This window comes from Paenibacillus sp. CCS19 (assembly GCF_033239625.1).
In the GTDB taxonomy this organism is placed as follows: Bacteria; Bacillota; Bacilli; order Paenibacillales; family Paenibacillaceae; genus Paenibacillus_T.
In genome coordinates this window covers 1-52,238 of the sequence record NZ_BTCK01000044.1, presented here as the reverse complement: position 1 = coordinate 52,238, position 52,238 = coordinate 1, and the positions used below count along the sequence as shown (strand labels likewise).

The 52,238-nt window shown below is 53.3% G+C and carries 36 protein-coding genes and 1 pseudogene; 36 read left to right on the top strand and 1 reads right to left on the bottom strand.

Annotated features, from left to right (window positions below; genetic code table 11):
- From rsmB to spoVM, 8 genes are all read left to right on the top strand, one after another.
- A partial coding sequence (gene rsmB / locus SBI19_RS23760; protein WP_317972005.1) for a 16S rRNA (cytosine(967)-C(5))-methyltransferase RsmB occupies positions 1-814 on the top strand: 814 nt, incomplete at its 5' end.
- A gap of 104 nt (positions 815-918) precedes the next feature.
- On the top strand, positions 919-1,989 hold the full coding sequence (gene rlmN, locus SBI19_RS23755) for a dual-specificity RNA methyltransferase RlmN (RefSeq protein ID WP_317972004.1): 1,071 nt from the start codon (positions 919-921) through the stop codon (positions 1,987-1,989).
- Positions 1,990-1,995: 6 nt separating this feature from the next.
- On the top strand, positions 1,996-2,760 hold the full coding sequence (locus SBI19_RS23750) for a Stp1/IreP family PP2C-type Ser/Thr phosphatase (RefSeq protein ID WP_317972003.1): 765 nt from the start codon (positions 1,996-1,998) through the stop codon (positions 2,758-2,760).
- The gene (gene pknB, locus SBI19_RS23745; RefSeq protein ID WP_317972002.1) at positions 2,757-4,928 is read left to right on the top strand and encodes a Stk1 family PASTA domain-containing Ser/Thr kinase; all 2,172 of its coding nucleotides are present in this window, start codon (positions 2,757-2,759) and stop codon (positions 4,926-4,928) included. The genes SBI19_RS23750 and pknB overlap by 4 nt, the downstream gene beginning before the upstream one ends.
- Positions 4,918-5,844 carry a ribosome small subunit-dependent GTPase A gene (gene rsgA, locus SBI19_RS23740; protein WP_317972001.1) on the top strand — a complete coding sequence of 309 codons (927 nt, stop codon included), beginning with the start codon at positions 4,918-4,920 and terminating at the stop codon, positions 5,842-5,844. Before pknB ends, rsgA begins: the two co-directional genes overlap by 11 nt.
- A gap of 3 nt (positions 5,845-5,847) precedes the next feature.
- Positions 5,848-6,492 carry a ribulose-phosphate 3-epimerase gene (gene rpe / locus SBI19_RS23735; RefSeq protein WP_317972000.1) on the top strand — a complete coding sequence of 215 codons (645 nt, stop codon included), beginning with the start codon at positions 5,848-5,850 and terminating at the stop codon, positions 6,490-6,492.
- A 6-nt stretch (positions 6,493-6,498) separates the two neighbouring features.
- Positions 6,499-6,813, top strand: coding sequence for a hypothetical protein (locus SBI19_RS23730; RefSeq protein WP_317971999.1), 315 nt, complete (start codon positions 6,499-6,501; stop codon positions 6,811-6,813).
- 158 nt (positions 6,814-6,971) lie between these two features.
- Positions 6,972-7,052: a stage V sporulation protein SpoVM gene (gene spoVM, locus SBI19_RS23725; protein ID WP_010345573.1), complete on the top strand. Its 81-nt coding sequence runs from the start codon at positions 6,972-6,974 to the stop codon at positions 7,050-7,052.
- Between the two features lie 429 nt (positions 7,053-7,481).
- Here spoVM and rpmB read toward each other — a convergent pair whose 3' ends face one another.
- The gene (gene rpmB, locus SBI19_RS23720) at positions 7,482-7,670 is read right to left on the bottom strand and encodes a 50S ribosomal protein L28 (RefSeq protein ID WP_110042919.1); all 189 of its coding nucleotides are present in this window, start codon (positions 7,668-7,670) and stop codon (positions 7,482-7,484) included.
- A 543-nt stretch (positions 7,671-8,213) separates the two neighbouring features.
- On the opposite strand from rpmB, the gene SBI19_RS23715 reads away from it, so the two are divergent.
- From SBI19_RS23715 to SBI19_RS23580, 28 genes and pseudogenes are all read left to right on the top strand, one after another.
- Positions 8,214-8,573, top strand: coding sequence for an Asp23/Gls24 family envelope stress response protein (locus SBI19_RS23715; RefSeq protein WP_191202380.1), 360 nt, complete (start codon positions 8,214-8,216; stop codon positions 8,571-8,573).
- Positions 8,574-8,631: 58 nt separating this feature from the next.
- Positions 8,632-10,395: a DAK2 domain-containing protein gene (locus SBI19_RS23710; protein ID WP_317972009.1), complete on the top strand. Its 1,764-nt coding sequence runs from the start codon at positions 8,632-8,634 to the stop codon at positions 10,393-10,395.
- Between the two features lie 57 nt (positions 10,396-10,452).
- Positions 10,453-11,319: a DegV family protein gene (locus SBI19_RS23705; protein ID WP_317971998.1), complete on the top strand. Its 867-nt coding sequence runs from the start codon at positions 10,453-10,455 to the stop codon at positions 11,317-11,319.
- Positions 11,320-11,324: 5 nt separating this feature from the next.
- Positions 11,325-13,373 carry an ATP-dependent DNA helicase RecG gene (gene recG, locus SBI19_RS23700; protein ID WP_317971997.1) on the top strand — a complete coding sequence of 683 codons (2,049 nt, stop codon included), beginning with the start codon at positions 11,325-11,327 and terminating at the stop codon, positions 13,371-13,373.
- 143 nt (positions 13,374-13,516) lie between these two features.
- Entirely contained in the window at positions 13,517-13,804 is a 288-nt protein-coding gene (locus SBI19_RS23695) for a stage VI sporulation protein F (protein WP_317971996.1), read from the top strand.
- Between the two features lie 388 nt (positions 13,805-14,192).
- On the top strand, positions 14,193-15,161 hold the full coding sequence (locus tag SBI19_RS23690) for an aldo/keto reductase (protein WP_317971995.1): 969 nt from the start codon (positions 14,193-14,195) through the stop codon (positions 15,159-15,161).
- Between the two features lie 105 nt (positions 15,162-15,266).
- Positions 15,267-16,376, top strand: coding sequence for an ABC transporter ATP-binding protein (locus SBI19_RS23685; protein ID WP_317971994.1), 1,110 nt, complete (start codon positions 15,267-15,269; stop codon positions 16,374-16,376).
- A gap of 38 nt (positions 16,377-16,414) precedes the next feature.
- Positions 16,415-19,375, top strand: a complete 2,961-nt coding sequence (locus SBI19_RS23680) for an extracellular solute-binding protein (RefSeq protein WP_317971993.1) — start codon at positions 16,415-16,417, stop codon at positions 19,373-19,375.
- A complete protein-coding gene (locus SBI19_RS23675) occupies positions 19,362-20,261 on the top strand; it encodes a carbohydrate ABC transporter permease (RefSeq protein ID WP_317971992.1) in 900 nt (299 codons plus the stop codon). Before SBI19_RS23680 ends, SBI19_RS23675 begins: the two co-directional genes overlap by 14 nt.
- Positions 20,262-20,309: 48 nt before the next feature.
- A complete protein-coding gene (locus SBI19_RS23670; RefSeq protein ID WP_317972008.1) occupies positions 20,310-21,113 on the top strand; it encodes a carbohydrate ABC transporter permease in 804 nt (267 codons plus the stop codon).
- Between the two features lie 14 nt (positions 21,114-21,127).
- On the top strand, positions 21,128-23,284 hold the full coding sequence (locus tag SBI19_RS23665) for a YIP1 family protein (RefSeq protein WP_317971991.1): 2,157 nt from the start codon (positions 21,128-21,130) through the stop codon (positions 23,282-23,284).
- Positions 23,281-25,554 carry a DUF5696 domain-containing protein gene (locus SBI19_RS23660; RefSeq protein WP_317971990.1) on the top strand — a complete coding sequence of 758 codons (2,274 nt, stop codon included), beginning with the start codon at positions 23,281-23,283 and terminating at the stop codon, positions 25,552-25,554. Before SBI19_RS23665 ends, SBI19_RS23660 begins: the two co-directional genes overlap by 4 nt.
- Positions 25,551-26,420 (top strand): carbohydrate ABC transporter permease, encoded by an 870-nt coding sequence (locus SBI19_RS23655; protein WP_317971989.1) that lies wholly within the window; start codon positions 25,551-25,553, stop codon positions 26,418-26,420. Before SBI19_RS23660 ends, SBI19_RS23655 begins: the two co-directional genes overlap by 4 nt.
- Before the next feature lie 19 nt (positions 26,421-26,439).
- Positions 26,440-27,450: a carbohydrate ABC transporter permease gene (locus SBI19_RS23650; protein WP_317971988.1), complete on the top strand. Its 1,011-nt coding sequence runs from the start codon at positions 26,440-26,442 to the stop codon at positions 27,448-27,450.
- A 194-nt stretch (positions 27,451-27,644) separates the two neighbouring features.
- Complete coding sequence (locus tag SBI19_RS23645; protein WP_317971987.1) at positions 27,645-28,979, top strand: LLM class flavin-dependent oxidoreductase; 1,335 nt, start codon at positions 27,645-27,647, stop codon at positions 28,977-28,979.
- Entirely contained in the window at positions 28,979-30,295 is a 1,317-nt protein-coding gene (locus SBI19_RS23640; protein WP_317971986.1) for an LLM class flavin-dependent oxidoreductase, read from the top strand. Before SBI19_RS23645 ends, SBI19_RS23640 begins: the two co-directional genes overlap by 1 nt.
- A gap of 25 nt (positions 30,296-30,320) precedes the next feature.
- Positions 30,321-31,718, top strand: a complete 1,398-nt coding sequence (locus tag SBI19_RS23635; protein ID WP_317971985.1) for an ABC transporter substrate-binding protein — start codon at positions 30,321-30,323, stop codon at positions 31,716-31,718.
- Positions 31,719-31,774: 56 nt separating this feature from the next.
- Positions 31,775-32,910 (top strand): annotated as a pseudogene (locus SBI19_RS23630) (NtaA/DmoA family FMN-dependent monooxygenase).
- A 44-nt stretch (positions 32,911-32,954) separates the two neighbouring features.
- A complete protein-coding gene (locus SBI19_RS23625) occupies positions 32,955-34,379 on the top strand; it encodes an ABC transporter substrate-binding protein (RefSeq protein ID WP_317971984.1) in 1,425 nt (474 codons plus the stop codon).
- Between the two features lie 81 nt (positions 34,380-34,460).
- Positions 34,461-35,216 (top strand): oxygen-insensitive NADPH nitroreductase, encoded by a 756-nt coding sequence (nfsA, locus tag SBI19_RS23620; protein WP_317971983.1) that lies wholly within the window; start codon positions 34,461-34,463, stop codon positions 35,214-35,216.
- Between the two features lie 12 nt (positions 35,217-35,228).
- On the top strand, positions 35,229-36,653 hold the full coding sequence (locus tag SBI19_RS23615) for an LLM class flavin-dependent oxidoreductase (RefSeq protein WP_483312330.1): 1,425 nt from the start codon (positions 35,229-35,231) through the stop codon (positions 36,651-36,653).
- Positions 36,654-37,394: 741 nt separating this feature from the next.
- Positions 37,395-38,357 carry an aldo/keto reductase family protein gene (locus SBI19_RS23610; protein ID WP_317972007.1) on the top strand — a complete coding sequence of 321 codons (963 nt, stop codon included), beginning with the start codon at positions 37,395-37,397 and terminating at the stop codon, positions 38,355-38,357.
- A gap of 215 nt (positions 38,358-38,572) precedes the next feature.
- Positions 38,573-39,166, top strand: a complete 594-nt coding sequence (locus SBI19_RS23605) for a PadR family transcriptional regulator (protein ID WP_317971981.1) — start codon at positions 38,573-38,575, stop codon at positions 39,164-39,166.
- Positions 39,163-41,085 carry an ABC transporter ATP-binding protein gene (locus SBI19_RS23600; RefSeq protein ID WP_317971980.1) on the top strand — a complete coding sequence of 641 codons (1,923 nt, stop codon included), beginning with the start codon at positions 39,163-39,165 and terminating at the stop codon, positions 41,083-41,085. Before SBI19_RS23605 ends, SBI19_RS23600 begins: the two co-directional genes overlap by 4 nt.
- A complete protein-coding gene (locus tag SBI19_RS23595) occupies positions 41,082-42,848 on the top strand; it encodes an ABC transporter ATP-binding protein (protein WP_317971979.1) in 1,767 nt (588 codons plus the stop codon). The genes SBI19_RS23600 and SBI19_RS23595 overlap by 4 nt, the downstream gene beginning before the upstream one ends.
- A 7-nt stretch (positions 42,849-42,855) precedes the next feature.
- Complete coding sequence (locus SBI19_RS23590; protein WP_317972006.1) at positions 42,856-44,745, top strand: ABC transporter ATP-binding protein; 1,890 nt, start codon at positions 42,856-42,858, stop codon at positions 44,743-44,745.
- A gap of 171 nt (positions 44,746-44,916) precedes the next feature.
- Positions 44,917-45,858 (top strand): cysteine synthase A, encoded by a 942-nt coding sequence (gene cysK / locus SBI19_RS23585; protein ID WP_317971978.1) that lies wholly within the window; start codon positions 44,917-44,919, stop codon positions 45,856-45,858.
- Positions 45,859-46,120: 262 nt separating this feature from the next.
- Positions 46,121-50,617, top strand: a complete 4,497-nt coding sequence (locus SBI19_RS23580; RefSeq protein ID WP_317971977.1) for a sugar-binding protein — start codon at positions 46,121-46,123, stop codon at positions 50,615-50,617.
- Positions 50,618-52,238: the final 1,621 nt, after the last annotated feature.

Sequence of the window (52,238 nt, the reverse complement as noted above, 5' to 3'; positions counted from 1 at the left end):
CGTCAATCCGCTTCGCGGGACGCGCGAGAATGCGATCGCGATGCTCGCTGACGCTGGCATCGAGGCGGAAGCTTCGACGCTGTCGCCTTACGGCGTCGTCGCCCGCAGAGGCGGAAGCCTCGCCGATACGATCGGCTTCCGCGATGGCCGCTGGTCGGTGCAGGATGAGAGCTCGATGCTCGTCGCTCAAGCGGCACAACCTGCGGCTGGCATGACGGTGCTCGACTGCTGTGCGGCACCGGGCGGCAAATCCACGCATCTGGCTGAACTGATGCGTAACGTTGGCAAGGTCATTGCCAATGACCTGCACCCGCACAAGCGGGCGCTTATTGAACAACAAGCGCAGCGGCTTGGACTCAGCTGCATCGAAGCCGTAACAGGCGATGCGGCCGAGCTAGGCAGCCGATTCGCGCCAGCGAGCTTCGATCTCGTACTGCTGGATGCGCCATGCTCGGGTCTGGGTGTCGTTGCACGCAAGCCGGAGATCAAATGGACGAAGTCAGAGGATGATATTGCGGCGATTGCTTCGATACAGCATCAGTTGATCGATTCGGTTGCAAGTCTTGTGAAGCCTGGCGGACGTCTCGTTTACAGTACGTGTACGATCGAACGCGATGAGAACGAGAGGCAGATCGATCGTTTCCTGCAGCAGCATCCGGACTATGAGCTTGATGCGAATTGGCCGGACGAGCTGCTTGCATCACTGCGAGAAGCAGGCGCTGTTGCGGCGGACTTCCGCGGCGATGTTCAGCTGCTGCCAAGCCATGTTGGAAGCGACGGTTTCTATATAGCAACGCTTCGCAGACGGGCCTGATTCGGCCTTTGTGGTCTGCGATGGTCGTTTGTGGTAGAATAAATCATCAGCGGATGCGTAGTTAACGCGTCCGCCTTATTTTAGACGTAGGTGTGATAACGATAATGGCAAAGAATATTATTCCGCCGGAAAAGCCTGCCATATATGACTATACGCTCGAAGAGCTGCAGCAATGGATGAAGGACAACGGCGAACCAGCCTTTCGTGCTGGACAATTGTTTGACTGGTTGTATGTCAAACGCGTACGGAGCTTCGAGGAGATGTCGAACCTGCCGAAGTCGCTGCGCGACAAGCTCGAATCGCATTTTGGTTTCGTTACGCTTACCGAAATTACGAAGTTCGAGTCGAAGGATGGAACAGTCAAATTTCTGTTCAATCTCCATGACAATCACGCTATCGAGACCGTTGTTATGCGGCATAACTACGGCAACAGCATTTGCGTTACGACGCAGGTCGGCTGCCGAGTCGGCTGTACGTTCTGTGCCTCGACGCTTGGCGGCCTGAAGCGGGACCTGACAGCGGGTGAGATTGTCGCACAGGTTGTTTGGGCGCAGCAGCTGCTTGATGCAACTAATGAACGTATATCGAGTATTGTTATTATGGGAATAGGCGAGCCATTCGAGAATTATGACGCAACGATGAATTTCCTGCGTATTATGATTCATGAGAAGGGGCTCAACATTGGTCAACGCCACATCACCGTCTCGACGAGTGGCATTGTGCCGAATATTTATCGCTTCGCGGATGAGAACACGCAAATTAACCTGGCGATTTCGATTCATGCGCCGAATGACGCGCTTCGTTCGAAGCTGATGCCGGTTAACCGCCGATTCCCGTTCAACGATGTGATGGAGTCGCTTCGCTACTATATTGCGAAGACTGGACGCCGCATTACGTTTGAATATGCATTGATCGGCGGCGTCAACGATCGTCCCGAGCATGCTGAAGAGCTTGCACAAGTGCTGCAGGGCATGTTGTGCCACGTCAACTTGATTCCGGTTAACCACGTGCCTGAACGCAATTACGTGCGCACGCCGCGAGACGATATTTTTGAATTCCAGCGCATTCTCGAAAGGAACAAAATTAATGCGACGATCCGCAGGGAGCAGGGCCACGATATCGCGGCTGCATGCGGCCAGCTGCGGGCGAAGCATATGGAATCCACTGCGAGGTGATCCGGATTGATTATTGCTAACCGGACGGATATCGGACGCGTCCGACAAGTGAACGAGGACAGTCTTTGGGCCCAACATCTGAGTTCCGGCATTGTAGCCGCTGTTGTAGCAGACGGAATGGGCGGCCATCTTGCGGGGGAAGTAGCCAGTCGGATGACCGTCGATTCCCTTCAAGCATCGATCAGCAGCGTTGCTGCCGGTCTGACGAACGAGGAAATCGAGGCGCTGCTGCAATCGGCTGTGAAGCAGGCGAATGATGTTGTGTATACAACGGCTTCCAGCAACGAGCAGTACAGCAATATGGGAACGACCGTTATTATTGCTCTAATTGAAGGCGAGAGAGCGGTTATCGCCCATGTTGGCGACAGCCGTGTCTACAAGGCTAACAGTGATGGACTCGTACAGCTTACAGACGATCATACACTCGTGAATGAACTCGTTAAGTCCGGGCAGATTACCGTCGAGGAGGCGGCTGTGCATCCTCGGCGCAACGTTATCATGCGTGCCGTCGGCACAGACCCTGAGGTAAGTGCTGATGTGTCGTTCCATACTTGGTCGCCATCAGACATTCTCTTGCTGTGCAGCGATGGGTTAACCGATATGGTCAGACCTGAACAAATGTTGGAGACGCTGTTAACAGAAAACTTGGATCTTGACGGAAAGGCGGAACGTCTCGTTTCGCTGGCGCTGCATGCAGGCGGCGATGACAATATTACCGTCGTACTCTTGCAAGGTGACGCCAACAGAATCGAGGGAGGTGGCGGACAATGATCGGACATGAGCTTGGAGGACGTTACGAAATTATTTCGCGGATCGGCGGCGGCGGCATGGCGCTTGTGTATAAAGCCCATGACGTGCTGCTCAACCGGAAAGTTGCAGTGAAAGTGCTTCGTCAACAATTCGTGCATGACGAGGAATTTATTCGTCGTTTCCGCCGAGAAGCACAATCTGCAGCATCGCTCTCCCATCCGAATGTTGTCAGCATCTATGACGTCGGACAGGAAGACGATGTTCACTTCATCGTTATGGAATATGTAGAAGGCAGCAACTTGAATGAAATCATACATGAACGCGCTCCCTTGCAGCCCGAGGAAGCGGTACATATTGCTGCACAAATCTGCGATGCGCTTGTCAGCGCGCATCAGAACCAAATCATTCATCGCGATATTAAACCTCATAATATACTAATCGGCAAAAACGGCAGAGTGAAGGTGACCGACTTCGGCATCGCACGCGCCGTCACTGCATCGACCATCACGCAGACAGGTTCGGTTGTCGGCTCCGTGCATTATTTCTCGCCGGAGCATGCGAAAGGGACAAGCACGGGGGAGAAATCCGATCTGTATTCACTCGGTATCGTGCTGTACCAAATGTTGACCGGCAAGCTGCCATTCCATGGCGAAAGCCCGATCAGCGTTGCGCTGAAGCATCTGCAAGAGACGTTCGTGGAGCCGCGTGTAATCAATTCACTCATTCCACAAAGCGTTGAGAACGTTATTCTGCGAGCGATGCGTAAAAATCCGGCCGAGCGGTATGCATCGGCCAGCGATATGCTGCGCGACTTGGAAACAAGCTTGCTCCCAGAACGTCTGCATGAGCCGAAGGCGGTATTCACGGCTATTGCGGACGATCTTGACGAGACGCGCGTCATGCCGGCTATCCGGCCAACCTCTGCGGCGGGCCGCCAAGCGGATATTCGTCCTGCAGCTTCACAAGATCGGACGGCTGCGGCAGCTTCGATCAACGGCACCGGACCGGTGGAGTGGGAAGACGATAAGAAGCGCAAGGCATGGTGGAAGCGTCCGGTGACGGTGGTCATTGCAACGCTGGTCATTATTGCGGGGCTGTATTTTGCGGTCCGAGCAGTTACGAACAGCTTGGATGTGCCTGAGGTCACTGTCCCGTATGTTATTAATGAGACCGAAGCAGATGCGATTAAGATGCTTGAAGAGGCAGGACTCGTAGTTGAGGATCCGATCGAGCGCGAATATTCGGACGAAGTCGCCGAAGGTTATGTGTATAATCAATCCAAAGCGAAGCTGAAGGTCAAGAAGGGCGCGTCCATCAAGCTGTACGTCAGCTTGGGCAGCGAGCTCTCGACGATGACTAGTTACGTTGGCCAGCCGATCGCGAATGCGAAGGAAGACTTGGCCGCGTTAGGCGTCGACGATATTCGAATCACGACCACACAGGAATTTAGCGATCAAGAACCTGGCACGATTCTGTCGCAGACGCCTGAAGCGAACGCGCAGTTCGATCCGAAGACGGAAACGGTGCATTTTACAGTAAGTAAGGGTCAGGAAACGGTTGTCATGCCGAAGCTCGTAACGAAGAAAGAAGCGGAAGCGAAAGTATTGCTCAGCCAGCTCGGACTTGTTCTGAAGGAAGCGAACATCGTACGGGAAGCCAGTTATGAGCCCGAAGGCACCGTTATCGCTCAATTCCCTTATCAGGAAGGCGAAGAAGTCGGCAAGGGAGCCGAGGTATCGATTACGGTAAGCTCCGGATTGCCGAAGGACGCGATCGAGAAGAAGCTCAATCTGCAGATCTCGCCGGCGCAGGCAGGCACTACGAGTGAAATCAAGATTACGTACTCTGATGCTTCCGGTGAGAATAAAGAATGGGGAACTCGCAAAATTAAAGATACGCAGCGCTTCACAGTCAAAGTAATCGTAGCTCCGAACAAGGATGCAACGGTGACCGTTATTCGCGACAATCAGTTCGTCAATACGTTCACTGTCACTTACGAGGACGAACAAGCGCCTGCCGATCAGACGATACCAGGTCAAGGGCAGCAGCCGACGGATCAACAGCCTTCGGAGCCTGCGACAGGTACGGCTGGTTCAGATGACGCGACCGCTTCGACCAATGATCCGCAAACAACAGACAACGGACCGTCTAATGACGGCAACGAGGAAACCCAACCAAATGACCATTAATAAAGAGCTGCAAGGCACGATTGTCAAAGCGCTTGCCGGCTACTACTACGTTCAGCCTGCCGATGTGCAGGCTGAACCTGTACAATGCCGTGCGCGAGGTGTATTCAAGAAACGCGGCGTGTCGCCGCTCGTCGGAGACCGCGTTCACTATTCACTGACGGATAACGGCGAAGGCACCGTCGAGGAAATATTGCCGCGCGACACGGAACTCATTCGTCCGCCGGTTGCGAATATCGAGCTTGCGGTACTCGTTTTTTCGGTTACAGAGCCAGAGCTAAGCTTCCAGCTGTTGGACAAGTTCCTTGTCCATATTGAACATGCGGGTCTTGATACCGTCATTTGCTTAAGCAAGAGTGATCTAACCGCTGCAGAAGGCAAAGATGGCGATTCGGCACGCGAAGCGCTCCAACGTGTTAAGAAGGTTTATGGACCTCTCGGCTATGAGATATTCGAGACGAGCGCAAGCCGTTCGCAAGGCTTTGACCATCTGCGGGAGAGGCTGAACGGACGCTTATCGGTTTTCGCCGGGCAATCAGGGGTCGGCAAGTCCTCCATGCTGAACGCGCTCGTGCCTGGTTTAACGCTTGAGACGAATGCGATCAGCGATCGGCTTGGACGAGGCAAGCATACGACGAGACATGTGGAGCTCATTGACATTGGGAACAACGGTTACGTGGCCGATACGCCAGGTTTCAGCCAGCTTGACTTCCAAGAGCTTGGAGTCGAGGACTTAGGCTATTGTTTCCGCGAGATGCGAGAGCTGTCGCCATCTTGCAAGTTCAGAGGCTGCACGCATGTGCATGAACCGGGCTGCGCCGTTCTTGAAGGGCTGGCAGCAGGTACGATTGATGCAGGGCGGCACGCTCACTATATAACGTTCATGGATGAGATGAAAGAGAAAAAGCGGAGGTACTAACGTATGACGATTATTGCACCGTCGATTTTATCGGCTGATTTTGCTAAGCTGGGGGAGGACGTTCGGTCAGCCGAGCAAGCTGGCGGGGATTGGATTCACATTGATATTATGGATGGACATTTCGTTCCGAATATTACGTTCGGTCCGATCGTGGTCGAGTCGATTCGTTCCTATACGAAGCTGCCATTCGACGTCCATCTTATGATCGAGAAGCCGGAGCTGTACATTCCTGCTTTCGTGAAGGCTGGCGCAGACCGGATTACGGTACATGCCGAGGCATGCGTTCACCTGCATCGTGTGATTCACTTGATCAAGGAGCTTGGCGTGCCTGCAGGCGTAGCGATCAATCCAGGGACGCCGGTATCGGCCGTTGAGCCGGTGCTGGAGGATGTGGATCTTGTTCTGCTGATGACCGTTAATCCGGGCTTCGGCGGACAATCGTTCATTCCGCAATCGGCAGCGCGGCTTCGTCAGCTGCGCGGCATGCTGCAGGAACGAGGACTGCACAATATGCATGTACAGGTGGACGGCGGCATTAATGCGGAGACGGCTTCTATCGTACGTGAGGCAGGCGCGAACGTGTTAGTCGCAGGCAACTATGTATACGGCTCGCCAGATCGTGCGGCGGCTGTCGCATCGCTGAGGTAATCGCAGATGAGCAAACGCGTGAAACCTGTCATCGATGTCGATCTTGATGAAGAACGCAAACCGCGGACTGTCCTTATCGTTATTGTGTTTAGTTTTGTATGCGGCCTATGTCTGAGCATGTTCGCTACGATTCCAGGTCCGATCAAATATTTATTTTCGCTTCTGGCGCTTCTTGTCGGGATCAAAATGTTCGGTAAGCTGGATCGAGTAGGACCGCGGATCTGGTTTGTCAGCTTGTCGATCGTATGGTATTTGCTGCTCACGATTATTATTGCTTTTGTTCAGTTCGCTCGGGATAACCCGCTGCCGGCGAATACCTAGCCTCATGTCCGCTCTGGAATAGGACGACTAGATCATGCATAGGATGGTTACATGAACGTAGACTCTTGAGGTGAACTGGAGTTTGCAAGCTTCGTGCAGCATTCATGTAGGCAGTCAGTACCACATTTCGATGAGCGCGTTTTGAGGAGGGATGGAGCATGAAATTTTACACGATCAAGCTGCCGAAATTTCTTGGCGGATTCGTCAAGGCCATCTTGAATACGTTCCAAAAAAACTAATGCGGCCGACTCGGCGATAGTACGATCGTGGAACGGTACACGAGGGGTGTTCCAATGCAATGCGCACGCCAGGAACATGCCCTCTAACGCCGCATGCTGCATCTAAGATTTCTACCCACCTGAATCCTCCTGCAAGGGAGGAACCCATGGGTTTCCAACCCCTGGACCCCGGAGGGGAAACGTGGGAGAGGCAGGGACGCGCTCGCGTACTTATATGCTGGGAAACGCCTGCCCGATGGGCAGAGCTTACTTATGTGCGTGATAGTATGTCGTAGACATGGGTATATATGGGCTCTTGAAAAAAGTGATTTGAAATTCGCTGCATTCGAGTGAGCATAACAACTTACTAGCGTAAAAAATTAAATATACAATACAAAAAGACCGCATCCGTAGGACGCGGTCTTTCGTTGCTGCGAGTGTCGCAGGCTATTATACGCGAGTTACTTTGCCGGATTTCAGCGCGCGAGCGCTTACCCATACGCGTTTCGGTTTACCGTCGACCAGGATGCGCACTTTTTGTACGTTTACGCCCCAAGAGCGGCGGTTTTTGTTGTTAGCATGGGATACGTGGTTGCCCGTGCTTGGCGATTTGCCAGTGATTGCACATTTGCGAGACATGGATACACCTCCTTAATTGAAGCGGAGCATACAGATTCGCAAGCATCCGCCTACATGAGGCAGAGCAGAATAGCATGAAAAGCGTCCGCTGAATGTCGCTTGTTATACGTCATCGAATACTGCGGCTTCCCATAAGAAGCGGCATATAAACATACCCAAGTATCGTATCACAATTTCCTTTTCCTTGTCTAGTCCTGAGGGGGCGATGGTATCGGATTACAAGCCGAATAAACCATCATTCTTAAGAAAACGAGCGAAATAAAGCGATTCTAACGCATTTGAACTAGCCGAATGTCGAAAAACATTGTAGAATGTCGTTAACACTGTATCGTATAGTTGTTCATTTCGTTATTTACGGTCAATGAAGCTATGTTTGCACACAGTTGCAGTACGGATCGAACCAGGGCAGAAGTCTGTCTAGGTTTGGATGCGTTTACATCTTCTTGAAAGTCGAAGTGGCATACGCTTCTATATCTGTATTCTTTATAGTACAATGTTGAAAAGTCCACAATAGAGATACATGAGGAAAAGGAGCGAGTTTCCATGCCACTGCAGCTGAGCACTGAACTTGGAAAAGTGTTGATTACTGATGAATGCGTTGCCGTTATTGCAGGGTCTGCGGCATTGGAATGCTACGGTCTTGTCGGCATGGCGTCCCGCAAACAATTGAAGGATGGAATATCCGAATTGCTGGGCAGGGACAATTTGTCCCGCGGCGTCGAAGTGCGGCACGAGCAGGATCGACTGCACATCGACTTGCATATAATCGTGAGCTATGGAACCAAAATATCCGAGGTTGCGCATAATATTCAAACGAAGGTCAAATATGTGCTCAATGATGTGATCGGACTTGAGGTTGATCAAGTACAAATATTTGTGCAAGGCGTGCGGGTACTTAAGTAGTTAGGAAGGGGAATAGTCGTTGAGCAAGCGCACGATTAATGGTAACGATTTTGCCCGAATGGCAGCAGCCGGGGCGGATCTATTGAATCGCAACGCAGAGCGCGTGAACGCGTTGAATGTGTTTCCTGTACCGGATGGCGATACAGGAACGAATATGAATTTGACGATGACATCGGGGATGAAGGAGCTGCAGGGTAAAACCTCGCCGCATCTCGGGAAGGTTGTCGAAGCATTATCCAAAGGCTTGCTGATGGGCGCACGGGGGAACTCCGGCGTAATCCTGTCACAGCTGTTCCGAGGGTTCGCCAAATCGCTCGCTGCGCTGGAGGAAGCCGGCCCGGTACAATTGGCTGCTGCGCTTCAATATGGCGTTGATATGGCCTACAAAGCGGTCGTGAAACCGGTAGAGGGTACCATTCTGACGGTTGCTCGCGAAGCAGCGAAGCATGCCGTTACGATTTCTCGTCGAACCGGTGCTGCGGACGAGCTTATGCGTGAGGTTTATGAGAAAGCAAACGAGGCGCTGCAGCGTACGCCGGAACAACTGCCAGTACTGAAGCAGGTCGGCGTTGTCGATTCCGGCGGTCAAGGACTTGTTTATATATACGAAGGCTTCGCGCGCGTATTGTCCACATTGGATGCGCCGCAGCATGAAGCATCTGAGACAACTTTCGTGACGGAAGCAGCATTGCCGGAGGATGTCGGGATGGCCGATCGTCTTCGTCATGCAGCAGCTAACCGTCCAGCTGTGGGTCATTCCGCTCAATCGCGTCTGTCGACGGAAGACATTGAGTTCTTGTATGACATGGAATTTTTTATCGATCGTAATAAGGCAGCGAAATCTGCACCGGTGTTCAACGAGCAGCGTTTCAAGGACGCGCTTGCGAAGGATGGCGATTCGATTCTCGTTATCGAGAGCGACGACATCATTAAGGTTCATGTCCACTCGCGCAAGCCTGGCGATGTGCTGAATCTGGCACTGCCTTATGGCGAGCTAATCGATATTCACATATTGAATATGCGGGAACAGCATCGCGACTTGCTGGTAGAAGAAGGCCATGCGGAATCAGACATCCTGCCTGATCGGGAAGCGCTCGCCGCTGCGGAAGTTTTGACTGGCGGAGCGGCTCCGCAGACGACTTCGCCCGAGCAGGTGCATGAGTTTGCGCCATTCGGTATTATTGCAGTCGCAATGGGCGAAGGCATCGCCGAAATTCTGCTCGATAACAATGTCGACATCGTGCTGTCGGGCGGGCAGACGATGAATCCGAGCACGGAAGATTTCGTTAAGGCAATCGAGGCGCTTCCGGCAGAGCATATCTTCCTGCTGCCTAACAACGGCAACATTATTCTCGCAGCTGAGCAGGCTGCGGAGTTGGCAGGACGCAGCGTGTCTGTCATTACGACGCGTACCGTACCGCAAGGTCTCGCTGCAGCGCTCGCGTTCCGAGACGATGAATCGATCGAACGGAACAGCGAGCTCATGAAACGCGCGTCGGAATCGGTTCGTTCGGGTCAAGTTACGCAAGCGGTCCGCGATACGTCGATCGATGGCATCGCGATCCGTGAAGGAGATTTTATCGGCATTCAAGAGAAAGCAATCGTTGTATCGACGTCAGACCTTAGCGATGCTTGCCGCACGCTCCTTAGCGGAATGCTCGAGGATGGCGGCGATCTGATTACAGTGCTGACTGGCGAGGATGCAGACGAAGGTGTTACGAGTCAACTGAAGCAGTGGCTGAATGCGGAACATCCAGATGTTGAGGTTGAAGTGCTCGAGGGCGGTCAGCCGCTGTATCCTTACGTGTTCGCGGTTGAATAACTGCGAATCTAATGGTTAAAGAACACTACTAATCAGAGGAAGAAGGAGGAGGCGCATATGACAACGATTCGAATCGTGACGGACAGTACGGCGGACTTGCCAGCTGATATACGTAAACAATTTGGGATCGAGATGGTGCCGCTTCAGCTTTCATTTGGCGATGAGTCCTATCTGGATGCCGTAACGATTGAGACCGACCAATTCTATAAGAAGCTGGCGGCTTCCGATCAACTCCCGAAGTCGTCCCAGCCGTCGACAATTGCTTTCAAGGAATTATACGAGCGTATTCTGACGGAAACGCCGGATGCCCATATTATATCGATTCATCTAGCCGCTGCGCTAAGCGGAACCTACCAATCGGCTGTTATCGGCAGCACAATGGTGGAGATAGAGAACGGCGAATCGCACATTACGGTGTTTGATTCCAAGTCCGCTTCGATCGGCATCGGCGTGCTCGTTCTCAAAGCAGCAGAGATGGCTGCAGCAGGAAGCTCCAAGGAACAGATTATCACAGTGCTTGAGCAGCTTCGCAGCGATACGACGATTTATTTCCTAGTGGATACGCTTGAATATTTGCAGAAGGGCGGCCGAATCGGCAAAGCTTCGGCGGTCATCGGCTCCCTGCTTAATATCAAGCCGATCTTGACGCTCGATGAGGATGGCGTCGTATCCTCCATCGATAAAGTACGCGGGCAGAAGAAAGCGATGCTTCGCATCGTGGATCTGCTTGGGCAGAAATTCAACAGCCAAGAGCCGGTTACCGTTACGTTCGCATATGCGCAGCGTATCGAAGGCGCACATGAGATGAATGAGCTGCTGAAGTCGCATTTTAACGTACAAGGCACGACGTATTACGAGCTTGGCCCTGTTATCGGCACGCATGCCGGTCCAGGTACAGTAGGTCTTTTTATGCATAGGGTGTGAGAGGAATGAAGCTGGATCAAATTCCGGTCCGGCAAGTTAAGGGCGTGAGCGCGCAGAAGGAAGGCGAGCTTCACGCCTTTGGCGTCCGTACGGTTGCCGATTTGCTGGACTACTATCCGTTCCGGTACGAGGATTACCGGCTGCGAGATTTGGCGGAAGCGAAAGATGGGGAAAAAGTTACGGTCCAAGGCGTTATTCGAAGTGTGCCGCTGTTGGCGCGATTCGGCCGAGGCAAGGCTAGGCTGACGTGTCTGGTTGAGGTTGAACATTTTCTCGTAAAGGCCGTTTGGTTCAATCGTGCGTTTCTGCAAGATCAGTTGACGCTTGGCCGCGAAATTACGATTACAGGCAAGTGGGAGGCACATCGTCATCAGATGACCGTGTCGGACTCTGAATTTCCGGATCGCGGCAAAGCTCGTACAGGAACGCTGCAGCCGGTTTATTCGGTCGGCGGCGGTTTGACGAACGCATGGATGCGCAAGACGATCGGACAAGCGCTTGTGCAGTTCGGCGATCTGATCGAGGAGAGCTTGCCTGCGGATATTGTGGCGAAGCATAGGCTTATGCCGCTTCGTGAAGCTATTATGCTCATTCATCATCCCGACGGTACAGCAGAAGGGCAGGCAGCAAGGAAGCGGCTCGTGTATGAGGAGCTGTTCTGGTTCCAGCTTAAGCTGCAGGCTTATCGTTCCTTACAGCGGTCGCGCTCTGAAGGAATGGCGTTTCCGATTGAAAGCGAGACGATCCGAGAATTCGCAGCAAGACTGCCATTCGAGTTGACTGCCGCTCAGAAGAAAGTAATCAATGAGATTACACATGATTTGCGGCAGAAGCACAGCATGAACCGGCTCTTGCAGGGCGATGTCGGATCCGGCAAGACAGTTGTCGCGGCTACAGCGTTATACGCGATCGCTAAGCTCGGACATCAGGGAGCGCTCATGGTGCCGACCGAGATTTTGGCAGAACAGCATCTACGATCGCTGCAGCGGCTTTATGAGGGGACTGGCATTGAGGTCGCGCTGCTTACGGGCAGTCTGACTGCCCGCCGCCGGCGTGATGTAATCGCAGGTTTGCAAATGGGACTTATTCATATTGCGGTCGGTACGCATGCGCTCATTCAGGACGACGTCATGTTCCGTTCGCTTGGTCTTGTTGTGACCGATGAGCAGCACCGATTCGGTGTGAACCAGCGCAGTATTCTTCGTCGGAAGGGCTGGAGTCCGGACGTATTGACGATGACGGCGACGCCGATTCCGCGCACGCTCGCGATTACGGCGTTCGGCGATATGGACGTATCGACGATCAAGGAACGGCCGAAGGGACGCAAGCCGATTAAGACGCATTGGACGAAGCCAAATGCAATGGAGCGTGTGTTTGAGTTTATCGAGCGGGAAGTAGCGCTTGGCCGTCAGGCTTATGTAATCTGCCCGCTGATTGAAGAATCAGAGAAACTTGATGTGCAGAATGCAATCGAGATGCATGCGACCATCTCGATGTCGCTGCCGAAGCTGAAGGTCGGGCTGCTGCATGGACGGATGACGTCAGGCGAGAAGGATGAAGCGATGCGGGCGTTCGGCGCGAACGAGACGCAGGTGCTTGTTGCGACGACGGTCGTCGAGGTCGGCGTCGATGTACCCAATGCTACGGTGATGGTTATTATTGACGCAGAACGGTTCGGGCTGTCACAGCTGCACCAGCTGCGCGGCCGTGTTGGCCGCGGCGAACACCAGTCGCATTGTATTCTTGTAGCGGATCCGAAGTCGGAGAACGGCCGCGAGCGGATGAAGGTCATGACGGAGACCGACGATGGCTTCGAGGTTGCCCGTCGTGATTTGGAGCTGCGAGGACCTGGTGATTTCTTCGGGACGAAGCAAAGCGGTGTGCCTGACTTTAAGCTGGCCGATATGGTAGCCGATTATGAGGTGCTCGAGGAAGCAAGGGAAGATGCGGCAGCGCTGGCCGGGGAAGCCGATTTCTGGACGAAGCCAGAGCTGGGCACGATGCGCAGCAGATTGCTGCAGGATACGTTGTTCCAAGGTGAGCAGCTGGATTAACCGCTAACCTAGCTCTGAACGCGTTATCGGAATCGATAGAGGATTTCTTATGGGTGGCAACTTCTGGGGACGAACGGCATATGTATAAGCGATTGCCACATGCGGCGGTCGCATTGCCGTTCCGCCGGCTGGAGGTGTTTCCCATGAGCTATCAGAAATTCGGTATTCGGCCCGATCTGGTCGAGCGGGTTAAATTCAAGATGAAAAACCCGGTCGTCAAGGACCGAATGAAGACAATGCTTGCGAACGTCAATAAGTACGATCTGCAGGACCGCGCGAAAGTCCGTAAGCTGGTGAAGTCGGCTGCTGCAGCGTTGTCGGAAAATTTGACGGAGACTCAGGAGGATCAAATTATTACGTTCATCCTGAGCCAAAAAATTGACCCGAACAATACGTTTCACTTGCTGAAGCTGTGGGCTACTTTTCGTTAAGGTTACGAGGCCTCAGTACCACGCGTGCCTAACAATTAGTGGCTGACTGCCTGAGAGGGCGGTCGCGCCTAAGCACTAAGCAGCCCGCTGCCGACTAGCAGCGGGCTGCTTTTTTCATTAGCCTATGTCATTGTGAAATTGTAAATAGAAATCGATTGCAGGTTGACGAGCATTTCGGAGTGTGATAAATTTAACACACCGCATAGGAATACTTGGAATTAAAGTTACAATATCCATAATCGCTCGCTAGTAAACTGGAGGCGTATGGCATGGTTAGCGATAACCATAGCTGTGCGCCTCTTTATTTTGGCTTGCGCAAATAATGAGGCTTGCGAAGCTAGTTATTGTTTCAAGTCGTATCACCATAAACTTTTAGGAGGATTACACAATGGAATATCGCAAATTTGGCAGAACAGGGTTAAAGGTATCGTCTGTAAGCTTGGGAACGATGGCGTTTGGCCGTTGGATCGATGAAGAGGCGTCCGCGACGATTCTGGATTTGGCGCTGGATAACGGCATTAACCTTGTTGATACGGCGAATGTGTACGGAGAAGGCGAGTCGGAGCGCATCCTCGGCCGGCTGCTCAAGGAAAGACGTCAAGATATCGTATTGGCAACGAAAGTACACGGCCGCGTAGGCCAAGGCGTGAATGACGGCGGCCAGAGCCGCTATCATATTTTCAAAGCGGTAGAGGACAGTCTGCGCAGACTTCAAACGGATTATCTTGATTTGTATCAGGTACACCGCTTCGATCCGCACACGCCGCTGGAAGAGACGCTCCGCGCACTGGACGATCTGGTCCGTCAAGGCAAAGTCCGTTATATCGGCGCCTCGAACTTCGCAGCTTGGCAGCTCGCTAAGGCGCACGGCATTAGCGCACTGCATGGTCTGAATCGATTCGAGAGCCTTCAGCCCGAATACAGCTTGATCTCGCGCGAGATTGAACAGGAGATCGTTCCGTTCGTGCAATCGGAGCAGGTTGCGGTTATCGTCTACAGTCCGCTTGGCCGTGGCATTCTGTCAGGCAAATATCGTGCGGGCGAGGCGCCGCCGGAAGGCTCGCGACTAGCTGCCGGCGAACAGCGGCTTGAGCAGCTTCTGAAGAAGAATGCACTTACAATCGCTGATGCGATCAAGCCGCTTGCAGAAGAGCAAGGTCTTACAACAGCACAGTACGCATTGTCATGGGTGCTCAGCCGTCCGGGCATTACGTCCGCTATTCTTGGCGCATCTAAGCCGGAACATATTACAGAAGCGGCGAAGAGCTGGCACGTAAGAATCAGCGAAGCCGATCTGAAGAAAGCAGACGAAGCACTTGCACATATAACGCAAGCTCGCGAGAGCGTGTTGAACTAATCCTATTGCATTACGAATTGCATACATTCTACCGTTCCAACGGGGGATATCTGGTGTAAGCGCGGATATCCCCTTTTGTCATGGACGAACAACGGAGGGAGCATTATGGCGGGCGTTCGCATACAGCATCTATACAAACGATACGGCAAGGAGAAGCAGGCGGTCGTATCCGATTTTCAATTAGAGATTAAGGATAAAGAGTTTATCGTGTTCGTCGGACCGTCGGGATGCGGGAAATCAACAACGTTGCGAATGATTGCGGGCCTTGAGGATGTGACGGAAGGCGAAATATTCATCGACGATCAGCTCGTGAACAAGCTGGCGCCGAAGGAACGAGACATCTCCATGGTATTCCAAAACTACGCGTTGTACCCGAACCTAAGCGTCTATGAGAATATCGCATTCGGACTGCGCATGCGCAAGCTGCCGAAGCATGAGATCGATCTGGCAGTCAATCAGGCGAGCCGCATACTGGAGATCGAGCCGTATCTTCATCGCAAACCGAAGGATCTGTCCGGCGGGCAGCGGCAGCGCGTTGCATTGGGGAGAGCGATCGTTCGCAACCCGAAGCTGTTCTTGATGGACGAACCGCTCTCCAATCTCGATGCGAAGCTGCGGGTTACGATGCGTATGGAGATAACGAAGCTTCACAAAAAACTCGGCACGACTTTCATCTATGTCACGCATGATCAGATTGAAGCGATGACGATGGCTGACCGCATTGTCGTCATGAAAGGCGGCATCATCCAACAGTGCGATACGCCAGAACGGATCTATTCCAAACCGGCGAATACATTCGTAGCCGGCTTTATCGGTTCGCCGCCGATCAATTTCATCGATGGACGTATCCATGAAACACCGGATGGACGGCTTGAATTTCAGACGAACCGATTCCAGCTGAAGGTGAATGAAACGGATGAGTATATTTTGCGGTCTAATAACCAAGTAAATAAGTCTATAATACTTGGAATTAGACCGGAGAATGTGAAATTGGAAGGGTTATTCTCAGAGACGATCATTACAGGCATCTATCGGGACAATGAGCTGATGGGGGCTGACCGGTTCTTATATTTGGATATCGGACAGGAGAAGCCGCTTATCGCCCGGGTCGATCCGGACAATTGGTTCAATGAGAATGAGAAAGTGAAAGTCGAGCTTGATCTGTCGAAGGCGCACTTCTTCCATCATGAGACGGGCGTACGATTGACGGAGTAATCGCCGCTTGAATTGGAGGAGGGGGTTGGCAAGTCGTCATGAAGAAGAAACAATATTGGTTTCTCGGGTTAGGCGTTGCGCTCGTCGCTGCGGTATTGTACTTATCGCTTGGATCCAGCGGATCGGACAATGCAACCGTCGCGAGCACAACGGACGTTCGGTTCGAAGATTTGGTCGCCAATTATGAATATGAGCAGGAGCCCTATTACAGCGATGCTCTTGCGAAGTGGCAGGAGCAAGGCTATAAGGATGCTTCTTCTTCGGTTCAGATCGAAGCTGCATCCCCTTTGAACGAATCGGATGAACAGTTGATTCATGCAGGAAGCTACGGCGGCAAATCAAACGTGCTTGTGTGGAATACGGCTAAAGCCGGTTGGGTGGAATATTCGTTCGAGACGACCGAAAGCGCGTTGTATGAAATACATGCTTCCTATTTGCCGCTCAAGGAGGAAGGGCGCAAGGCTGCCATCCAATGGGATGTGACGATTGATGGCAAGCGGCCCTTCCGAGAAGCATCGGCGATCGCGCTGTATCGGACATGGGAAGATGCAAGGCCCATTCTGACGAACAGCGACGGCGATCAGATCCGTCCGCGTTCGACGGACGTATCGGAATGGAGCGACAAGCCATTCGTCGATGCTGGCGGCGCTTATGCCGAACCGTTGAAATGGTACATACCTTCAGGCAAGCATACGATTCGATTGCAGGGCCACGAGCCGGTTGCCATCGAGCGCCTGTCACTGGCTCCTGCCACGGCGATTCCGACCTATAAGGAGGTTGCCGACCAGCAGAGCAGCGTACCGGCTGCCGATGGCGCGGTCATTACGCTGCAGGCGGAGGATTTTGACTATAAGAACGATCCTGCAATAAAGCTGTTCTCGGATAAGAACGATCGGTCGGTGCCGCGTTATGCAGGCCGTATTTTGTACAACACGGTTGGCGGTTTGAGGTGGCTGGAACAAAATCAGGAAATTACATGGTCTTTCGAAGTGCCTAAGACAGGCTTGTACAAGATCGGGTTCCGTGCGCTGCAGAATACGATCGCGCAGAAGACATCGTTCCGAACGGTTCGAATTGACGGCCAGGTGCCGTTCAAGGAGTTCGAGGCTTATGGCTTCCGTTACGGGGCAAGTTGGGAAGGCACCGTGCTTCAGGATGCGAATGAGCAGCCGTATCTCGTGAAGCTTGAACAGGGCAAACATACGCTGTCACTTGCGGTTACGCTTGCTCCGGTCAAATCGACCTTAATCGATCTTGAGCGGCTGAATGCGCATCTCGATGCGATTGACTGGGATTTGCGGACGGTGACAGGTTCCAATAGCAAGAAGACGCTTGACCGCAACCGTTCATGGGATATGGCGCAAGACTTCCCGGGCCTTACGGACAAAATGAAGCTGGCTGCCGACGCCATGACCGTGTTATCCAAACGTCTGGTTGCAGCCAACGGCAGCAAGGATTCCATCAGCCAAGGGTTGGATACATCGGCGAAGGATCTCCGTTCTCTCCTGAGCAAGCCGGAGGAAATTCCGTACAACGTGGATGAGATCTCGTCGATGCGGGAGAAGTTCGGTACTTTCATCGAGACGCTGATGAAGCAGTCGCTGCAGCTGGATGAAGTATACATCATTCCGGGAGCGACCCAGCCGCCCAAGATGACGGCAGGCCTCTTCTCTACCGTATGGGGAAGCATACAAAACTTCGGCTATTCCTTCGATACGCGGGACAGTCTGCGCGATATGGATCAGAACAAGCTGAATGTCTGGGTGCAGCGAGGCCGTGACTATGTCGACCAGCTGCAGCAGCTGGCAGATGAGACGTTCACGCCGGAGACGGGCATCGAGGTGAAGGTCAATCTGCTGCCGAATCCAGCGCTGCGGCCGATGTCCAACGCGGCTGGCGTCCAGCCGGATGTGGCGCTGGGTCTGATGCAGGATTTGCCAGTCAATTACGCGATCCGAGGGTCGCTGGTCGATCTGTCGAAGCTCGAAGGCTTCGATAAGCTGTATCCTCAGTTCAGTCCGGGCTCCTGGCTGCCGCTCTATTATAACGGCGGGTATTACGGAGTGCCGGAGACGCAGTCGTTCCAAGTGCTCTATTATCGCAAGGACATCTTCAAGCGACTCGGGTTGGAAGTGCCTCAGACGTGGGATGAGGTGTACGATCTGCTGCCGACGCTGCAGCAGAACTTCATGAACTTCTATATTAATCCGAAGGAGTTCGCGACGTACTTCTATCAGAACGGCGTCGATTTCTACGAGCCGGGCGGTCTGAAGTCTGCACTGGATACGCCGGCAGCCTACAAAGCGTTCAAGCAATGGACGGATCTGTTCAATACGTATGCCATCGACCGCGAAGTGTCGAGCTTCTATCAGCACTTCCGCAACGGTACGATGCCGGTCGGCATCTCGGACTACAACATGTACGTCCAGCTCGCAGCGGCTGCGCCGGAGCTGAACGGACGTTGGGGCATCGCGCTGCTGCCAGGCGTGAAGCAGACGGACGGTACGATTGCACGCTGGGCAGGCGGCGGTCAGCGTACGGGCGTTATTTTCGAACGATCGGATAAGCAAGAGGAAGCATGGAAGTTTCTGCAATGGTGGCTGTCTACGGATACGCAGGAGCAGTACGGTTCCGATCTGGAGGCGATGAACGGCGTTGCCTTCCGCTGGAATACTTCGAACGTTGAAGCATTCCGCAGCCTGCCATGGAAGCAGGAGGATGCGGAAGTGATCCTAGGCCAGTGGAAATGGTATAAGGATATACCGAACGTTCCGGGCGGCTACTTCTTGGATCGTGAGCTTGGCAACGCTTGGACGCGTTCCGTCGTTGGCACGACCAACTATATGTCCTCTCTCGAACAGGCGGCGCGGGACATCAATCGCGAGCTTCTGCGCAAACAGCAGGAATTCGGCTTCGCAGACAATCTCGGCAAACCGCTGAAGAAGCTGGATATACCTGTCGTAGATCGGCCTTGGGAAGGGGTGGATGGAAGTGAGTAGAATCTGGTCGTTTCGAACTTCGTATCTGTTTATTGCACCGTTCTTGATTTGCTTCACGCTGTTCATCGTCATTCCGATCATATCGGCGGTAGGGTTAAGCTTCACCTATTACAACGGCATAGAACGGCCCCGGTTGATCGGTTGGAGCAATTTTCAATATTTGATCTCGCAAGATTTGCTGTTTCTGAAATACGCGATTCCGAACACGTTCAAGTTCGCGATTATCGTCGGACCCGGCGGCTATATCGCTGCATTCCTGCTCGCGTGGCTGATCTCGAAGCTGCGCGGCGGGCTGCGCAAGTGGGTAGCGCTTGCGATGTATACGCCATCGCTTACGATCGGCATTGCGATGACGATCATCTGGCTGCCGCTGCTGTCCGGCGATCGGATCGGCTATCTGAACAGCATCCTGTTAAAGCTTGGCTTTATCGATGTTCCGAAGTTGTGGGTGACGAGCCCCGATCTGCTCATGAACTCGATGATCGCCGTTACATTATGGTCCAGCATGGGGGTTGGTTTCCTCGCCATGCTGGCCGGCATTCTGAACATTGATACGACGCTGTACGAAGCAGGCCGAATTGACGGTATCCGCAACAGTCTGCAGGAGCTGTGGTTTCTGACCATTCCTTCGATGAAGCCGCAGATGTTGTTCGGCGCCGTCATGGCGATCGTCACGACGTTCAAGACCGGAGCCATCGGCGTGCAGCTGTCGGGACAAAATCCGACGCCGTCGTATGCGGGCCATCTGATCGTCAATCACATTGACGACTACGGCTTCATCCGGTTCGAAATGGGTTACGCGGCAGCCATCTCCGTCTTTCTGCTCATCGTCATGTACGGGGCCAACAAGCTAAGCTGGGGTTTGTTCGGCTCGAAGGAGGAATGACCCTTGAAACAGTCCGGTCTTGTCGCAAGAATCAGCTTCAACACGTTCATGCTTGCCTTGTCCGTGTTTATGATTCTTCCGATCATTTATATTTTCAACCATGCGTTCAAGCCATACCATGAGCTGTTCGTGTATCCGCCAACGTTCTTCGTGAAGGAGCCGAATGTACAGAACTTCGTTGAGTTGTTCTGGGTCACGGCGAATTCGATCGTGCCGGTCACGCGCTATTTGTTCAACAGCGTCGTTATTTCCGGGCTGAGCGTGGTCGGCGTTACGATCATGAGCGCCCTGTGTGCGTATCCGCTGTCGAAGCATCCTTTTCCAGGGAAAAAGTTTATTTTCTCCGCCATCATTCTCATGCTCATGTTCACGCCGGAAATCGTGCAAATTCCGCGATATCTGGTCGTCAGCGAGCTTGGCATTATGAATACCTATTGGGGCCATCTGCTGCCGATTCTCGCTTCGCCGGTCGCAGTTTTCCTGCTTAAGCAGTTCATCGACCAGATACCTGATTCGCTTATTGAAGCTTCGAAGATCGATGGCGCGAATGAGGTTGTGACGTTCATTCGGATCGTCATTCCGATGTGCATGCCTGCGATTGCGACGGTAGCGATACTGGCGTTCCAGAACTCATGGGGCAATATCGAGACTTCGACGCTGTTCATGCAGGACGACGAGATGAAGAACTTCCCGTTCTTTCTCTCGACGCTGACGAACAACTTGGCGAACAATGTGGCGCGTCAAGGGGCGGCGGCGGTCGCTGCGCTTATCATGCTCATTCCTAACTTGATCTTCTTCATCATTCTACAAAGCAAAGTGATTTCAACGATGGCGCATTCCGGCATCAAATAATGGGGGGAGTCCGTTTGAATACCAAATGGCTGCGGATTGTGTCCGCCCTGGCTCTCCTGCTCACTGCGGCAGCTGTCGCTCTTCCTGGGTCTGGCACTCGCGCGTACGCTTCTTCGCTTCCTTATGATACGTACTATAAGGACGGATTCGGCCAGCTGGTGAAGACGCAGGCGGCGTATCTGCCGGCAGGCGTTCTTGGCTATAATCTGGCGGTTACCGCTGCTGATGCAGGAAGCGGGACTGCCGAGACGTCGAAGCTGTCGCTCAATCAGCCCAAGGATCTGTTCGTCGATGAGCAGGATAACATCTATATTGCCGATACGGGCAACAATCGCATCGTTCAGTTAGACCCATCCGGGCAGTTCGTTCGTGAACTGACCGTTCCGGACAGTCCGCTTAAGAAACCTAGCGGCGTGTTCGTCAATAAGGAGGGAAATATCTACATCGCGGATACGGGCAATAACCGTGTCGTTACGCTCGATTCGGAAGGCAGACTGCTGAAGGCGCTCGAGCGTCCGAAGTCGACGTATCTGCCTGCGTCCTTCAAATACGATCCGATTAATCTGATCGTGGATAAAAGGGGCTTCATCTACGTAACGACGCTCGGCGCCTATCAAGGACTTGTCGAGCTCGATCCAGATGGCAACTTCATCGGCTTCTTCGGACCGAACCGCGTTAGCTTCTCGGTATTCGATGCCTTCAAGCGATTCATCTATACGCGAGAAATGTATCAGCGCGAGCTGAAGAAGCTGCCTGGCGCAATCGCCAACTCGACGATCGACAAGGATGGCTTCATCTACACCGTTACGAAAGAAATACAGACGAATCAGATCAAGAAGCTGAACATCGCAGGTCTCGATCAACTGCCGGGCAAGAGCGACTTCGCGTCGCTTGCGAGCGGGCGTTCGTTCGGAGAGGTGCTGCATTGGCAGCGTGATCTCAGCCCGCAGCTAGGTGATATTACCGTCGATGGAGATGGCAATATCTCGGTCGTCGATTCGATCTGGAATACGATCAGCCAATATGACCGCAGCGGCAATCTGCTGTTCTTCTGGAGCAGCGATACGATTAACGCGACTTCGAAGTCCGGTGTCGTGAAGACGCCGGCGGCAATTGCGAACAACTCGAAGGGCGAGCTGCTCATTCTAGACAGCACGAACAATCTGATTCAAGTGCTGCGGCCTTCCGCATTCGGCAATCTTGTGCATGAAGCGAATGCGCTGACGCAAGAGGGCAAGTATGTGGAGAGCGAGCCGCTCTGGAACGAAGTTCGAAGATTGAATGCGCAATATTCGCCTGCACTGATCGGCTTGGCCAAGGCGGCATATAAGCAGGAGGATTACCCGCGTGCGCAGCAGCTGTTCTATGAAGCGGGCGTCATCGGCGGTTACTCCGAATCGTTCTGGCAGAACCGCCTCACGTGGTTCCAACAGCACTTCGGTTTATTGATGAACATCGTCATTGCGCTTGGCGTTGTGCTGCTGCTGTGGGGTAAGCTGAAGCACCGGCTTCGATTCGCTTCCGGCTGGTCGCTGCCTGAGCCGTCCGCTCACTCGCTGGCAGGCAGACTCCGCCATTTGTTCGTCTTGATCAAGCATCCGGTCGATGGCTTCTATTCGATTCGTTATGAAGGGAAAGCGAGTCTGGCGAGCAGTCTTATCATTCTTGCAGCAGCGATTGCGGCATTCAGCTATATGGAAGCGGGCACCAGCTTTGTTTTCAACCCGAAGGTGCAGATCGGCATCGACCTGGTTCCACTGACGGTCCAATTCATCGGCATATGGCTCGGATGGGTCATCTCGAACTATCTCATCAGCTCGCTCCTTCGTGGCGAGGGGCGGTTCCGAGACGTCCTGTACGGCAGTTCTTACGCCCTATTTCCTATTATCCTCATAGGAATACCCGTTACACTGCTGTCCCGAGCAATGACGTTGGATGAGGTATCGATCTTTCATTTCTTGAAGCTGGCGATCGTGCTGTGGACCGCGCTGCTGTTCATCTGGATGGTGCAGGGCATACACAACTACACCTTCATTGAGTCGATCTTCGTCATTCTGCTGTCCTTGCTGGCATTGACGATTATCGTCATTCTGATCTTCATTCTGATTAGCCTGAGCAATGAGCTGATCAACTTCATCAATTCCTTGTATCAGGAGGTGATTATCCGATGAGCAAGCGCAAGTGGAATGGATGGCTCATCATCCGACTGACGTTCTCCGCAGCCGTGCTGCTGGTCATGGGATGGATTACGCTGCTGATCTGGGATCCTTGGGGAGACAAGGAAGACGTTAAGGCGGACGCCGCGGCGCTGTTCAACACAGCGGAGCATGTCCCTTATAAGGCAGGTTTACCGAATGAGCAGGGCTTTGAGCTCGCTGCCGAGAACGACAATCTGAAGCTTCTTGTTGACCCGGCTACGGCGCATTTCCAAGTTGTGATGAAAGATACAGGCAAGGTGTGGCGTTCCTATCCGGATCCGGCTTATTGGAAGGATGAGAAAGCGACCGGCACTTGGAAAAATCAACTGACCTCGCCCATCATCGTAGAGTACGTCAACGCAAGCAACTATAAGGCTTCATCCGTCTCGAACGGGCTCATCGAGAACCAAGGGTATCTCGAAGATTTCAAGCGGACCGAGAACGGTTTTACGGTCACGTTTGCTTTCCCGAAGATTCAATTCAAGATTCCGATTGAAGTGGAGCTTCATCAAGACTATGTGGAGACGCGCCTGAAGGATGCCGGCCTCGTCGAAGGCAGCTTGAGCCTGCTCAACGTCAAGCTATATCCGCTGTTCGGCGCAGAGCCTTCGGTGGGTCAAGACGGCTACATCGTACTGCCGGATGGATCGGGATCGCTGATCCAATTCCAGCAAGACCGCACGATGCAGCAGTTGACGTACAACGAGAGCGTCTACGGTCCGGATTCATCCTATTATTATGAATTCACGGATCGGCAGCGAATCGCGATGCCGATCTATGGGCTCAAATCCGGTGATCAAGCCTTCGTCGCCATAATGACCGAGGGCGAATCGTTCGCGAACGTATTCGCGGCGCCATCCGGCGCCATCGGCAGCTCCAACTGGGTTACGACGGAATGGCAGTATCGGAAGCGGTTCTATCAGAGCGTCAGCAAAAGCACCGGCGAAGGCTTCTACACGTACAGCGGCGATCGATTCAGTACGGATACGCGGGCGACTCGGTACTACCTGCTAAAGCCGGAGCAAAGCGATTATACGGGCATGGCGGCTGTATATCGCCAATACTTGATCGATGAGCGCGGCGTGAAGACGGTCGAATCGCCAAGGAAGGATATCCCATTCTTCCTCGATCTGGTCGGAGCGGATATCGAGAAAGGCCTATTTTTCGATTCCTATCTGAAAGCAACGTCAACCGATGATGCCAAGTCGATTGTCAGCAAGCTGTACGATCGCGGCGTTCAGAACCAGCAGGTGTCGTTCGCTGGCTGGCAGCAGGATGGATACAGTACGCATGGCGGTTATTTCCCAGTGGATAAACGGATTGGCGGCAACCAAGGGATGAAAGATTTCATATCGTTCGCCCATTCGCTCAGCATCCCGGTCTATCTGACGGCCAATTATACGCTCAATACGAACGGTGACGACGGTTTCTGGTGGCGGAGGGACGGTCTGCGCAATATGGCCGGGACGGTATTGGAATATAAGTTGCCTAATCATGATCAGGACGCAAGCGATTATGTGAGCCCCGGATTCTATAAAAAGATCGTCGAATCCGATCTAAAGCAGTTCAAGGCATTGGGCGCGGATGGGATCGATTTCGAGGATGGCATTACCCAACAGGTCAATACCGACTACAATTCCCGTTATAAGGCAGGCCGAGGCGATGTAGTCGACATTCAGCAGCAGATCGTGAAGGAGACGAAGGAGCAGCTTGGTTCCGTCATTGCAGGCAATGCGAATTTCTATGCGCTGGATCAACTGGATCACGTTCACCGCATTGCGAGCGATTACTCGTATGATGTGTTCGTGACGGAGTCCATTCCTTGGGCTCAGATCGTCCTGCATGGCCTGAAGACTTATACGCTCGAATGGTCGAACCTGCGTGATGAGTGGGACGACGAGTTTCTGCGCAGCATTGAATTCGGCGCTTATCCAACCTACGTGCTGAGCGGTGACAATGCGGACGATTTGAAACGATCCTATTCGCTCTGGTATTACAGTCTGAATGTGAACGATTGGATCGATCGGATTCAAGAGGAATATACGAAGGCGAATGCGGCGCTTGCTCCGGTGCAAGACCGGTTCATTACGGCGCACCGCACGCTCGCACCTGGCGTTAAAGAGACGGTATACGAAGGCGATTACCGCATTATCGTCAATTACAACGAAACGGACTACGTGAAGGATGGACTGGTCGTGCCAGCCAACAACTTCATCGTCAAGGAAGGAGGCGCGACGCGATGAAACTAAGCCGCAGATTGGAGGCTCAAACGCTGCGCAAGCTGGAGGGCTCCTTGTTCATTGCGCCATGGGTGTTCGGCTTCCTGACGTTCGTTGCGTTCCCGCTGGGCTTCTCCCTCTATATGAGCTTTCATCAGGTCAAAATCACAGTGAACAGCGTGCAGTATACGTTCATTGGATTGAAGCATTACCGTGAAATTCTCATAGCGAACGGCAGCCTTCTCTATGAGGAGCTGTTCCCGTTCCTGCGCGAATCGGCCATGATGATTCCGATCATCCTTGTATTCTCGCTGCTGATCGCGATCTTGCTGAATTTGAAGTTTCCGGGCCGGACGTTGTTTCGGGTCATTTTCTTCCTGCCGGTCATCTTCTCCTCGGGTCAGATCGTACAGGAGTTTATCGCGCAGGGTGAGGGCTCGCTGAGCATCATGGAGACGCTGCGGATCGATTATTATCTGCAGGAGTATGTGCCAGGTGCCTGGGCTGCGCCTATACAGAAGGTTATGGGCTCATTCGTGCTCGTCCTCTGGTATTCAGGCGTTCAGATTCTAATCTTCCTGGCGGGGCGTCAGACGCTTCCTGCCGCAGTCTATGAAGCATCGCGGATTGACGGGTCCAGCCCGTGGAGCACTTTCTGGAAAATTACGCTGCCAGGACTTGTGCCCTATATTTTCTTGAACTTAATGTATACGGTCGTCGATTTGTTCACATTCCCGTCCAATCCGATCGTCAGTCGGGTTAATACGACGAACTATGGCAGCTCGAGCGCGCTCGCATGGATTTATTTCACGATCATTCTGGCATTCGTGCTGCTCACGCTGCTGCTGTACAGCCGCGTAGATAAGTCGTTGTCAGGAAGCAAACGGTAAGGAAAGAGGTGAGAAGAAGATGGGTCTTATCGATAGAAGCGACGTACCGATTGAGCGGATGAACCGCGGTTTCAAGCTGCGCGGCAAACTGGATCTGCTGCGTGACCGTAATCTTCGCGGCAATCTGGAGCTTCTGCGTTACCGGGTGCTCGGCACCGAAATCGATAAAGGGCTGCTGTTCAAGGCAGCCGTCTATATCATTCTGATTAATGTGGCGTTCATCTACCTAAAGCCGATTTTGTATATGGTGACGACGATGGTGAAGGATGCGCGCAATATTCTCGATCCTTCCGTCATTTGGGTGCCGAAGTCGATTTATTGGGGGCATCTGAAGGAAGCGAGCGAGATGCTGCATTATGGGAAGAGCTTCTTGATCAGTCTATCGCTTGCTTCATCGGTGGCAGTTCTGCAAGTCATTTCATGCGCGATAGCGGGGTATGCATTCGCTAGGCTTGATTTTCCGTTCAAGAAGCTGTGGGGAGCGCTGCTGCTGTTCACGTTCATTATGCCGCCGCAAATTACGATCCTGCCGTCCATTATGCTGTTCAAGAGCTTCGGCTGGTTGAACACCTTCCTGCCGATGGTCGTGCCTGCGTTATTCGGTCATGGGCTGAAAGGCGCATTGTTCGTCATTATTTATCGATCGTTCTACTCAACGCTGCCGAAGGAGCTGGATGAAGCGGCACGGATGGATGGCGCGGGGCCGTTCCGGATGTTCTTCCGAGTCATGTTCCCGATCGCCCGCTCGGCAACGGTCGTAGTTGTGCTGTTCTCGTTCGTATGGAACTGGAACGACTTCTATTTCCCATCGCTCTACATGTTTACGGCAGAGCATGTGCCGCTGTCGATTACGCTTGCCCGGATGGCAGGCGAGATGAAGATTGCGGAGGGCGCAGGCGAATTAACGGTGTATGCGGAGTCGATCAAGATGGCGGCATCGTTCTTGATCATTATGCCGCTGCTCGTCATCTACCTGTTTGCGCAGCGATGGTTTGTTGAAGGGGTCGAAAGAACGGGGCTTGTGGAGTAGTTTATTTTTTTGTAAAAAATAGTCCGTTGTTGTTGTTGACAGTTTTGGACGATCTATGGTAGATTCATAACCAATACGATATATCGCATTAAGTTAATATGAATTGTCGGTATTAATCAACCGGATAGCCGGAGATTGCCTAAGGGGCATCTCCGGCTATTTTTTATTGGGCGAGAAGAAGAGGAGGGATCGCGATGAGTCAGCCTAATCGCAAGCTGCATCTGAATGCATTCTTGGCGGCATCCGGCCATCATGAAGCATCATGGCGGCACGCCGATACGCACCCAGAGCGGGGAGTGGACATTCAGCACTATATCGAATTGGCACGCATCGCCGAGCGCGGGCTGCTTGACTCGGTGTTTCTGGCGGACGGGTATTGGGCGCACTCCGGTGCTTTAGAGCCGTTCACGCTGCTGGCAGCGCTGGCCTCCGTCACTAAGCATATCGGCTTGATTGCAACCGTGGAGACGACGTACAACGAGCCGTTCCATGTCGCCCGCAAATTCGCTTCTCTTGACCATATCAGCAAAGGCAGGGCAGGGTGGAACATCGTGACGGGCGCTGGTCCAGCTGCAGCACACTTCAGCAAGGAACAGCATCCGGAGCATCACGAGCGTTATCAATCGGCTGAAGAGTTCGTGGAGATCGTCAAGCGGCTGTGGGACAGCTGGGAGGACGACGCCGTCCGCAACGATAAGGAGAGCGGCGTGCTGTACGACCATACGAAGATTCATACGATCGATTGGGAGAGCGAGCGGTACTCGGTGAAGGGGCCATTGAACATCGCCCGTCCGGTGCAGGGCTACCCAGTGCTCGTCCAAGCAGGCTCTTCGGAGACAGGGAAGGAATTCGCCGCACGGTTCGCTGAGGTGATCTTCACTGCCCAGTTGACGATAGAAGAGGCGCAGCAGTTCTACCGGGATGTTAAGGCCAGATTGCCCAAATACGCGAGAACAGCCGATCAGCTGCAAATTCTTCCGGGACTTAGCCCCATTCTAGCGGATTCGGAAGCCGAGGCGAAGGAGCTTGAGAACGAGCTGTGGCGGCTGATCGATCACGAGGGAGCCATCCGACGGCTGTCGTCGCGGCTCGGCGTCGATCTATCGAATCATCCGCTCGATGCGCCGCTTGAGGTTGAAGGGATTCAATCAACTGATGAAGTGAGCGGTATGAAGAGCCGGCACCAGTTGATCGTGGATCTCATCGATCGGGAGAAGCCGACGCTGCGACAGGTCATTAACAAGCTGGCCGGCGCCAGAGGGCACTTCACGTTCACAGGCACGCCGCTGCAGCTGGCCGATACGATCGAGAAGTGGTTTAAGACAGGTGCGGCGGACGGGTTCAACATTATGCCGCAGATTTATCCAAGCGGGCTGGAACGCTTCGTCGATCAGGTCATCCCAGAGCTGCAGAACCGCGGATTGTTCCGCACGGCATATGAAGACTCCACGCTGCGAGGCAATCTTGGGCTGGCGCGACCGGCCAATGTCCGAACTTCGAACAAATTGAATCAAGAGGTGGTTTTGTAATGAGTACATCGAATCGCAAAGTACATCTTAACGTGTTTCTGCGGGCAACGGGCCATCATGCAGGCGCATGGCGCCACCCAGACTCCCATCCAGAGTCGGAGCTCGATATTGAGTATCTCGCTAAGCTGGCCCAAATCGCGGAGCGAGGGAAGCTGGACTCGGTCTTTCTCGCAGATGGTTATGCGGGCGGCGGCAGCAAGCTGGAGCCATTCACATTGCTGTCGGCATTAGCGACGGTCACGAAGAATATCGGACTCATTGCGACGGTTGGTACGGTGTACAATGAGCCATTCCATGTGGCGCGTCAATTCGCTTCGCTCGATCATATCAGCGGCGGCAGAGCGGGCTGGAACATCGTAACCGGAGCGGGCTCCGCTGCCCATAACTTCAGCCGCGATGAGCATCCCGAGCATGCGCAACGCTACGAGACGGGCGAAGAATTCGTGGAAGTGGTGAAGCAGCTGTGGGACAGCTGGGAGGATGACGCGCTTCTGTACGATAAGCAAGGAGGCAAGCTCGTCGATTCGAACAAAGTGCACGAGATTAATTTCAAGGGCCATACGTATTCGGTCAAAGGTCCGCTCAACATTCCGCGTCCGCCGCAAGGTTACCCGGTGCTGGTCCAAGCAGGTTCTTCAGAGCAAGGCAAGGAACTGGCAGCGAAGACGGCGGAAGTCATTTTCACAGCACAGCAGACGTTTGATGCTGGCCGTGAATTTTACCGCGATGTGAAGGGGCGGCTTGCACGATATGGACGGACGGCGGATGAGCTCGTCATTCTGCCAGGACTTGCGCCAATCGTCGCTGACACCGAAGCGGAGGCACGGGACATCGAAGAGGAGCTGCACAGCTACGTCGATACGAAGCGGGCGCTCGAGAGCTTGTCCGAACGGTTCACGGTCAATCTGAACGATTATGATCTGGACGATCTCGTACCGCTCGACAAGGCGAAGCCTTCGGAGGAATTCAATGGCATCCGCAGCCGCCAAGAAGTCATTATCGATGCGGCCCGCCGCGAGAACTTCACGATTCGGCAGCTGCTTTACCGCAGCAACGGCGGACATGGCCATATCACGTTCACAGGATCGGTTCTCCAGACAGCTGATCTGATTGAGAAATGGTTTAACAATCATGCTGCCGACGGCTTCAATGTGCTGCCGCAGCTGTTCCCGACGGGGCTTGAGACGTTCGTCGATAAGGTCATTCCCGAGCTTCAGAACCGGGGCATATTCCGGACGGAGTATGAAGGTACGACGCTGCGTGAGAGCCTAGGTCTTCAGCGGCGGGCGAATGTCCGTCACTTATTAAGCAGTTAATTGAAGGTTCAGGAGTGGATGCCATATGAGGACAAAGATAAGCACATTGTTGGTCACCGTACTGTTCGCCGGTGTGTTGACGGCGTGCGGAGGTTCGAATAAAGATACGCCTGCTTCGGCAGGCACGGGGACGGATTCCAGCAGCACGTCAGCTTCGTCTGGCGATACAAGCGGCGGAACATCAGAGAAGGCGGATTACAAGAAGCTTGGCGACGAGCCGCTCAAGCTGACCTTCTACAGCACGGGAGCAACGTTCACGGACACTGAATTTAATACGCTGATCGCGGATCCGATCCATAAGAAATATCCGAATGTGACGATCGAGCGGATTACGCCGGCTGCGACGACGACGCCGGAAGAGGTGCTGTCGACGCACGTGCCGGATATTATTTTCGGCAGCGTTCAGCAGCGCGTCATCCGAACAGGCGTCTATCAGGATCTGCGCGAGCTGATTAAGAAGCATAACTTCGATCTGGATCGACTGAAGCCGATCGGCATCAACTACATCAAAGAAATTACGAAGGGTGAGGGAGATGCGATTCTCGCTCTGCCGTTCAACGTTAACCAGCACATTATGTACTACAACAAGGACATCTTCGATAAATTCGGCGTTCCGTATCCGACCGATAAGCAGCTGACGTGGGATGAAGCAGTTGAGCTTGGCGCAAAGCTGACGCGCACCGAGAACGGCGTCAATTACATCGGACTTGCCGTGGATAACCTGACGGGTCTGTCGAAGTCGCTCGGTCTGCCTTATTTGAATCGGGAGACAGGACAAGCTGCGCTTGATACGCCGGATTGGCTGCGCGTGTTCGAGCTGCAGAAGAAAATTTTCGAAACGCCGGGCTATATTACGCCGGATGGGACTTGGAACTGGACGCGCGATCACTTCATGAAGGATCAGAACATTGCGATGCGCGTATCTTGGCTCGCTAACATGGTCGGGCCTTTGGAGGAGCTGCGCCATCAGGGAGTTGAGTTCAACTGGGACATCGCGCCGGCGCCAACCTTCAGCGATCATCTCGGACAGACGAGGGAAGCGCAAATTCACGCCATTGCGATCAACAGCCAGAGCCCGCATAAGGACGAGGCATTCCAAGTTATCGCAGAGATTCTCTCGGATGAAGGACAGCGCATCATCGCAAGAAATGGCCGCGTTCCAGCCATTATTAATCCGGAGCTTGAGAAGGAATACGGAGCGGACATTCCAGTTCTGCAAGGCAAAACCGTTCAGAACGTCTTTATTGGCGAACCGCTTCAGGAGCACTTCATCCATCCTTACGAGTCGGAAATTACGAAACGTTTGACCGAAGCAGCAGAAGATCTGGCGATACACGGCCTGGATGTCAACTCTGCGATTCGTAAGGCGACCGATGCGATCAACAAGGATGTCGAGACGCTGAAGACGACAATCGGACAGTAAACTTCGTTCGCTGCGCAGGATGAGATGACGATTAAGGGCAAGGAGTGAAATGGGCAATGAGCAATAAACAGAGACAGTTGAATTTGAACGCTTTCCTGTTCGGGACCGGCCACCACGAGGCATCGTGGCGGCTTCCCGAAACATCGCCGGAGCGCAACCTCGACTTCGAACATGTGCTTCGAATTGTACAGACCGCCGAGCGCGGTGGAATATCGTCACTGGCTCAGGCTCGGCGGCGGAAAATTTCAGCCGGGAAGAGCACCCCGAGCATTCGCTTCGGTATGAAGAGGCCGATGAATTCGTCGAGGTTGCCAAGCAGCTGTGGGACAGTTGGGAGGATGATGCGGTGCTCAATGATAAAGCTTCCGGCAAGCGCATCGAACGCAGCAAGGTCCACAAGATTGATTACAAGGGTCAATATTACAGCGTCGAAGGACCGCTGAATATCGCCCGTCCTCCGCAAGGTTATCCAGTACTTGTGCAGGCGGGATCGTCTGAGAGCGGCCGAGAATTCGCAGCGAAGACCGCAGAGGTAATCTTCACTGCGCATCAGAGCATCGGCAGCGCGCAAGCGTTCTACTCGGATGTGAAATCCAGGCTCGCCAAGTATGGAAGAACGCCGGATCAGCTTAAGATTTTGCCAGGCATCAGCCCGATTCTTGCAGATACGGCGGAAGAAGCGAAGGAGATCGAGAATCAACTGTTTGAGTTCGTGAACAAGGATGGCGCCATTAAGCGGTTGTCCGAACGGCTCGGCATCGATCTATCGGAGTATCCGCTGGATAAGCCGCTGTCGCTGGAAGGCGTACGCCAGACCGATGAGGTGAACGGCAACAAGAGCCGCCATCAGCTCATTCTCGATCTGATCCAAGACGAGAATCTGACGCTGAAGCAGCTTGTGAATCGACTTGCTGGTGCACGGGGGCATTTCACCTTCACCGGAACGCCGCTTCAATTAGCGGATGTCATTGAGACTTGGTTCTTGAATGGCGCGGCGGACGGCTTCAATGTGATGCCGCAGATTTATCCGAGCGGGCTTGAAGTGTTTGTCGACAAGGTCATTCCAGAGCTGCAGAACCGCGGATTGTTCCGGACGACTTATGAAGGACGGACGCTGAGAGAGAACTTAGGATTGGCACGACCAGCGAATGAGCGATACAGGGCTCAAGCTGTGAATCAATCGATAGGTTAACCTTGCAATTACTGCAGTTACTACACTAGAGGAGAGATTTCATCGTGAAGAAGCTTACATTAAGTGCAATCGTATTGCTGCTCGTCATGCTGACGGCAGCATGCGGAAACGGCGGAGGTGATGGAAAGGGCAGCGAGAGTCAGAAGGATTCCAACACTGCTATTGCTGGCGCTGCCTCAACGGATAACGGCAAGACGGATGCAGCTGCGGCTGCAGAACCTGAGAAGACGGATTTCAAGAAGCTTGGCGACGAGCCGCTGACGCTGTCGTTCTACAGCACGAGCGGTACGTTCCCGGATACCGAGTTCAATACGCTTATTGCTGACCCGATTCATAAGAAGTATCCGAACGTAACGATCGAGCGCATTACGCCAGCGGCGGATACGACAGTGGAGGAGGTGCTGTCCACTCATACGCCGGACATTATCTATTCGTCTTCCACTACCCATCAGAAAGTCATTCGGACAGGCGCGTATGAGGATTTGCGCGATCTGATCAAGACCCATAACTTTGATGTGACTCGGATTAAGCCGCTCTTGTGGAATTACATCACGGAGATCACGAAAGGAAAAGGCGATCAGATCTATGCGATTCCGTTCAACTCCAATCAGCATGTGCTCTACTACAACAAAGATATCTTCGATAAATTCGGCGTTGAATATCCGACGGATGAGCAGCAGACATGGGATCAGATTCTGGAGATTGCCAAGAAGCTGACGCGTACCGAGAACGGCGTTCACTATATCGGCTTATCGGTCGACAACCTGACAGGTCTGGCTAAAGGTCTCGGTTTGCCTTATCTCGATCGCGAAACCGGTAATGCTGCGCTCGATACGCCGGAATGGCTTCGGATCTTCGAGCTGAACAAACAAATCTTCGAAATTCCGGGCTACGTAACCCCTGAGGGCACTTGGAACTGGGGCCGGGATCAATTCATGAAGGATCAGGTCGTTGCGATGCGTGTCACTTGGCTCGCGAACATGGTCGGACCGCTCGAAGAGCTGCGTCAGCAGGGCGTGGAGTTCAACTGGGACATTGCGCCGGCGCCTAACTTCGAGGATCAACTGGGCAAGACGCGGGAGGCGCAGGTTCATACGCTGTCCGTGAACAGCCAAAGCAAGCACAAGGACGAAGCTTTCGAAGTGATTGCCGAGATCTTGTCGGATGAAGGCCAGAGCATTCTTGCAAGAAACGGTCGCATTCCGGCGATTATTAAACCGGACTTGGAGAAGGAATACGGCCTCGACATTCCAGTGCTGCAAGGTAAGAAGGTTCAGAACGTGTTCATCGGAACACCGCTCCAGGAGCATTATTTCCACCCGTTCGAGACGGATATCTCGAGCAAACTGACCGATGCCGCAGAGGATCTGGCAGTCAATGGATTGGATGTCAACTCCGTCATACGCAAGACGTCTGACGCGATCAACAAAGACATTGAGACGCTGAAGACGACATTTGGCAGTCAATAACCGACGAGGAGCGGGCAGAGGAGACGTTGAGTTCAAGCGTCCCCTCGGTCTCGCTTACCCGTGTCCATAAGGAGAGTAACGATGAACGATACGATCGCATTATTGCAGCGTCACCGCTCGATTCGCAAATTCAAGGATATCGCAATTCCGGATGAACAGCTGAAGCAAATCGTCTTGTCCGGTCAAGCGGCCTCGACGTCTTCGAACATTCAAGCGTATAGCGTCATTGTGGTGAAGGATCCGGCTAAGAAACAGAAGCTGGCAGAGCTGTCCGGCAACCAGCAGCAAATCGTAGAAAGCCCGGTGTTCCTAATCTGGTGCGCGGACTTGAACAAAATCCAAACCGCAGTTCGACTGCACGAGGACGTGGAAGTGAAGCAAAATGTGGAGACGCTTTTGCTCGGTACGATCGATGCGACGCTTGCAGCTCAGAACGCAGCGGTGGCAGCCGAATCGCTTGGCTACGGCATTGTCTATATTGGCGGCATCCGCAACAATCCGCAGCAGGTGTCCGAATTGCTGGAGCTTCCGCAACTTGTGTATCCGGTGTTCGGATTGAGCATCGGCGTTCCGGATCAGGAGCCCGATATTCGCCCGCGTCAACCAATCGCGGCGGTATATCACGAGGAGACTTACCAGAATGAGCGAGTCGTCAGCGCCATTCGCGAATACGATGAGGTCACTCGCCATTACTATGCGACGCGCAAGGGCGGCGTCGGCAGAGGCGGCGATCAGGAGACCACTTGGTCGCGCGAAATGCTTCGCCGCTTCAATTCCAATCGGACGCGCGGACATCTGCGCGGGTTTCTGGAAGGCCAAGGCTTCGAACTGCAATAATCGACCATTCCAATGAAGAAAGATGAGGTGTCTCGCTTGAGTCATCAACAACAGGACAAGAAGGCGCATTTTAACGTATTTATGAGGGGCTCGGGGCATCATTCCGCCGCTTGGAAGCACCCGGATTCCAGTCCGAAGGAGGATCTGGATCTCGACTATTACGCGAATATCGCTCGTATTGCGGAACGCGGTTTGTTCGATTCGCTGTTCATGGCGGATAACTATTCCGGCTTAGGCCGGCGGCTGGAGCCGTTCACGCTGCTGTCTGCACTCGCGGCGCTGACGAAGCATGTTGGTTTCATCGCCACGGTGAGCACGACGTACAACGATCCGTATCATGTCGCTCGCAAATTCGCCTCGCTCGATCATATCAGTAAGGGCCGCGCGGCATGGAATATCGTGACCGGCCACTCGAAGGAAGATGCGGAGAACCTCAGCAGGCTTGAGCATCCCGATGTGGCGAAGCGATATGAGATCGGCGACGAGTTCGTTGAGGTGACGAAGCAGCTTTGGGACAGCTGGGAAGAGGATGCGCTCCTCTATGACCGGGATACCGGCGTTGCTCTGGATTCGAGCAAAGTACACGAGATCAAGTTCCAAGGTCAGTATTACAAGGTGAAGGGACCGCTGAACATTCCTCGGCCGCCGCAAGGTTATCCGGTGCTTGTCCAGGCAGGCTCGTCGGAGAATGGCAAGGAGCTGGCGGCGAAGACGGCTGAAGTTATTTTCACGGCTCAGCAGACGCTTGGCGCCGCGCAGGAATTTTACGCGGATGTGAAAGGTCGGCTATCGAAGTACGGTCGTACGCCGGATCAACTGCTCATCATGCCGGGCCTTAGCCCGATCGTCGCCGATACGGAGGCCGAAGCGAGAGACATCGAAGACGAGTTCAACGCGCTACTCAATCCGAAGCAGGCGCTGAGGCGATTGTCCAATTATTTCACCGTCGATCTGACCGAGTATTCGCTGGACGACCTCGTACCGGTCGATAAAGCGAAGCCGTATGGATCGATTACTTCGGGCATTACAAGCCGTCAAGAGGTTGTCGTGGATGCGGCGAAGCGGGATAACATGACGATTCGTCAATTCCTCGCTAGAAGTGCGGCTGCCCACGGCCACGTCTCATTCACCGGCTCTGTCATTCAGACGGCTGATTTTATTGAGAATTGGATTCGCAACAACGGCGCGGATGGATTCAACATTTTGCCGCATATTTACTACACAGGGCTGGAGACGTTCGTTGACAAAGTCGTGCCTGAGCTTCAGAACCGAGGATTGTTCCGTACGGCTTATGAGGGCACCACGCTTCGCGAGAACTTGGGACTCGCGCGTCCAGAGAACAAGAACCGCGCGATCTGGTCGCTGCGCAGACAGCTGGAGCAGGAACAAGCTCAACAGCAAGCGCAGGAGCCGCAGCAGCAGCAGAAGGCTCAGTAAGGTGAGTCGGAAACTCTCTGCTTCGACTCTAACGAACCGATGGAACGCTATTTGCAGCAAATCAGCTCTCAAGGACTCTAACGAACCCAGATGCGCTTATTTAATGGGTTTCCTCACATGCAGCCTGGATTATGACTAAATAGCGATTGTGTGGTCCATTACAGTTTCAATCGAGCAACAAAGCGGCAATTAGCGCGCCTGAGGTTCGTTAGGTACTGGTAGGTTGATAATCTCGAACAAGAGTTGTGCCCGATCAGGGCTCGTGACTCAAAGCACGGAGTAACTCAGAAGCACAATGATTCCCGATACCATCCCATTCTGGGGGGCCAGGGGGTGAAGCCCCGGGGCCCATCATGCAGAAGTGGTTTTGGTGGGATAGAACTCTTATGTAATCCTCTCTTTTGATCAGTCGTAACTCTCAGCAGAACTGGAAAGCGTGTCCCGCAGGGACGAAAGCGGGTATTTGCTCGCATGTTAGGTCTCGTCGAATTCGTCTGCAATTACTTGAACGTCCCTAGAGTACTCAAACGTAGAGCGTGTCCCAAGGGGACTAAAGCGGGCACACGCTCATCGGTGTATAGACCAGTCATCCCGGGGTCCCGGGGTTGGAAACACCGGGGGCCCTCCCTAGCAGGGAGGGTTTGGGTGGGTAGAATCCCGAGGGTTTGGGTGGGTAGAAATCTTGAGAATTTAGGTTGGTAGAAGCACGTAAATAACTTTCAGGAGGAATAATCGATGTCAATCCAATATCGCAAGTTAGGTGCAAGCGGTCTGAAAGTAAGTGAAATCAGCTTAGGCAGCTGGTTGACGTACGGCGGTTATGTGGAGCGCGAGAATGCGGTTCTATCGATCCGCAAAGCGTACGAGCTGGGCGTTAACTTCTTCGATACAGCCAATGTGTATGCCAAGGGTGAAGCGGAGCGCGTAGTTGGCGAGACGCTGCGAGACTTTTCACGTGAATCGTATGTGCTTGCAACCAAAGTGTACGGCAGAATCGGCGACGGCCCGAACGACCGCGGCTTGTCCCGCAAGCATGTAATCGAATCGGCTAATGCAAGCCTGCAGCGCTTGGGCCTGGATTATGTCGATGTGCTGTACAGCCATCGATTCGACGCGGAGACGCCGCTCGAAGAGACGCTGCGGGCGTTCGACGATCTGGTTCGTCAAGGCAAAGTGCTGTATATCGGCGTCAGCGAGTGGACGGCAGCTCAAATTACGGAGGCGTTCGCGATTGCGGATCAATATTTGCTCGATCGCATCGTCGTCAACCAGCCGATCTACAACCTGTTCGAGCGTTATATCGAGAAAGAGATCATTCCGCTCGGCGAGCGCAAAGGCTTCGGACAGGTTGTATTCTCGCCGCTGGCACAAGGATTGCTGACGGGCAAGTACTCGTCTAACGCACAGGTTCCGGCTGATTCCCGCGCCGCGAAGCACGACAACTTCAAAAACAAAATTACAGAAGAGAAGATAGCGAATGTGGAGCAGCTGCAGGCGATCGCGCGAGAGCTTGATATTTCGGTCGGCCAGCTGTCGCTCGCTTGGATTCTTAGACAGCCGAACGTATCGAGCGCGCTCGTCGGCGCAAGCCGTCCAGAGCAGGTAGAAGAGAATGTGAAGGCTTCGGGCATCGTGCTCGATGAGGGCACATTGAAACGGATTGCTGACATTATCGAGAACAATCCGGTGCCATCAAGAGCGTAATCCAGGAAGACGGTTACAAGTTGGCATACGGACAAGCTCCAGTAAACCGACCGTTTACTGGGGCTTGTTATGCGTCGATCGCAGTCTATCACTCGGTGAGGAATGATAGCGGTAAGGAAAAGTCTGCCACATATCGATATTGCAAGATAACGATATATCGCATAAAATAAAAACATAATCAATACGATATATCGTTAATGGGGACGTGATGCGGCATGACGACAGAATGGCAGCAGGAAGAACGGTTATTTTTGCACTTGGGCAACGAACGGGAAACGAACGGATCAGGCAAGCGGTACTTCAGTCGAGGCGGAGTAAAGTATGCACTGCTGGAGCTGCTGCAGCAGGAGAATATGCATGGGTACCAGATGATGAAGGCGCTGGAGGAACAGTCGGGCGGCACGTATAAGCCGAGCGCAGGTTCTATCTATCCGACGCTTCAGATGCTTCGGGATCAGGGCTTCGTCACTGCGTCCAAGATCGATGGCAAGAAAGTATTCGAGATAACGGAAGAAGGACGCACGTACTTGCTCGAGGAGCGGGACAATGAGGATAACAATGCGTCTGGCGAGGAGCGTCCGGAGCAAGCTTTTGCAGAAGAGGAAGAAGGACGTCCGGAAGGGGTGCGGCGCAATCGACGGCTGACGCCGAAGGGCAAGGAACTGCTGCATCTGCTGAAGGCAGCGGAACGCGCTGCGCTGGCTGATCCTGATAAGGCACAGGCGCTGCGGACGGTGCTGCACAGCCTGCTGATATCCCTGCGGCATATTACCGAGGGTACGGAGCAGGGAAGGGAGGCGTCCCAATGAACGGACCGAATCCGATGCAGAACCAGTTCCGCCCTGGCGGCGGAATGGGCGGCGGCGGGATGAGACGTTTCGGTACAGGGGAGAAAGTGAAGCCGGCGAGCATCTTCGGGATGTTCGTCCGCATTTTCGCCCATGTCAGGCTCCAGTGGAAGGCGCTTGTCGTGTCGATCATATGCTTAACCGTCATTTCCTTATTGCAGTTCGCTATTCCTCAATTAACCCGCATTACAATCGACCACATCATTCCAGACCATGCTTACAACAAGCTGTTTCTTATTGCAATCGGCATTCTCGGCTCGGCAGCGCTGTTAGGCGTTCTCGGCTACTTCAGCACATCGCTCATCGCAGCAATCGGGCAGAAGGTGCTCTACCATTTGCGCAACGACTTGTATAACCATATTCAGAGCATGGATGTCTCCTTCTTCGACCGCAACCGTACAGGTGACCTGATGTCTCGGGTGACCAATGACGTCAATATTCTTCAGCAAATGATTTCCTCCAGCATGATGCAGCTAGTTACCGACCTGTTTACCTTTACTTCAATCGCGCTGTATATGCTGTGGATCGATTGGCGGCTGACGCTTCTCCTGCTTGCTACGTTTCCTTGCATGCTGCTGACGACGCGGCTGTTCGGCAAACGGATGAGAGCCTCGTTCCGTACCGTTCAAGAATCGGTCGCGGACGTATCCGATCATCTGCAGAACGCATTGACCGGCATCCGATTGATCAAATCGTTCACCGCGGAATCGTATGAGTCGGAGCGATTCGCGAAGCGTACGGAGCGCAACATGGAGGCGAACATTCAAGTCGTCCGCCTGCGGGCCGCTTACGAGCCCATTATTGATTTTCTCAACTTCGTCGGTTTAGCCATCGTGCTCGTATTCGGCGCTTGGCTCGCGATGAAGGGGTCCATGACGGTCGGCACGATCGTCGCATTCACCGCATACTTGCGTCTGCTGCAAAATCCGATCCGCCACTTCAGCCGGATTATGAATACGATCCAGCAAGCGGCTGCGGGTTATGAGCGGATTATGGAAATTTTGAATACGAAGGCAGAGATCATCGAGAAGCCGAATGCCGTCCGCCTTCCGCCGGTAGATGGGCGCATCGTGTTCGACAAGGTCGATTTTGCCTACAATAGTGATTCGTCCGTTCTGTCATCGTTTGATCTCACGTTGGAAGCAGGACAAATTACAGCGCTTGTCGGCTCCTCGGGTTCCGGCAAGTCGACGATAGCGCATCTCATTGCCAGATTCTACGATCCGCAGCACGGTTCCATTACGATTGACGGGTATAGTCTGAAGGATGTAACGACTCCTTCGCTCCGTGAGCAGATCGGGATCGTGTCGCAGGACATTATTTTGTTCAACGGCTCGATTATAGACAATATCCGCTACGGCAATCTGGAAGCGACAGACCAGGAGGTGCAGGCCGCTGCGGAGGCGGCGAATGCAAGCGACTTCATCGCTTCGTTCCCGCAAGGGTATGACACGATGATCGGCGAGCGCGGCGTGAAGCTGTCGGGCGGTCAGAAGCAGCGGATCTCCATCGCTAGAGCGATTCTCAAAAATCCGCGCATCATCATTCTCGATGAAGCGACGGCATCGCTTGATACCGAATCGGAGCAGCACATTCAGGATGCGCTGGCGAAGCTGCTCAAGGGCCGAACTTGTTTGGTCATTGCGCATCGACTGTCGACGATTCAACAGGCCGATTGCATCTACGTGCTGGAGAGCGGACAGATTGTCGAAAGCGGCAGCCATGCCGAGCTGCTCGAGCAATCCGGACGCTACAAGCAGCTGTATGAGCTGCAATTTCCGAAGAAGACGGAGGGAAGCGGAAGTGACAGCAGCAGCAGCAGTAGCGGCAGCGGCAGCAGGAAGAAAATGACTCCTCACAGGGAAGTGAAGGCTTTGTGAAACCGAAACGAATACTGCTCGATTTTTTCCGTGCAACATGGTATTTCTATTTGCTCTCGATGTGCTTTCATCTCTTATCTAATCTTATCAATGTGTTCTATCCGAAAGTGCTCGGCACATTCACCGATAAGCTGCAGCAGGGCGAGCTGACTCGCGATCTTATTGTTCATTATAGTCTGCTGCTGCTTCTGATCGGCGCTGGAGCGGTGTTGTTCAACGGCATCGCGATGTACTTCATCATGTACGTGGGACGCAAATTCGAATTCAACGTCAGAGGCGGCTTGTTCCGGCATTTCACCGGAATGGGCGAGCGGTTCTATTCGAAGAATGGCGTCGGGAAGCTGCTCAGCTACTTCATGAACGATGTAACGGCTGTGCGCGAATCGATCTCCATGGGCTTCAATGCGACAACGAATGCCGTCATGCTCATGATCTCCGCTATTACGATGATGATCGTCAGCGGCATTCCGGTCTATCTGATTGCAGCCTCGGTACTGCCGCTGCTGCTTATTCCGTTCATCGTCGTCTATCTGGGACCGATCATTCGGAAGCGGTCGATGGAGGTGCAAGAGGCGCTTGGCAGAATGACGGAGACAGCCGAGGAGCAGTTCGGCGGCATCCGGGTGACGAAGAAGTTCGCGGTCGAACCGATCATGAACGAGCGATTCGGCACAACAGTCGATCAGATTCGCCATAATCAGCTGCGTCTCGTACGCGTCTCGTCCTTCTTCCAATCGCTGATCCCGTTCCTCGGAACGGTTGCGCTCATTATCGCGTTGGCTCTCGGCGGTTTTCTGACGATCAAGGGTCATATTTCGCTCGGTAATTTCGTTGCACTGACATTGTACGTGCGCATGATGATGAACCCGCTTCAGCAGATCGGCAATGTCATTAACTCGATTCAGCGTTCGCGCGCTTCGTTGGTGCGGCTCAATAAGCTGCTGTCGCAGCGACAGGAAATCGCCGAGAAGGATGGGGCCAAAGCGGTCGATCTATCGAACGCAGGCATTCGTATCGATAATCTAACGTTTGCCTATCATCCGGGAAGCAGCCCTGTACTTAAAAATATTAACCTCCATATCAAGCCGGGCATGACGCTTGGCATTATCGGCCGTACCGGCAGCGGCAAGACGACCTTGATGAAGCTGCTGCTCCGCACCTATGATCCGGCGCCAGGCACGATTCGATACGGCGATACGGATGTCAGGGATCTGACGCTCGAAAGCTTGCGCACGCAGGTTGCTTATGTGCCGCAGGACGGATTTCTGTTCAGTACGACGATTCGGGAAAATATTGCGTTCTACAAGCGCGACGCGGCGTTGTCCGACGTCGAGACTGCAGCGCAGCAGGCGCAAATCTACGGCAATGTTGCGGAGCTGCCCGATCGGTTCGAGACCAGGCTGGGCGAACGGGGGTTGACGCTGTCCGGCGGACAACGCCAGCGCACTAGCCTCGCCAGGGGATTAATCAAGAACGCGCCGATCATCATTCTCGATGACAGCGTCAGCGCCGTGGACGCCGTGACGGAGAAGGACATTATCGCATCGATCCAGAAGGAGCGCCACCAGAAGACGACGATTATTATCGCTCATCGGATCAGCGCCATCAAACACGCAGACGAAATTATCGTGCTGGATGACGGCGTCATCGTGCAGCGAGGCACTCATGACCAGCTGCTGCAGCAAGAGCAGGGGCTGTACGCTGCCCTTCATGCGATTCAGGAGGAGGGAAGTCTGCATGCGACCGGCACAAGCCATTCATAACTGGCAGATGGATCAGAAGGCGGATCTGAATCAGCCTGAGCAGAAGCCGCAGTACGTCTCGGCGTTCCGAGCGCTGTCCGGCTATATCAAGCCGCATCGATGGGGATTTATTACGGTACTGTGCTGCACGATTATCGCTATTCTATCAGAGCTGCTGCAGCCGTATTTGATGAAGATCGCGATCGATGATAATTTGATGGCTGGCAAAAACGACTACAGCGAGCTTCTTGCGATCTGCGGTGTTTACTTGGGACTTTCCCTATCCAGCTTCGGGTTCTCGTATATTCAGAACAATGTGCTGCAAGGAATCGGCCAGAGCATCGTCTCGCGCATTCGCAAGCAGCTGTTCGGCCATATCATGAAGCAGTCGATGGGTTACTTCGACCGCATGTCGAGCGGCAGTCTCATTACGCATGTGTCGAGCGACACGGAAGCGCTGAACCAGTTCTTCAACCAGGTGCTGCTCAGCTTATTCCGCGACGGACTGACGCTGCTGTTCATCATCGTCATGATGTTCCAGCTCGATACGACACTGGCGCTTTATTGTTTGATTTTGCTGCCGATTATCTCGTTCATTGCGATTGCTTTTCGATCGTTCATGCGTGCGACCTATCAGCTTGCCCGCACACGGCTCTCCCGCATGGTTGCGTTCGTGGCGGAGAACTTGTCCGGCATGCATCTCATTCAAGTGTTCCATCAGCAGAAGGAGCAGGAGAAGCAGTTCGATGAGCGCAACCGATTGTACTTCCAAGCGAATCTGCGCGAAATACGGACCAACGTCGTGTTCGGTCGTACCTTCGATATTCTGAGCAATCTATCGATTGCATGCGTCACTTGGATCGGGGGCAGAGCGGTGCTCGGCCACGATCTGGAGTTCGGGGTGCTGTATGCGTTCATTACGTATATCCGCCAGTTTTTCCAGCCGATCAACACAATTACGCAGCAGTGGAATACGCTTCAGTCGGCAACGGTGGCGATTACACGGATCTGGACGATATTCGCCAGCAAACCGGATATTACGGATCGAAGCGAAGAGGAAGCGGACTCGGCGCCAGGTGAAAAGGTCAAGAAGGGCGACGGACTCAGACAGATGACGCTGACGACAGCGGCGGATCAAGAGGAAGCGGCGGAGACGCATGGGCTTGGACTTGGCGATGTGAAAGGCGACATTGCATTCGAGCATATCTCGTTTTCTTATGAAGAGGGCATTCCGATCATCCGCGAACTCGATCTTCATATTCATGCAGGCGAGCTCATAGGTGTTGTCGGTACGACCGGCGCGGGCAAAAGCTCGCTGATCAGCCTGCTGTGCCGCTTCTATGATGTGAAGGAAGGAAGCATCCGCATCGATGGAACGGATGTGCGCGACATTCCGCAAGCTACGCTTCATCGGCTCGTAGGTCTCGTTCAACAGGAGCCGTACCTTTACTCGGGCAGCATCATCGATAACGTCCGCATGTTCGACGAGTCGATTACGCGCGAGGAGGTCATCGCCGCTTGCGAATTCGTTGGCGCGGATGCCATCGTTCAGAAGCTGCCGGAGGGCTACGATACGAAGTTATCCGAACGCGGCAGCGGATTGTCCGCTGGCGAGCGGCAGCTTATTTCCTTCGCTCGCATTATCGTGTTCAAGCCGAAGGTGCTCATTCTGGATGAAGCAAGCGCGAATCTGGATTCTCACACGGAGCTGCTGATTCAGAATGCGCTTCATGTCGTGTCCCAACAGCGGACGACGATCGTTATCGCGCATCGGTTGTCCACGATTATGCAGGCGGACCGAATCATTGTCATGAGCCGAGGACAGATCGTTGAACAAGGCAATCACAATGAACTTCTCGAGCTTGGCGGTCAGTATCGGGAGCTGTACGAGCACTCGCAGGGGCAGATTGCCGGGTAAGACCGTGAGGCAGTACGGCTCCTGGTGAAGGGCGTCGGTTCAGGTTAACAGCAACGGCACATGCCGCAACAGGCATTTTGGTCAATAGATGGAAGGATAGAGGGGGCTTCCGCCAAGGCGCATGCTTGGCGCTGTGGGGGAGCTGCAAAGGATGATAGAGGAGGCTGTGCCATGACACTTGTCGTGAACAACATTACGGAATTAATCGGAAGGACGCCGCTGGTGCGTCTGAACAATGTACCCGAAGGCAGCGCCGACATTTACTTGAAGCTGGAATTTTTCAATCCCGGCAGCAGCGTGAAGGATCGGATTGCGATCAGCATCATCGAGGAGGCCGAACGCGACGGGCGCTTGAAGAAAGGCGATACGATCGTGGAAGCGACGAGCGGCAATACCGGAATCGGCATTGCGCTCGTTGCGGCGGCGAGAGGTTATAAGGCGATTCTCGTCATGCCGGAGACGATGAGTCTCGAACGGCGCAATCTGCTTCGAGCCTATGGCGCGGAGCTTGTTCTGACGCCGGGTACGGAAGGAATGAAAGGCGCGATTCGGGTGGCTCGCGAACTGTCGGAGCGGCACCCGGACTATTTTCCGGCTCAACAGTTCGATAATGCGGCGAATGCGAAGATCCACCGGGAAACGACAGGCCCCGAAATTGTACGTGCGATCGAGTCGCTCGGCGGATCGCTGGACGGCTTCGTAGCGGGAGTCGGGACAGGCGGTACGATTACCGGAGCGGGCGAGGTGCTTCGCAGTCAATATCCGCATATTCATATCGCGGCGGTCGAGCCGCAGTCATCGCCTGTATTGTCTGGGGGCGCGCCTGGCCTGCACAAAATTCAAGGGATTGGAGCGGGCTTCGTGCCTTCGATTTTGAACACGAACATCTATGATGAAATTATTCAGGTGAGCAATGAGGATGCTTTCGAGGCGGCGCGCAAGGCTGCGAAGGAAGAAGGCATTCTGGGCGGCATCTCGTCCGGTGCAGCGATTCATGCTTCCCTCCAATTGGCGGCTCGACTTGGCGCGGGCAAGCGAATCGTCGCGATTATTCCGAGTAACGGCGAACGTTATCTGTCCACTGTGCTGTACCAGCAGGAGCAGCAGCTGTAATCTATAGGAATACTTTAAGGCGTCCCTTTGGGGCGTCTTTTTGTATGGAAAAAACAATATTTTCAAAGGTAGTTTACTAATCGTTGACAGATTTTCGCCTGGATTTACAATCGGTAAACTTTCATTAGATGACGGTTTCATAGGCGGGCGTCCATTCCATAACAGCCAGCATGAGCTAGAAACGCCTCCATCTTCGATGCCATGACACACTCCGCAAGGGGTGATGATATGGAATATACAATTCGAAAGGAAAGGTGTGTTAATGAGGAAACACAATTGGAAGCGCTTCACTTCCTTGTTCATGGCCGCTGCACTCGTGTTAACGATGTTTAATGCGGCGCCTAAACAAGTTAATGCGGAGGCGTTATCGCTCTCATTCGATTTTGAGGACGGTACGACGCAAGGCTGGGAGGCTAGAGGGGATACGCTGACAGTCGCGGCAGATACCGGGCAGAGCGGTACGCATGCACTGCTGTCCTCGGCGCGCAAGGCGACCTGGAACGGGCCGGGCTATAACGTATTGAACAAGCTGAAGGCAGGTGCGGTCTACCAGATCGAAGCTTATATCAAGCTGCCGACTGGCGTCGCGGACACTACGGCGAATATGACGGTAGGGCGCAAAGCTGCGGGAGAGACTACGACGAATTTTGATTCAGTCGCCTATGCCACACCGGTTACAGCCGGCAATTGGACCAAGCTGTCGGGGAGCTACACCTACACTGGCGACGTGACGGCTCTGCAGCTCTATTTTGAACTGGCGACGCTTGATTCGTTCTATGTCGATCATATTACGATTACGCAGACGAGTGCAGAAGGTACGGGCGGGCCGAATACGAATCCGGATCCGGACGAAGAAGAGTGGACAGGACCAACTTCGTTGTCGTCTGACTTTGAAGATGGTACGCTGCAAGGCTGGGGAGCGCGCGGCGGCGTTGAGGTGCTAACGTCCGAAACTTCGGTGACGCATGGCGGTCAATACAGCATGCTCGTCTCGAATCGCAAGGAGGGCTGGCATGGAGCGCAGGTTGATGTAACGCCGATTATCCAGCAAGGCAAGACCTATGAGTTGTCAGCGTGGGTTCGCCTGCCGGAAGGAACGGCGAATTCGCCGGTGTCGATCGTCGTTCAACGCAGAACAGACGGCACGGACCACTACGAGATGGTCAAATCGACGCAGGCGAATGCGAATGGCTGGGTACAAATTAAGGGTCAGTATAAAGTAGCTAACCCGATCGAGTATCTGGGCGTTTACCTGGAGTCGTTCGATCATCCGACGTTAAGTTTCTACGTGGACGACTTCTCCATTGAGAAAGTGCCGGACGCCGTGCCGATCACCATTCAACAGGATATTCCGAATCTGAAGGATTCCTTCACGAACGATTTCATGCTCGGCACTGCCATTGTTGCCGAAGAGATCAGTGACGTGAACGGTCCGGGCGCTCAATTGATCAAGAAGCACTTCAACAGCATCACGGCCGGCAATGAGATGAAGTGGGATGCGACAGAGCCGACAGAAGGCAATTTCACCTTTGCGCGTGCCGATAAAATAGCCAATTTCGCATTCGATAACGGGATCGCACTGCGCGGTCATACGCTCGTGTGGCATTCGCAGACACCGAATTGGGTGTTCGAGGATGCCAATGGTAATCTCGTTAGCAAAGAAGTGCTGTTTGCCCGAATGAAGACGCATATTGACGCTGTTATGGGTCATTACAAAGGCAAAATCTACGCTTGGGATGTTGTAAACGAAGTCATTGAACCGGGCGATAACAAGCCAGGCGGCCTGCGGAACAGCAAATGGTATCAGATCGCAGGCGAAGAGTTCATCGAGAAGGCGTTCGAATACGCGCATGCGGCAGATCCGAGTGCGAAGCTGTACATTAACGACTACGGTACGGATAATCCGGTCAAACGTCAGAATCTGTACGACCTAGTCAAGCGGCTGAAGGACAAAGGCGTTCCAATCGACGGCGTTGGCCATCAGACGCATATCGGCATTGCAAATCCGACTATCCAAGCGATGGATGAAACGATCGAGAAGTTCACGGATCTTGGCGTCGAGCAGCAAGTGACGGAGCTTGACATGAGCGTCTACACGAGCGATAACGATGCATACGAGACGTTCCCTGAGCAGTTGGCGATTAAGCAGGCTTATCGTTATAAGGAATTGTTCGATGTGTTCAAAAAGCATGCTGATGACTTAACAGCCGTCATCTTCTGGGGCAAAGACGATTTGAACACATGGCTGCGCACCTTCCCGGTTACGCGCAATAACTGGCCGCTGCCGTTCGATGAACGGATGCAGGCGAAACATACCTACTGGGCACTGGTTGATCCTTCGCGCTTACCAGTCCTTCCGAGAGATCCGCAAGCCATCAGGATTGCCAAAGGCACCCCTATTATTGATAACACGCAGGAGCTGCTCTGGCTGAATCAGACGGCGCATTCGGTTGAAGGCAGCAAGATCGATGGTTCGCTGAGGCTGATGTGGGACGAGACGCATTTGTACGCATCGGTGCAAGTGAATGATGCCGTTATCAACGATAACGATACGGTAGAGTTGTTCCTCGACGACAACAACTCGCATGCGGCAAGCATCGAGGCGGACGACAAAGCCTACGTACTGAAGCGCTCCGGCGCAGCAGTGGACGGTGTTACGTATACCGTGACTGAACAGACGGGCGGCTATGTGATTGAAGCGGCTATTCCGATTACGGGCGGCGCGATGAACGTCGGCAAAGGCTTCGATGTTCGTCTGAAGGATGCAGACCAAGCGGATGCCGTGACCTCGTGGAGCGACTATGCGAACACGCAGCAAACGACGACGGCTAATTACGGCCGAGTGACGCTCGACGACGGCATCCAGACCGTGAAGGCGGTCAAAGCGCTGGCGCCGATCACGATCGACGGCGTAGAGGATGCGGCTGAATGGTCGCAGGCGAATACGATTGAGACGAATCGGCAGGTAGAGGGCAGCGGCGGCGCGACCGGCACGGCGAAAGTCAAGTGGGACGATCAATATGTGTATGTGATGGCCCATGTAACGGACCCTGTGCTGAGCGCTAAGAGCAGCAGCCAATGGCTGCAGGACTCGGTTGAGATTTTCGTGGATGCGAACAACCACAAATCGGCCAGCTATGAAGATGATGATGGCCAATATCGCATTAACTTCAACAATGAGCAGTCCTTCGGAGGCGCTGCTAACGCATCCAAGCTGACGTCAGCCGTTAAGCTGACCGACGACGGCTATGATGTTGAAGCTCGAATTGCTGTGGCAGGCTTAGCTGAGGGAGGCTCGATCGGTTTCGACTTCCAAATTAACGATGATGCCAATGATGATGGAAACCGCGAGAACGTGAAGATTTGGAACGATATTACGGGCATTTCATACATGAACACGTCCAACTTCGGTATCGTTCAGTTGACCGATACGGCAATCCGCACAGAGGACGCGGTCAAAGCGACAGGAACAATTACCATCGACGCAGTAGAAGACGCTAGTATATGGGCTAATGCGAAGACGGTTGAAACGAGCAGACAGGTAAACGGCGAAGGCGGTGCGACGGGTACGGCGAAAGTCATGTGGGACGACCAATATTTGTACGTCCTCGCGACGATAAAGGACCCGGCTCTCAGCGATAAGAGCGGCGATCCTTGGCAGCAGGATTCCGTTGAGCTGTACGTGGACCGCAACAATCACAAGACGACTACTTATGAAGATGACGATGGTCAATATCGCGTGAACTTCAAAAACGTTCCGTCGGTCGGCGGCAAGGGAAGTCTCTCGCAGCTGACGTCTGCGACCAAGCTGACAGATGATGGCTACGTTGTCGAGGCGAAAATCGCGCTTCCGAATGCAACGGCAGGACAGCTAATCGGGTTCGACTTCCAGATCAATGACGATGCGAATGACGATGGCATTCGAGATTCAGTAACGATCTGGAGCGATACGTCCGACCTTTCGTGGAGCACGACGGAGAATTTCGGTCAGCTGAAGCTGGTGAACAACACAAGCACTGGCAATGGTGATCCAGGCAATAGCGGACCTGGACCTACAGAACCTAAAGGCCCTACAGAACCTAAAGGACCTACAGGAACTGAAGGTAGTGAGGGTGAGACTGGCAGTACAGGCAACACAGGCAATACGGGCAGCAATGGCGGCCACAAACCGAACTTCAAGGATGTGCCGGCTAACAGCAGCGCGGCTGCAGCGATCTCGCGTCTGGTCGAGCTCGGCATTATTAAAGGCGTAACGGATGATACGTTCGCTCCGAAAGCGCCGCTCAAGCGCTCGCAGCTGGTCCTGATGCTCGTTCGAGCGCTTGGCCTGCAGACGAGCAACGACAGCGGTACGGGTTTCGTAGACGTACCAGCCAGCCGCAGCGACGCGGCTGCTATTGCAGCAGCAGTAGAGGCGGGCCTTGTACAAGGCGCAAACGGCAGCTTCCGTCCGAACGATTCGATGACGCGTCAAGAAGCAGTAGTTGTCCTCATGAGGGCGCTCCGCTATGCGGCTGAACAGCTCGGCCTGGATGTCAGCTCGTTCGTGCTGTCGGAAGCTGCAGCATTCCAAGATGGCAGCTCCATCTCCGACTGGGCGGCAGCAGATATTGCAACAGCGGCATCGCTAGGTTTGGTGAAAGGCGATCCTTCGGGCAAGTTCCGACCGCAGGAAGTGATCTCTCGCGGGGAGACGGCTATTCTGTTGGATCGTGTCCTCACTTTACTGTCGCAGCTGCAGGTTGAAAAGAACAGCTAGAAGCTATATTCACGGATATCGAAAATGAAAAAACAGTCGGGCAGAATATCGATTCTGCTCGACTGTTTTTAATTGTGATCACGTTCGGTCTATGTATAAGGAGCTGCATGCTGAATTAAGAGTGGAAGAGCCCTACTTAATTGTGCGAAAACTTCGATCGGAGTCAATTAAGAGTGAGGTATCCCCACTTAATCTGCGCCAACGTATGGTTCAATTGGCTGCGTGATGAATTAAGAGTAGAAGAACCCCGCTTAATTGTGCAAATAGCTCAATCGGAATCAATTAAGAAGGGGATGCCCCCACTTAATCTGCGCCAACGTATGATTTATTGGCAGCGTGTTGAATGAAGTGTGGAAGAGCCCCGCTTAATAGTGCGAAACTCTCAATGGGAGTCAATTAAGAGTGGGATATCCCCACTTAATCTGCGCCAACGTATGATGTATGGGCTGCATGTTGAATTAAAAGTGGAAGAGCCCCGCTTAATTGTGCGAAACTCTCGATCGGAGCCAATTAAGAGTGAGGTATCCCCACTTAATCTGCGCCAACGTATGATGTATGGGTTTGCATGTTGAATTAAGAGTGGAAGAGCCCCGCTTAATTGTGCGAAACTCTCGATCGAAGTCAATTAAGAGTAGGGTATCCCCACTTAATCTGCTCCAACGTATGGTTCATTGACTGTGTGATGAATTAAGAGTGGAAGAGCCCTACTTAATTGTGCGAAAACCTTGATCGGAGTCAATTAAGAGTGGTGTATCCCCACTTAATCTGCGCCAACGTATGGTTCATTTACTGTGTGATGAATTAAGAGTGGAAGAGCCCCGCTTAATTGTGCGAAACTCTCGATCGAAGTCAATTAAGAGTAGGGTATCCCCACTTAATCTGCGCCAACCTATGATTCATCGGCTGCATGCTGAATGAAGAGTGGAAGAGCCCCGCTTAATTGTGCGAAACCCTCGAGGGGAATCAATTAAGAGTGGGATGTCCCACTTAAATTTGCGCCGACGTATGATTTATTGGCTGCATGCTGAATGAAGAGTGGAAGATCCCCGCTTAATTGTGCGAAACCCTCGAGGGGAATCAATTAAGAGTGGGATATCCCCATTTAAATTTGCGCCAACGTATGATTTATTGGCTACGTGATGAATTACGAGTGGAAGAGCCCCGCTTAATAGTGCGAAAACCTCGATCGGAGCCAATTCAGAGTGAGGTATCTCCACTTAATCTGCGCCAACCTATGATTTATTGGCTACGTGATGAATTACGAGTGGAAGAGCCCCGCTTAATAGTGCGAAACTCTCGATCGAAGTCAATTAAGAGTAGGGTATCCCCACTTAATCTGCGCCAACGTATGATTTATTGGCTACGTGATGAATTACGAGTGGAAGAGCCCCGCTTAATTTGTGAGAAAACCTCGATCGGAGCAATTAAGAGTGGGGTATCCCCACTAATCTGCGTCGACGTATGATTTATTGGCTGTGTGATGAATTAAGAGTGGAAGAGCCCCGCTTAATTGTGCGAAAACCTCGAGAGGAATCAATTAAGAGTGGGATATCCCCACTTAAATTTGCGCCAACGTATGATTTATTGGCTACGTGATGAATTACGAGTGGAAGAGCCCCGC

What these genes read in the sequence shown, in the direction of transcription:
- rlmN (WP_317972004.1), top strand. Translation starts at nt 919, where the DNA reads ATGGCAAAGAATATTATTCCGCCGGAAAAGCCTGCCATATATGACTAT.
- pknB (WP_317972002.1), top strand. Translation starts at nt 2,757, where the DNA reads ATGATCGGACATGAGCTTGGAGGACGTTACGAAATTATTTCGCGGATC.
- rsgA (WP_317972001.1), top strand. Translation starts at nt 4,918, where the DNA reads ATGACCATTAATAAAGAGCTGCAAGGCACGATTGTCAAAGCGCTTGCC.
- rpe (WP_317972000.1), top strand. Translation starts at nt 5,848, where the DNA reads ATGACGATTATTGCACCGTCGATTTTATCGGCTGATTTTGCTAAGCTG.
- SBI19_RS23730 (WP_317971999.1), top strand. Translation starts at nt 6,499, where the DNA reads ATGAGCAAACGCGTGAAACCTGTCATCGATGTCGATCTTGATGAAGAA.
- spoVM (WP_010345573.1), top strand. Translation starts at nt 6,972, where the DNA reads ATGAAATTTTACACGATCAAGCTGCCGAAATTTCTTGGCGGATTCGTC.
- rpmB (WP_110042919.1), bottom strand. Translation starts at nt 7,670, where the DNA reads ATGTCTCGCAAATGTGCAATCACTGGCAAATCGCCAAGCACGGGCAAC.
- SBI19_RS23715 (WP_191202380.1), top strand. Translation starts at nt 8,214, where the DNA reads ATGCCACTGCAGCTGAGCACTGAACTTGGAAAAGTGTTGATTACTGAT.
- SBI19_RS23710 (WP_317972009.1), top strand. Translation starts at nt 8,632, where the DNA reads ATGGCAGCAGCCGGGGCGGATCTATTGAATCGCAACGCAGAGCGCGTG.
- SBI19_RS23705 (WP_317971998.1), top strand. Translation starts at nt 10,453, where the DNA reads ATGACAACGATTCGAATCGTGACGGACAGTACGGCGGACTTGCCAGCT.
- recG (WP_317971997.1), top strand. Translation starts at nt 11,325, where the DNA reads ATGAAGCTGGATCAAATTCCGGTCCGGCAAGTTAAGGGCGTGAGCGCG.
- SBI19_RS23695 (WP_317971996.1), top strand. Translation starts at nt 13,517, where the DNA reads ATGAGCTATCAGAAATTCGGTATTCGGCCCGATCTGGTCGAGCGGGTT.
- SBI19_RS23690 (WP_317971995.1), top strand. Translation starts at nt 14,193, where the DNA reads ATGGAATATCGCAAATTTGGCAGAACAGGGTTAAAGGTATCGTCTGTA.
- SBI19_RS23685 (WP_317971994.1), top strand. Translation starts at nt 15,267, where the DNA reads ATGGCGGGCGTTCGCATACAGCATCTATACAAACGATACGGCAAGGAG.
- SBI19_RS23680 (WP_317971993.1), top strand. Translation starts at nt 16,415, where the DNA reads ATGAAGAAGAAACAATATTGGTTTCTCGGGTTAGGCGTTGCGCTCGTC.
- SBI19_RS23675 (WP_317971992.1), top strand. Translation starts at nt 19,362, where the DNA reads ATGGAAGTGAGTAGAATCTGGTCGTTTCGAACTTCGTATCTGTTTATT.
- SBI19_RS23670 (WP_317972008.1), top strand. Translation starts at nt 20,310, where the DNA reads ATGCTTGCCTTGTCCGTGTTTATGATTCTTCCGATCATTTATATTTTC.
- SBI19_RS23660 (WP_317971990.1), top strand. Translation starts at nt 23,281, where the DNA reads ATGAGCAAGCGCAAGTGGAATGGATGGCTCATCATCCGACTGACGTTC.
- SBI19_RS23655 (WP_317971989.1), top strand. Translation starts at nt 25,551, where the DNA reads ATGAAACTAAGCCGCAGATTGGAGGCTCAAACGCTGCGCAAGCTGGAG.
- SBI19_RS23650 (WP_317971988.1), top strand. Translation starts at nt 26,440, where the DNA reads ATGGGTCTTATCGATAGAAGCGACGTACCGATTGAGCGGATGAACCGC.
- SBI19_RS23645 (WP_317971987.1), top strand. Translation starts at nt 27,645, where the DNA reads ATGAGTCAGCCTAATCGCAAGCTGCATCTGAATGCATTCTTGGCGGCA.
- SBI19_RS23640 (WP_317971986.1), top strand. Translation starts at nt 28,979, where the DNA reads ATGAGTACATCGAATCGCAAAGTACATCTTAACGTGTTTCTGCGGGCA.
- SBI19_RS23635 (WP_317971985.1), top strand. Translation starts at nt 30,321, where the DNA reads ATGAGGACAAAGATAAGCACATTGTTGGTCACCGTACTGTTCGCCGGT.
- nfsA (WP_317971983.1), top strand. Translation starts at nt 34,461, where the DNA reads ATGAACGATACGATCGCATTATTGCAGCGTCACCGCTCGATTCGCAAA.
- SBI19_RS23615 (WP_483312330.1), top strand. Translation starts at nt 35,229, where the DNA reads ATGAAGAAAGATGAGGTGTCTCGCTTGAGTCATCAACAACAGGACAAG.
- SBI19_RS23605 (WP_317971981.1), top strand. Translation starts at nt 38,573, where the DNA reads ATGACGACAGAATGGCAGCAGGAAGAACGGTTATTTTTGCACTTGGGC.
- SBI19_RS23600 (WP_317971980.1), top strand. Translation starts at nt 39,163, where the DNA reads ATGAACGGACCGAATCCGATGCAGAACCAGTTCCGCCCTGGCGGCGGA.
- SBI19_RS23590 (WP_317972006.1), top strand. Translation starts at nt 42,856, where the DNA reads ATGGATCAGAAGGCGGATCTGAATCAGCCTGAGCAGAAGCCGCAGTAC.
- cysK (WP_317971978.1), top strand. Translation starts at nt 44,917, where the DNA reads ATGACACTTGTCGTGAACAACATTACGGAATTAATCGGAAGGACGCCG.
- SBI19_RS23580 (WP_317971977.1), top strand. Translation starts at nt 46,121, where the DNA reads ATGAGGAAACACAATTGGAAGCGCTTCACTTCCTTGTTCATGGCCGCT.